General features: G+C 39.8%; 44 protein-coding genes and 2 pseudogenes. 27 read left to right on the forward strand and 19 right to left on the reverse strand.

Features of this window, described 5'->3' with window-relative positions:
• Positions 1-212 precede the first annotated feature (212 nt).
• On the reverse strand, positions 213-1,520 hold the full coding sequence (tyrS, locus tag ACMUMJ_RS13830) for a tyrosine--tRNA ligase (RefSeq protein ID WP_414679439.1): 1,308 nt from the start codon (positions 1,518-1,520) through the stop codon (positions 213-215).
• Positions 1,521-1,627: 107 nt separating this feature from the next.
• Between tyrS and ACMUMJ_RS13835 the strand changes: the two genes are divergently transcribed.
• A complete protein-coding gene (locus ACMUMJ_RS13835) occupies positions 1,628-3,055 on the forward strand; it encodes a peptidoglycan DD-metalloendopeptidase family protein (protein WP_414679440.1) in 1,428 nt (475 codons plus the stop codon).
• Between the two features lie 72 nt (positions 3,056-3,127).
• On the opposite strand, the gene trxA is transcribed toward ACMUMJ_RS13835, so the two are convergent.
• The 6 genes from trxA to lptM all read right to left on the reverse strand — a co-directional run bounded on the left by trxA (position 3,128) and on the right by lptM (position 7,164).
• Positions 3,128-3,454: a thioredoxin TrxA gene (trxA, locus tag ACMUMJ_RS13840; RefSeq protein WP_414679441.1), complete on the reverse strand. Its 327-nt coding sequence runs from the start codon at positions 3,452-3,454 to the stop codon at positions 3,128-3,130.
• Positions 3,455-3,552: 98 nt separating this feature from the next.
• Positions 3,553-4,263 carry an HAD family hydrolase gene (locus ACMUMJ_RS13845; RefSeq protein WP_414679442.1) on the reverse strand — a complete coding sequence of 237 codons (711 nt, stop codon included), beginning with the start codon at positions 4,261-4,263 and terminating at the stop codon, positions 3,553-3,555.
• Positions 4,260-4,928 carry a DUF484 family protein gene (locus ACMUMJ_RS13850; RefSeq protein ID WP_414679443.1) on the reverse strand — a complete coding sequence of 223 codons (669 nt, stop codon included), beginning with the start codon at positions 4,926-4,928 and terminating at the stop codon, positions 4,260-4,262. Before ACMUMJ_RS13850 ends, ACMUMJ_RS13845 begins: the two co-directional genes overlap by 4 nt.
• Positions 4,929-4,937: 9 nt before the next feature.
• Positions 4,938-5,768, reverse strand: a complete 831-nt coding sequence (gene dapF, locus ACMUMJ_RS13855) for a diaminopimelate epimerase (protein ID WP_414679444.1) — start codon at positions 5,766-5,768, stop codon at positions 4,938-4,940.
• An 11-nt stretch (positions 5,769-5,779) separates the two neighbouring features.
• The gene (gene lysA / locus ACMUMJ_RS13860; RefSeq protein WP_414679445.1) at positions 5,780-7,033 is read right to left on the reverse strand and encodes a diaminopimelate decarboxylase; all 1,254 of its coding nucleotides are present in this window, start codon (positions 7,031-7,033) and stop codon (positions 5,780-5,782) included.
• Positions 7,033-7,164 (reverse strand): LPS translocon maturation chaperone LptM, encoded by a 132-nt coding sequence (gene lptM, locus ACMUMJ_RS13865; RefSeq protein WP_414679446.1) that lies wholly within the window; start codon positions 7,162-7,164, stop codon positions 7,033-7,035. Before lptM ends, lysA begins: the two co-directional genes overlap by 1 nt.
• Positions 7,165-7,388: 224 nt before the next feature.
• Between lptM and ACMUMJ_RS13870 the strand changes: the two genes are divergently transcribed.
• Complete coding sequence (locus ACMUMJ_RS13870; RefSeq protein WP_414679447.1) at positions 7,389-8,321, forward strand: hypothetical protein; 933 nt, start codon at positions 7,389-7,391, stop codon at positions 8,319-8,321.
• Positions 8,322-8,453: 132 nt separating this feature from the next.
• Here ACMUMJ_RS13870 and argH read toward each other — a convergent pair whose 3' ends face one another.
• Positions 8,454-9,863, reverse strand: a complete 1,410-nt coding sequence (argH, locus tag ACMUMJ_RS13875; protein ID WP_414679448.1) for an argininosuccinate lyase — start codon at positions 9,861-9,863, stop codon at positions 8,454-8,456.
• Positions 9,864-10,047: 184 nt separating this feature from the next.
• Between argH and hemC the strand changes: the two genes are divergently transcribed.
• The 11 genes from hemC (at position 10,048) to ACMUMJ_RS13930 (ending at position 22,084) form a co-directional block, all read left to right on the forward strand.
• Positions 10,048-10,971 (forward strand): hydroxymethylbilane synthase, encoded by a 924-nt coding sequence (gene hemC / locus ACMUMJ_RS13880; RefSeq protein ID WP_414679449.1) that lies wholly within the window; start codon positions 10,048-10,050, stop codon positions 10,969-10,971.
• Positions 10,972-10,976: 5 nt separating this feature from the next.
• Complete coding sequence (locus tag ACMUMJ_RS13885) at positions 10,977-11,735, forward strand: uroporphyrinogen-III synthase (RefSeq protein ID WP_414679450.1); 759 nt, start codon at positions 10,977-10,979, stop codon at positions 11,733-11,735.
• Positions 11,736-13,247 carry a uroporphyrinogen-III C-methyltransferase gene (locus ACMUMJ_RS13890; protein WP_414679451.1) on the forward strand — a complete coding sequence of 504 codons (1,512 nt, stop codon included), beginning with the start codon at positions 11,736-11,738 and terminating at the stop codon, positions 13,245-13,247. It begins immediately after the preceding gene.
• Positions 13,248-13,264: 17 nt separating this feature from the next.
• Entirely contained in the window at positions 13,265-14,473 is a 1,209-nt protein-coding gene (locus tag ACMUMJ_RS13895; RefSeq protein WP_414679482.1) for a heme biosynthesis HemY N-terminal domain-containing protein, read from the forward strand.
• Positions 14,474-14,742: 269 nt separating this feature from the next.
• Complete coding sequence (locus ACMUMJ_RS13900) at positions 14,743-15,540, forward strand: SHOCT domain-containing protein (RefSeq protein ID WP_414679452.1); 798 nt, start codon at positions 14,743-14,745, stop codon at positions 15,538-15,540.
• Positions 15,541-15,744: 204 nt separating this feature from the next.
• Positions 15,745-17,415, forward strand: coding sequence for a phosphotransferase (locus ACMUMJ_RS13905; protein WP_414679453.1), 1,671 nt, complete (start codon positions 15,745-15,747; stop codon positions 17,413-17,415).
• Positions 17,408-18,301, forward strand: coding sequence for a GAK system ATP-grasp enzyme (locus tag ACMUMJ_RS13910; RefSeq protein ID WP_414679454.1), 894 nt, complete (start codon positions 17,408-17,410; stop codon positions 18,299-18,301). The genes ACMUMJ_RS13905 and ACMUMJ_RS13910 overlap by 8 nt, the downstream gene beginning before the upstream one ends.
• Positions 18,298-19,410 (forward strand): HprK-related kinase B, encoded by a 1,113-nt coding sequence (locus ACMUMJ_RS13915; protein WP_414679455.1) that lies wholly within the window; start codon positions 18,298-18,300, stop codon positions 19,408-19,410. Before ACMUMJ_RS13910 ends, ACMUMJ_RS13915 begins: the two co-directional genes overlap by 4 nt.
• Positions 19,411-19,469: 59 nt before the next feature.
• Entirely contained in the window at positions 19,470-20,189 is a 720-nt protein-coding gene (locus tag ACMUMJ_RS13920) for a histidine phosphatase family protein (RefSeq protein ID WP_414679456.1), read from the forward strand.
• A gap of 70 nt (positions 20,190-20,259) precedes the next feature.
• The gene (locus ACMUMJ_RS13925; protein ID WP_414679457.1) at positions 20,260-21,831 is read left to right on the forward strand and encodes a metallophosphoesterase family protein; all 1,572 of its coding nucleotides are present in this window, start codon (positions 20,260-20,262) and stop codon (positions 21,829-21,831) included.
• Positions 21,821-22,084, forward strand: a complete 264-nt coding sequence (locus ACMUMJ_RS13930) for an amphi-Trp domain-containing protein (protein ID WP_414679458.1) — start codon at positions 21,821-21,823, stop codon at positions 22,082-22,084. The genes ACMUMJ_RS13925 and ACMUMJ_RS13930 overlap by 11 nt, the downstream gene beginning before the upstream one ends.
• 102 nt (positions 22,085-22,186) lie before the next feature.
• Here the strand turns inward: ACMUMJ_RS13930 and ACMUMJ_RS13935 are convergent, their stop codons facing one another.
• The 3 genes from ACMUMJ_RS13935 to ACMUMJ_RS13945 form a co-directional block, all read right to left on the reverse strand.
• On the reverse strand, positions 22,187-24,094 hold the full coding sequence (locus ACMUMJ_RS13935; RefSeq protein ID WP_414679459.1) for a methyl-accepting chemotaxis protein: 1,908 nt from the start codon (positions 24,092-24,094) through the stop codon (positions 22,187-22,189).
• Positions 24,095-24,400: 306 nt separating this feature from the next.
• Positions 24,401-24,568 carry a type I restriction-modification system subunit M N-terminal domain-containing protein gene (locus ACMUMJ_RS13940; protein ID WP_414679460.1) on the reverse strand — a complete coding sequence of 56 codons (168 nt, stop codon included), beginning with the start codon at positions 24,566-24,568 and terminating at the stop codon, positions 24,401-24,403.
• A 516-nt stretch (positions 24,569-25,084) separates the two neighbouring features.
• Positions 25,085-27,748 carry a response regulator gene (locus ACMUMJ_RS13945; RefSeq protein ID WP_414679462.1) on the reverse strand — a complete coding sequence of 888 codons (2,664 nt, stop codon included), beginning with the start codon at positions 27,746-27,748 and terminating at the stop codon, positions 25,085-25,087.
• A 731-nt stretch (positions 27,749-28,479) separates the two neighbouring features.
• Here ACMUMJ_RS13945 and ACMUMJ_RS13950 point away from each other — a divergent pair.
• The gene (locus ACMUMJ_RS13950) at positions 28,480-29,367 is read left to right on the forward strand and encodes a helix-turn-helix domain-containing protein (RefSeq protein WP_414679463.1); all 888 of its coding nucleotides are present in this window, start codon (positions 28,480-28,482) and stop codon (positions 29,365-29,367) included.
• Positions 29,368-29,515: 148 nt separating this feature from the next.
• Positions 29,516-30,052: a flavodoxin gene (locus ACMUMJ_RS13955; protein ID WP_414679464.1), complete on the forward strand. Its 537-nt coding sequence runs from the start codon at positions 29,516-29,518 to the stop codon at positions 30,050-30,052.
• A gap of 227 nt (positions 30,053-30,279) precedes the next feature.
• Here ACMUMJ_RS13955 and ACMUMJ_RS13960 read toward each other — a convergent pair whose 3' ends face one another.
• Positions 30,280-31,383: a GGDEF domain-containing protein gene (locus ACMUMJ_RS13960; RefSeq protein ID WP_414679465.1), complete on the reverse strand. Its 1,104-nt coding sequence runs from the start codon at positions 31,381-31,383 to the stop codon at positions 30,280-30,282.
• Positions 31,384-32,211: 828 nt separating this feature from the next.
• Here ACMUMJ_RS13960 and ACMUMJ_RS13965 point away from each other — a divergent pair.
• The 7 genes from ACMUMJ_RS13965 to ACMUMJ_RS13995 all read left to right on the forward strand — a co-directional run bounded on the left by ACMUMJ_RS13965 (position 32,212) and on the right by ACMUMJ_RS13995 (position 41,897).
• Positions 32,212-32,643: a thermonuclease family protein gene (locus ACMUMJ_RS13965; protein WP_414679466.1), complete on the forward strand. Its 432-nt coding sequence runs from the start codon at positions 32,212-32,214 to the stop codon at positions 32,641-32,643.
• Positions 32,644-32,686: 43 nt separating this feature from the next.
• Entirely contained in the window at positions 32,687-32,836 is a 150-nt protein-coding gene (locus ACMUMJ_RS13970) for a hypothetical protein (protein WP_414679467.1), read from the forward strand.
• Between the two features lie 485 nt (positions 32,837-33,321).
• Entirely contained in the window at positions 33,322-34,359 is a 1,038-nt protein-coding gene (locus tag ACMUMJ_RS13975; RefSeq protein WP_414679468.1) for an FHA domain-containing protein, read from the forward strand.
• A 4-nt stretch (positions 34,360-34,363) separates the two neighbouring features.
• Positions 34,364-38,584: a protein kinase domain-containing protein gene (locus ACMUMJ_RS13980; RefSeq protein ID WP_414679469.1), complete on the forward strand. Its 4,221-nt coding sequence runs from the start codon at positions 34,364-34,366 to the stop codon at positions 38,582-38,584.
• An 18-nt stretch (positions 38,585-38,602) separates the two neighbouring features.
• Complete coding sequence (locus ACMUMJ_RS13985; RefSeq protein WP_414679470.1) at positions 38,603-39,394, forward strand: hypothetical protein; 792 nt, start codon at positions 38,603-38,605, stop codon at positions 39,392-39,394.
• Positions 39,395-39,552: 158 nt separating this feature from the next.
• The gene (locus tag ACMUMJ_RS13990) at positions 39,553-40,803 is read left to right on the forward strand and encodes a YcaO-like family protein (RefSeq protein WP_414679471.1); all 1,251 of its coding nucleotides are present in this window, start codon (positions 39,553-39,555) and stop codon (positions 40,801-40,803) included.
• On the forward strand, positions 40,800-41,897 hold the full coding sequence (locus ACMUMJ_RS13995; protein WP_414679472.1) for a TfuA-like protein: 1,098 nt from the start codon (positions 40,800-40,802) through the stop codon (positions 41,895-41,897). Before ACMUMJ_RS13990 ends, ACMUMJ_RS13995 begins: the two co-directional genes overlap by 4 nt.
• A 132-nt stretch (positions 41,898-42,029) precedes the next feature.
• On the opposite strand, the gene ACMUMJ_RS14000 is transcribed toward ACMUMJ_RS13995, so the two are convergent.
• Both ACMUMJ_RS14000 and ACMUMJ_RS14005 read right to left on the reverse strand, forming a co-directional pair.
• Positions 42,030-43,145 (reverse strand): NAD(P)/FAD-dependent oxidoreductase, encoded by a 1,116-nt coding sequence (locus tag ACMUMJ_RS14000; RefSeq protein WP_414679473.1) that lies wholly within the window; start codon positions 43,143-43,145, stop codon positions 42,030-42,032.
• Positions 43,108-45,084 carry a LodA/GoxA family CTQ-dependent oxidase gene (locus ACMUMJ_RS14005; protein ID WP_414679474.1) on the reverse strand — a complete coding sequence of 659 codons (1,977 nt, stop codon included), beginning with the start codon at positions 45,082-45,084 and terminating at the stop codon, positions 43,108-43,110. The genes ACMUMJ_RS14000 and ACMUMJ_RS14005 overlap by 38 nt, the downstream gene beginning before the upstream one ends.
• A 420-nt stretch (positions 45,085-45,504) precedes the next feature.
• Here ACMUMJ_RS14005 and ACMUMJ_RS14010 point away from each other — a divergent pair, with 420 nt between their 5' ends.
• Positions 45,505-46,806, forward strand: coding sequence for a hypothetical protein (locus ACMUMJ_RS14010; protein WP_414679475.1), 1,302 nt, complete (start codon positions 45,505-45,507; stop codon positions 46,804-46,806).
• Between the two features lie 376 nt (positions 46,807-47,182).
• Here ACMUMJ_RS14010 and ACMUMJ_RS14015 read toward each other — a convergent pair whose 3' ends face one another.
• The 3 genes and pseudogenes from ACMUMJ_RS14015 to ACMUMJ_RS14025 form a co-directional block, all read right to left on the reverse strand.
• On the reverse strand, positions 47,183-48,946 hold the full coding sequence (locus ACMUMJ_RS14015) for an ATP-binding protein (protein ID WP_414679476.1): 1,764 nt from the start codon (positions 48,944-48,946) through the stop codon (positions 47,183-47,185).
• 225 nt (positions 48,947-49,171) lie between these two features.
• Positions 49,172-49,675 carry a GNAT family N-acetyltransferase gene (locus ACMUMJ_RS14020; RefSeq protein ID WP_414679477.1) on the reverse strand — a complete coding sequence of 168 codons (504 nt, stop codon included), beginning with the start codon at positions 49,673-49,675 and terminating at the stop codon, positions 49,172-49,174.
• A 227-nt stretch (positions 49,676-49,902) separates the two neighbouring features.
• Positions 49,903-50,364: pseudogene (locus ACMUMJ_RS14025) on the reverse strand (ClbS/DfsB family four-helix bundle protein).
• A gap of 423 nt (positions 50,365-50,787) precedes the next feature.
• Here ACMUMJ_RS14025 and ACMUMJ_RS14030 point away from each other — a divergent pair.
• Positions 50,788-51,447: a DsbA family oxidoreductase gene (locus tag ACMUMJ_RS14030; protein ID WP_414679478.1), complete on the forward strand. Its 660-nt coding sequence runs from the start codon at positions 50,788-50,790 to the stop codon at positions 51,445-51,447.
• Positions 51,448-51,605: 158 nt separating this feature from the next.
• On the opposite strand, the gene ACMUMJ_RS14035 is transcribed toward ACMUMJ_RS14030, so the two are convergent.
• A complete protein-coding gene (locus tag ACMUMJ_RS14035; protein ID WP_414679479.1) occupies positions 51,606-51,890 on the reverse strand; it encodes a GGDEF domain-containing protein in 285 nt (94 codons plus the stop codon).
• Between the two features lie 20 nt (positions 51,891-51,910).
• Here ACMUMJ_RS14035 and ACMUMJ_RS14040 point away from each other — a divergent pair, with 20 nt between their 5' ends.
• Positions 51,911-52,015 carry a type II toxin-antitoxin system CcdA family antitoxin gene (locus tag ACMUMJ_RS14040; protein WP_414679483.1) on the forward strand — a complete coding sequence of 35 codons (105 nt, stop codon included), beginning with the start codon at positions 51,911-51,913 and terminating at the stop codon, positions 52,013-52,015.
• Between the two features lie 124 nt (positions 52,016-52,139).
• Complete coding sequence (locus ACMUMJ_RS14045; protein ID WP_414679480.1) at positions 52,140-52,307, forward strand: CcdB family protein; 168 nt, start codon at positions 52,140-52,142, stop codon at positions 52,305-52,307.
• Between the two features lie 555 nt (positions 52,308-52,862).
• Here the strand turns inward: ACMUMJ_RS14045 and ACMUMJ_RS14050 are convergent.
• Complete coding sequence (locus ACMUMJ_RS14050; RefSeq protein WP_414679481.1) at positions 52,863-53,555, reverse strand: aspartate/glutamate racemase family protein; 693 nt, start codon at positions 53,553-53,555, stop codon at positions 52,863-52,865.
• 185 nt (positions 53,556-53,740) lie between these two features.
• Here ACMUMJ_RS14050 and ACMUMJ_RS14055 point away from each other — a divergent pair.
• A pseudogene (locus tag ACMUMJ_RS14055) lies at positions 53,741-53,871 on the forward strand (IS110 family transposase); the annotation flags it as partial.

A 53,871-nucleotide genomic window follows, 5' to 3' on the forward strand; every position in this document is an offset into this window, starting at 1 on the left:
GACTGTGACTCGTTGTTCTGAGTGCTTGTCCGTGTCAGCGAGGGCGTATATTAAGGATCTACAGATTTAGTGCAACCCTTTTCATGCGTTTTTTATAAAAAGATGAAAAAAAGATAAAAAAACATCCAATCCGTATACTTATGACACAAAACCGTCATATTACAAACACAAAAAAGGCGCTGAAGCGCCTTTTTAAAACCTAAACATCATTATTAAGACAAAACAAACAAGTGATGCTTTTTCTTACCAAGCTTAACTAAGAAATACTTGCCATAATAACCATTCTCTTTAGAAAAAATTTCCGAAGCTTTCATATTATCGCCCATACCTTTTGCATTACCATTTACAAACAACGAATTACGAGTCAAAGCATCTTTCACTTGCTTACCGTTTGACGCCAACCCATGCTCACTCAATAAACTAGTCAAAGGTACATCAGCTAATGCGCTTACATCCAGCTCACTTGATGGAAGCCCATCCAATTGAATTTGCGCCAAATCTTTTTCACTCAAATCTGCCGCCTCACCATTAAATAAAGCGGCAGTAATCCTTTCAGCCGCAGCCAAACCATCACTTCCATGAACCAACATCGTCACTTCTTTTGCTAAAATACCCTGAGCTTTAGGGCGAGCGCCACTTTGCTGATCTTCTAGTTCAATTTGCTTAATTTCTTCAACTGTTAAAAAAGTGAAATAATTTAAAAATTTATATACATCAGCATCAGCCGTATTCAACCAAAACTGGTAGAACGCATACTGACTGGTTTTTGACTCATCTAACCATATTGTGCCTGACTCTGTCTTTCCGAATTTGGTGCCATCTGACTTAGTAACAAGAGGCATAGTTAAACCAAATACTTGATTGCCATTTTGCCTACGAGTTAAATCCGTACCGCCTGTAATGTTCCCCCACTGATCACTCCCACCTATTTGTAAAGTACAGTCATGGATACGATTCAATTCTGCAAAGTCGTAAGATTGTAAAATCATATAAGTAAACTCAGTAAATGAGATCCCCTCTCCTTCCCTGTTTATTCTTTGCTTAACAGACTCTTTTTGAATCATCGAATTAATAGAAAAATGTTTACCTACATCTCTTAAGAAATCGAGAATACTTAGATTTGCCGTCCAATCGTAATTATTAACCACTTCAGCACTGTTTGCCTGCTCATGGAACTCAATAAATTGGCTAACTTGCTTTCGCAGCTTAGCAACCCATTCTTCAACAACCTCAGGGCCATTGAGTTTTCTCTCTACTGCTTTAAAGCTAGGATCGCCAATCAAACCAGTAGCACCACCAACCAAAGCCAATGGCTTATGCCCTGCTTGCTGAAAGCGCTTCAACATTAACAGAGGTACCAAACTACCTATATGCAAACTATCAGCCGTTGGATCAAACCCACAATACAATGTACGACTGCCTGTATTCAGATGTTTCACCAAATCATCTTCTGCAGTCAATTGAGAAATTAAGCCTCGGGCTTGTAAATCTGCTAATAAGGTATTTGTACCAGTACTCATATTTAGATCCAGAAAGTAAATTATGTAATTAATGTATTAAAAGCTTTTAATTATAAAGGCAATGTTGGTAGCATTATAAGGCTTTATTTTAGATTTTAGGTATTGTCTTGATTAATAAACTTCCACTTAAACCACTATTACTAATCGTTGCTTTTTTATCAGCACTTGTTTTGCTCGTTGCTCTGCTTTCAGATGATTCCAAACAACAACCAAAAACCATTTCATTAGAAGCTAACTTGCAGATTATTGACATAAGTGAACTTGATGGATCAATTCCATCCTTGCAAAAAAGGCAAGTGTCTTCCACTGAAAACACAAGCAGAAATGCATCAACAACACCCCATGTTCAAATCAATAACGTTGATACGACGCTAGCCGACTTACCCGTACCCAAAAACCTACAAAAAGTAGAGATCACTTATAGCAACGAAAATGAAACCGTTAAACAGGGAGACTCATTATCAACTATTTTGGCAAAACACAGCGTCTCACCTACAGACATTTACCGAGTATCTCAAGCTGACAAGACAAACAAAGAACTTCTTAAAATGCGCCCAGGACAAACGCTAGAATTTGAAATCAGAGACGATACTAACGCACTACAAAAACTCACACTAATCAAAAACCGCCTAGAGAAAATCGAATTCACACGTGAAGGCAAACAATTCACAGCGAATAAAATTGTAAGAACACCAGACATAGTACAAACCTACAAAGAAAGCACTATTACCAGCTCACTCTTTGTAGACGGTTTAAAATCTGGAATTGATCAACGACTATTGATCGAAATGGCAAACGTTTTTGGCTGGGATATTGACTTTGCACTCGATATTAGACATGGGGACTCTTTTAGCATTCTATATGAGGAGAAATTCTTAGACGGTGAAAAGATAGGCCTAGGAAACATTATAGCAGCTCAATTCATTAATAACGGCAGACAATACCAAGCCATTCGATATGCAACACCGACGAGTACAAGCTATTATACTCCTGACGGTCTAGCTATGCGCAAAGCATTTTTACGAACGCCAGTCGAATTTACCAGAATATCTTCTAAATTCAATCCCAACCGCATACACCCTCTCTTCAAAACAAGTCGACCACATCGTGGGGTCGATTATGCAGCACCAAGCGGAACGCCGGTCAAGTCTGCGGGTGATGGCAAAGTTAAATTTGCAGGAAAACAAAACGGTTATGGTAACGTGGTTATTATTGACCACGGAAAAGGCTATACAACGCTTTATGCCCACCTGAGAAGTTTTGCAAAAAGCACAAGAAAGGGCGCTAGAGTAAAACAAGGAAAAACGATAGCCTATGTTGGGCAAACTGGCTGGGCAACAGGGCCTCACTTACATTACGAATTTCGAATAAACGGTGTCCATAAAAACCCTGTCACCGTCAAACTTCCGAATGACGATCCAATGCCAAAGAAAGAGCTAAAACAATACCTTCCTTATGCGCAAAAAATAACGTCGTTGTTACAAAGCTACCACTCAGCGGACTACCAACAAAAACTGGCCAGTGTAAGAAATTAACACTTAAATCACCTATGTCAGGCAATAAAAAAGCTGCGTTAGCTGCTTTCTTATTGCCTGACATAACAATAATTACATTGCGCTTTCAACAAACTCCGCTAATTGGGACTTAGAGACTGCACCAACTTTCGTTGCGACAACCTCACCGTTCTTAATAATCAATAAAGTTGGAATACCACGAACATTATACTTTGGGGCAGTTTCTTGATTGTCATCAACGTTAAGCTTTACTACTTTTAGCTTACCTTCATAATCATCTGCAATATCTTCCAATACTGGCGCAATCATTTTACAAGGACCACACCAAGGAGCCCAAAAGTCAACCAACACTGGAACATCTGAATTCAGTACTTCTTCAGAAAATTGAGCATCTGTAATTTGAACGGTATTATCACTCATTTGAATTTCCTTAAATAATCTAATTAATAATGCGCGCAGTTTAACATTAATTTTTCAGGGTAAAAATGAAAAAAAGCGAATAACTTAATAGAAATTGACTATTTAGCTAAATAAGCAATAACACTTGGCAACTCCACCAACGAATGAATTTCTGCATCAGGGCGTCCAGCCCACTCATCCTTCCAACGACGAGCTCCATGACGATTAAACCAAACACTTCGACAACCCGCTTGATTTGCACCAAACACATCATCGTAAGGATGATCACCAATATGAATAACCGAGTCAGTAGGAAGATTAACTGTATTTGCTGCCTTTTTAAAAAGACTGCTATCCGGCTTAGCAATGCCTTCTTTATCTGCTCTAATAGCAAACTCAAACACATTACCTAAACCAACATACGGATGAAAAACATCCGCATTACCATTGGTAATTACGGCCAATCGATAATATTTTTTAAGTTGTTTAAGCATATCTAATGTATGTGGGTAGTGATCTACTTTTTGGCGCCATTCATTAAAATTAGCAAACGCAGACAGAGCAACTTTAGAAGACTCCTCTTGATGCAAACCAAATAAGATTAAAGCCTTACGATACGTCTCCACCCGCACTCTTGATATATCAACTTTAAGAGAAGAATCTTTAGCAATGAGTCCCCGTTTGATTTCTTGTAAATTTTGAGCGTTAAATTTCTTAGAAAAACCAGGAAAACGATCATCAAACCAATTTTCCATGGCATAATCCGCACGCACAATAACAGGCTCAACATCCCATAAGGTATTATCTAAATCAAACGTAATTAAGTTCATTTAATTAACCTAAGTAAAATCGCACTTAATAATTCAGATAAGTACATTAAAAACAAATCGCCTTTGTCTTTACTGAACCTCTCTAACATATTACTCCCTAAAGCCAGCACCCCTAAATACTTTAACTCGCCATTAAAACGAGATACTAAGGGAAGTACTGCCGCCGACATAACCTTATCACTTACATCATCAAATAAGTAATTTGCTTCAGCAACAGATAACACTCCAGAATAGCACCCTGTCTTCAATAAAATCTCTTTTAGCACTGGCTCAGCAGCATCCAAACTGGACACCTTGACATTAGAGTCCGGTAATTCGTTAGAAAAAAGAATAAGCGAATGAAAAGGCACATCAAATTCATTACGTAAAATGTCATCCACTATCGACACAAACCCATCGATCGTATCGCACTCCAATCCAGCTAAAATCAAACGACGGCTTTTTAACATGATGGATTCATTTTCTCGCGCCGCAGAGACTAAACATTGAAATTGAGATTGATGCTCTGAAGCCGTTTTTCTCAACAGCATGACCTGCCTTTCCAATAAAGAAATTGCCCCCCCTCTAGTTGGATGGGGTACGCTCATAGATTCGAGCAAGTCTAAATGATCTTTAAAAAACGTCGGATTGTCAGACAAATATTGAGCGACTTCAGATGATTTCATATATAACCCTTAAATGTAGATTTGCCCCTCAAAGACTTTGGTTGCTGGCCCCGTCATTAAAATAGGAGTCCCTTCACCTTGCCATTCAATTTGCAAATCACCACCATTAAGATGAGCAACAACAACTGGATCTAGCCAACCCTGCTTAATCCCAGCAACAACGGCAGCGCAAGCACCTGTACCGCACGCTTGCGTCTCCCCAACACCACGCTCATACACACGTAATCGTATTTCGCTTCTATCCAGTACCTTCATGAAACCAACATTGACATTATTAGGAAAACGACCATGTGACTCCAAAGCGCACCCCACATCATTAACATAGTCATCGTTCAACTCGTCAACTTTATGGACAGCATGAGGGTTCCCTACAGAAACAGGCGTTATCTCTACATCTTCCTCACCAACTGTTAACGTATAAAATGGCGCAATTTTATCCACAGTAAATGGCAAGTCAGTCGGGATGAAGCTAGGTTCTCCCATATCAACAGTAACTTGACCATCACTCAACACTCTTAATTGAATTTTACCACCGCGAGTTTCTACATTAATAATCGTTTTATTTGTTAGCTCTTTATCCAATACAAAACGAGCAAAGCAGCGAGCGCCATTACCACAATGCTCAACTTCGGTACCGTCCGAATTATAAATACGGTACCTAAAGTCCATATCTGGGTTCAACGGTGGCTCAACAACCAAAAGCTGATCAAAACCAACACCCCAATTACGATCACTTAACTTTTCAATTTGCTCTTTATTAAAAAAGACTTTGCGTGACACAGCATCAACAACGACAAAATCATTGCCCAAACCGTGCATTTTCGTGAATTTTAACAACACAACTCATCTCCTCATTCTGGTAAAAGCTGCTCACCAACAAGTTGATGTTCAATCGTTTCACGAGAACGAATTAGATACGCTTTATCACCATCGACCATAACTTCAGCAGCACGACCACGGCTATTATAATTTGAAGACATAGTAAACCCATAAGCTCCCGCAGAGCGAACCGCCAATAAATCACCCGCCGATAAATCTAGGCTGCGATCTTTACCTAAAAAGTCACTTGTTTCACATACAGGCCCAACAAGATCATATACACGCTCGCCATCACCCTCTTTAGACAAATCAACTGGAATAATGTCCATCCAAGCACTGTATAAAGAAGGGCGAATTAAATCATTCATTGCACCATCGATAATTGCAAAGTTTTTATGATCTGTGCACTTTAAAAATTCAACACGCGTTAACATCACCCCTGCATTAGCAGCAATGGAGCGACCAGGCTCAAAAGCCAAACTAAAATCACGCCCTTTCACTTTTTCTAAAATCAACTCTGCATATTCAGCAGGCTCTGGTGGAACTTCATCGCGATACTTAACACCTAAGCCACCACCAAGGTCCACATGCTTAATCGTGATACCCACTTCACTTAACTCATCAATCAAAGCCATCAAACGATCAAAAGCATCTAAGAAAGGGGTTAATTCAGTCAATTGAGAGCCGATATGGCAATCCACGCCCATCACATCAAGATTGGGTAGTGAATTGGCCAACTGATAAATACGCACCGCTTCTTTAATATCAATACCAAATTTATTTTCTTTTAATCCTGTAGAAATATAAGGATGAGTCTTTGCATCCACATCCGGGTTAACACGCAACGAAACTGGGGCTTTCTTACCAAGGTTACCAGCCACTTCATTTAAACGGTGAAGCTCTGCTTCCGACTCCACGTTAAAGCAATGGATTCCAACCTCTAGAGCACGCTGCATTTCATGGGCTTGTTTACCTAAACCAGAAAACATGATTTTTTCAGGATTGCCCCCTGCACGAAGCACACGCTCTAGCTCACCAACAGAGACAATATCAAATCCAGCCCCTTTTTTTACCAATACATTTAAAAAGGCAATATTTGAACACGCTTTTACAGCATAACAAATTAACGATGGGTGGCTTACAAACGCATTAGCATACGCATCATAATGCCGTTCAATCGTTGCTCTAGAATAAACATACGTTGGCGTACCATGAGTGGCAGCAACATCAGCTAAAGGTACATTTTCAGCATGCAGTTGATTGGCTGAATAATTAAAAAAATCCATCAAATAACCTCTTTATTTATTGGCACTGCTGTCTCAATAGTTTGCTCTTGCTCTGGAAGGTACAAAGCACCTTTATTACCACACGCAATAAGCGTGCTTGCGAAAAAGGAGACTAAGATCAATTTATACATTGCCAAATCTCATATATATTAAAGTAATATAAACAGTATACTTGCGCGAGCCTTAATCCCCAACCCCAACAAGATAAAACTCCCAACAATTTTCCCATCAAAACAGTTTGTTGAAACAGTTTGATATAGTATTCTTAAGCACTGTCTAAGAGAGTCGCAGCAAGAAAGGAATTGGTATTAATATTCAAGAGGATCCGCATCCAAAAAACATTAAAAAAAAACGTTTGTCCACATCAATTTTGAAGTGGGTTTTAATTGTTATTATTGCGGCTATTTTCCATTCTATCGGGTTGTATAACATCAAAAACAACGATTGGCTTAGCCATATTTTTGTTCCCAACATACCCAAAAAAAATCAAAGCATCCATGTAGAATTGCATTATAAGAGGTTGGCAGACGTTGACGCCTCTACGAGATTACCTGATCAGCAAACAGCACCTGCAAAGACTTTGCCCGTCGCTGCATCATTAACTAAAAACGCTCAACTAACGCAAGGGCAACCGAAGTCAAGAAACCTACAAACACCTTCGACCACCACTTCCGTCAAACATGCACCTATCAAAAACACAGACTTAAAAGAAACGAGTAACAGCACGAATAGTCAAACCATAGAAAAAAATAAAACACACAATGGGAGCCTATTAACAAATAACAAACAGGAGAAAAACCATTCTGATAAAAACCCTCTTCTCAACCAAGAAAAACCGCTTCAAGCGACCATTGACGATGAATTATCTGATGCAACACCCATTACAAAAAACACACTTTCAGACACATTTGATATTATTAACCAAGACTTACTCACCACTCCCTTAAGTGCATCAGAAGACAATGATTTTGAAGACGTATTTTCTCCGGCTTTCAAAGCGGCGTTAGCCGAAGCAGTTCAAGAACAACAGAAATACCTTAATGGCTATATAAAAGACGACGGCTATCAAATCACCAAAGACTCTGATGGCACACGCTATGTAAATATAAAAGGAATTTGCTGGAAGATCCCCCCAGAAGGCGAATCAGGGGAATGGTTTATTGTCCCCGCAGGTTGTAACAATCAAGAGGACACATTTCATTTTGAGTTTGGATTCACACCTGAAATGTTAAATCCTAACTCACCTTTTTCCCGATTGTTAGGATTGGAACTCGACCCAAACCAATAACGTTTATCTGACAAACTCTCTCAAACAGCCGCTATCAAACAACTCTAATCAAACAATCCAAGTGAGAATCGCACACAAAAAAGGGAAGCATAAAGTATCATGCTTCCCTTTTTTATTTCAGAACACGTTAAATCATAACGCTATACGTGCAGCCAATTCCTCATTTGCTCGTTCAACCGCAAGCAACACTTGCTTAGGTGCGGTTCCACCAACATGATCACGTGCTGCAACAGAGCCTTCTAGAGTCAAAACATCAAACACATCGGCTTTAATCATACTGCCAAACGACTGCAATTCTTCCAATGTCATTTCAGATAAGTCACGATTCTCTTGAACGCCAAAACCCACTGCTTTACCCACAATTTCATGCGCATCACGGAAAGCAACACCTTCTCTCACCAAATAATCCGCTAAGTCCGTTGCCGTTGAAAAACCACGACGCGCCGCTTCATACATATGCTCTTTACGAGACTCGATTGCAGGTATCATGTCTGCAAAAGCACGCAATGACCCTTTTAACGTATCAACAGCATCAAATAAAGGCTCTTTATCTTCTTGATTGTCTTTGTTATAGGCTAACGGTTGCGATTTCATCAATGTCAGTAAACCCATCAAATGACCATACACACGCCCTGTTTTACCACGAACCAATTCTGGCACATCTGGATTTTTCTTCTGCGGCATAATAGATGAACCCGTACAAAAACGATCGGGTAAGAAAATAAAGTTAAATTGAGCAGAAACCCACATTATCATTTCTTCAGCCCAACGAGAGAAATGCATCATAATAATAGAAGCTGCGGACGTGAACTCAATCGCAAAATCACGATCACTAACAGAATCCAATGAGTTATAAGTTGGACGCTCAAATCCAAGCAGTTCCGCCGTCATATCACGGTCAATAGGGTACGTTGTACCAGCCAGAGCCGCCGCACCTAATGGCAGAATATTGATGCGTTTACGACAATCTAACAAACGCTCATAATCACGCTGAGCCATTTCATACCAAGCCATTAAATGATGGCCAAATGTAACAGGCTGTGCCGTTTGTAAATGTGTAAAGCCAGGCATAATAGTGTGCGCTTCTTTTTCTGCTAGGCTTAAAATACCTTGCTGCATACGCGTAATTTCTTCTAATAAGAAATCTACTTCATCACGCATATACAAACGGATGTCCGTCGCTACTTGGTCATTACGTGAACGACCTGTGTGCAACTTTTTACCTGTAATGCCAATTTTTTGCGTTAAGCGTGCTTCGATATTCATATGCACATCTTCAAGCTCGATTGACCATTGAAATTCACCACGGGCAATTTCCGCTTCAATTTCTTGCAACCCTTGAATAATCTGATCACGCTCAGGTTCCGTTAATACACCCACATGCGTCAACATAGTGGCATGCGCAATAGAACCTCTAATATCTTGGCTCGCCATACGTTGATCAAATTCAACAGAAGCCGTAAAACGTGCAACAAATGCATCCACAGGCTCTGAAAAACGGCCACCCCACTGCTGATTTGTCGCTTTAGTTGTATCGGTCATTCAATTCTTTCCCATTCAGGTCAACAAAGGCTCAAAGAGTACATTAACCAACGCGCTTTATAAAGGGTTTGAGGATGACGCATGGAACCTTTGTGGGTATCATAGAAACAATTACGCCATTGCATCTTTATCAAATTGAAATCGCATTTCAAATGAAGATTGCCCCCTTTATTTAGGAGCCTTTGTGAAAGAAAAGATTATTATTGCGACTCGTGAAAGCCAACTTGCTCTTTGGCAGGCCAATAATGTGAAAGCGCAGTTAGAAACACTCTATCCTGACTTGGACGTTAAGTTGCTAGGAATGACAACTAAAGGAGATCAAATTCTAGACTCACCCTTATCGAAAATTGGTGGCAAAGGGTTGTTTGTTAAAGAATTAGAGCACGCTCTATTCGAAAACCGTGCCGACATTGCCGTCCACTCCATGAAAGACGTACCAATGGATTTCCCTGAAGGATTAGGCTTAGCTGTCATTTGTCAAAGAGAAAACCCAACGGATGCTTTTGTCTCAAACACATACGCCAATTTAGACGAACTGCCAGCAGGCTCAATTGTTGGTACATCCAGCCTTAGACGCTCTTGCCAACTAAAAAGAATGCGCCCTGATTTACAAATCAAAGATCTCAGAGGCAATGTAAATACACGTTTAAAAAAATTAGACAATAACGAGTACGATGCCATCATTCTAGCGTCCGCAGGCTTGATTCGACTAGAAATGCAAGATCGCATTCGACATTGCATATCAGAGGGTATTAGCCTACCAGCAGGCGGTCAAGGTGCAATGGGAATTGAATGCCGTATTGATGATACACGAGTTAAAGCACTTCTTAAGCCATTAAACCATCTTGAAACACATTATTGCGTCACCGCAGAAAGAGCGGTAAATAAGCGATTAAACGGTGGTTGCCAAGCCCCCATAGCGTGTTTCGCTACATTAAATGGAGACACACTTCATTTGCGCGGTTTAGTTGGTTCATTAGATGGGCAATCAATCATTACCGCTGAATCTTACGGAGCAAAAGAAGGTGCAGATGACATGGGCACCAAACTGGCTGAAGAGCTATTAAGCAAGGGAGCAGATAAACTGCTTGCCGAGATAATAGGTTAGATTGCATGCAAGTATCAGGTAAAACCATTGTCGTTACACGACCAGAACCAGAGAATACAAACAGTTGCGCATTTTTTGAATCTCTAGGGGCACATCCTATATCATTGCCTATGATGGCTATTCGTCCAATAACTGACCCGCAAAAACGCGCCAGCATACAGTCAAAAATCTTTGACATCGACCTATATGATTTTGTCATTTTTGTCAGTAAGAATGCTGTGCGTGAAGCCTCTGAATGGTTAGATAGATGCTGGCCAATGTTACCTGAAGCCATTCAGTGGATTGGAATTGGCCAAGGGACAACAAAACGCCTTCTAGAAGAAGGCATCCCTGCAACAACTAACGCAGGGCAAACGTCAGAAGACTTATTACAGTGGCCTTTACTTTCTGAGTTACAAGAAAAGAAAGTGCTTATTATCAAAGGGGAAGGCGGCAGGACGACACTCAGCGACTCACTCAGCCAAAGAGGCGCAAAGGTAAACGACTTAAGTTTATATGAACGAATACCTCTAAATTACTCAGAAAAACAATTATCTCAAGCGGATACCGCTGACTTAATTCTTATTACTAGCGGAGAAGGCTTAGAAAATTTACAAGCTTCTTTAGCAAAACACGCAAAAGTGTGGTGTGATAAGACAATAATAACACCAAGTGAGCGAGTGGCAGAGTTAGCCATTCACTATGGTTGGACATCTGTATTTCAGGCAGCTGGAGCAGATGACAACAGTATTTTGCAAGCCATCGATTGTTTACAGGATATTTAAATGACAGAAAATACAACAAATACCGCCATTTCTGAGACGGATCAATCGAAAGAAAGTGCTGATCAAATAGCGGACACAACTCAGACAAAGAATAAAAACACGCTGTCTCTTGTTGCCATTGCAGTAGGTGTCGTGGCAATCGGCCTTAGTGGATGGACCCTTTACCAACAACAACTCACTATTCAAAGCATTCAACCTCTTTCGCAAAAACTCTCACAGGTGAGTGACTCTCAAAACAACTTGAGTCAAAAAGTAACCAAGCAAAGTAGCGTATCTCAATCTTTGCCTGCGCTGCAAAAGAAGCAGAGTGAACATGACGCTCGCATCAAACAATTAAAAGAGGATTTTGATGGCTCGCAAATACAAGTCACTCAACAAAACAATAAACTTTTATCATTAGGCCAACAGCTTAACCGTATTGGCAATACGACCAAAGAAGACTGGAAACTTGCCGAAACTGAATACCTTATTCGATTAGCCAACCAACGCCTGTTAATGGAAAACGACATTGTTGGCGCGGAGAACTTACTAACTTCTGCGGACCAAATACTAAGCGAAATGGCAGACCCTATTCTTTTCGACACTCGCAAAGCCATTGCCAAAGACATTCAGTCTCTTAAAGCCACCTCTTCTTTTGATACTGAAGGGCTTTATTTACAGTTGGATGCTCTTGCAACGCAAATTGAAAAACTGCCCCAAAGAGAACCATCCAAGCAATGGAAGCAGAACAATGAAACGGAAGATAACGTTTTAGACAATAGTGAAAGAACCATCCAGTCTACCCTGTCAGAACTGTTTGCCTCTGTTAAGTCGTTAGTGGTTATTAACTACGATCACAAGCCCATCAAAGCACTGCTACCTGCTGCGGACTACCAAGAATTGGTCAGTTCAATACAAGTACAAATTAGCGTGGCACAATTAGCGTTATTGAAAAAGCAAAATACGATTTACCAAACGTCATTACAACACGTTGTTGAAGCGGTTAGCACTCACTTTGAAATAAAAGCGAAACCTGTTGTGGCATTTATGACCAGTATTACGGCTTTGCAACAAATAAACCCTGAACCAGAACTGCCCTTGCCTAGAGGCTCTCTTACTGCGATTAAAAAGCTAATGACAGAATGGCAATCTCTTTCACTGAGCAACAGCCAAAAAGACAATCCGATAGCAGAAACAGAAATTCAGGAAAAGACTGATTATGTACAACCTGCAAAAGCAAACACAAAAATCACACCAGAACCAGCCTCTCAAAAAGCTGAAAAAGCACCTCAAGAAAAACATGCAATAAAAACTGAAGACAGCATACAAGCAGTCGATTCAATTAAACCTAACGTTGACGCTGTAGATGCAAGCCCTCAACCTGAAACAAGCACATCATCTAAACCTGAAACAAGCACATCATCTAAACCTGAAACAAGCACATCATCTAAACCTGAAACAAACACTGAATCAGAACAAAAACCAGAGAGCGACACACAATCAAATACTAATTTGAACGAGGTGAGCGCATGAGAAAGTTTTTCCTAATAATGATTTTGTTTTTAATCTTGGGGGGAACCTTAGGATTATTAATGCGTCAAGATTCAGGCTATATCCTGATTGCCTTTGCGGGTGTAACCATTGAAACCAGTTTTTGGGTTTTCCTTCTTTTCATCATTGCTCTTTTAATTGTACTCGATTGGTCTAAGCGCATCATATTTGCGACACTAAGACCAGGCTCTTCCCTCGCGAAGTTAACTGGAAACATCAGTCAGAAACGTGCATCGCGTAACACCATTAGAGGGTTGCTTGAATTAGTAGGAGGTAACTGGTTAAAAGCAGAAAAATTACTAACTAAAAGCGCCGATAAAGTACCTTATCCTCTCATTAACTACATTGGTGCAGCCTATGCGGCAAGTGAGCAAGAAGAACATTCCAGATCAAAAACCTTGTTACAAACCGCTCATCAATTAACACCCGAAGCCGATTTCGCCATCAGTTTTGCTCAAAGTCAAATTCAAATGCGTCAGAAGCATTATGAAAGTGCATTAGCCACACTATTAAGGTTGAACAAAGTCAAACCTAAGCACAGACAAGTGTTGAAAATGTTAGTACAAGCGTACACCCACCTGAAAGACTGGGACGCGCTTTTAGCGTTAACGCCAAAACTGAAAAAAGAAGGCATTTTAGATAACGCCAACATGCTTGAGCTTGAAAAAAAGGCATTCTTAGCATTACTAGAAAACATGCAACATCGTAGTAAGCTAGGCGTCAGCTCTGCTGAGCTCATTAGAGAGATGGAATCTCTATGGCATCAGCTTAGTGAACTTGATAAAGATGAAAACATGAGAGTACTGTATGCCCGCTCTTTAATACGCTTTGAAAACAATAAAAAAGCCGAAGAGTTTATTCGTCATAGTTTGAATCATGAATGGTCTGAAACCTTAATTTTTGAATACGGTCATTTGGATAATATAAATGCCAAAAGCGCGTTGCAAACGGCAGAAACATGGCTTAAAAAATACGCTCAAAGCACCAATCTACTGCTGGCATGTGGACGGTTAAGTCAACAACAGAAGCTTTGGGGGAAATCTAAAGAGTATTATCAGTCTGCCATTGATTTAGACCCCAGCAGCGAAGCGCTGGGAGAACTCGGTCGTTTATTAAATGCACTAGGGGATACAGAACACAGCCAACAGCTGATGTTAACCTGCCTAAACCATTCATCGAAAAACTTAAAAGCACTTCCTCTGCCTTAGTAACATCACATTTTTGTTAATAAGAAGAACCACTCTAAAAACGCCTTTGCAACCTGCAAAGGCGTTTTTTTTGATGACTAATAGTCAAATAAATTATTGCTTAAAAAAAGACCAATTTTCATCATTTTGTCCGACATGAATGTGTTAGACTGCTCGCTTCACGGAACCTGTCGGCCAGCAAATGCTGTTGCCTATTCTACGTTACCTTAATTCTCAAAGAGCCAGGTAATAAAGAAAACAGCTCTCCGTACCATTTTGAGAGCAAATCAATGCAAAAACTAACACCCGAAGGCCAGCAACTCATTAACAACCTATGTAGCCAATATAACTTGAGCTACGATGCACTCATGCACATGCTTATTTCCGTAAACAATGGCGGCGGCTCTATGGCGCAATTTAGCTGCCCTGAACTGGGTGGTTCTGGTCAATGGATGCGTGGTGGCATGACCATGGTTGGAGACATGTTCAATTATGGTCTTAAAATGACTGTCGACAACCTATGTAATGATTTAGCCAATGGATTAGCAAACATGCAAGTTTTTGCTCCTACACCTGTAGGAACAAGATCTAGCAATCAGTGGTGGCCGGGGGATTTAGGCCAGCCATTTAGCAGCGGTTCACAGAATAACATTCGTTACGCTGTTTTTCCAAATCGCCTAGCAGTAGAACTTAACGGTAACGTAACGGTTTACAACACACTGGACAACAACATCAGTGGTGTTAGTCAACAACAAGGCAGCGATAACTCACTGACGTTTAGTAGCCAATATGGCACACTTTCCATCAATAGCCTACCTATCATTTCAGGCGTTGGAACACCACCAGCGGTACAACAAAATTTCGCTGAGCCAGTGCAGAATATCTATCCACCAAACTTCCAACAAACGCCTCAGCAAGAGCCACAACAGGCTTCTCAAGCATCATTTAATAACCAAAATAATAGCGTAACGTATTCGATTGATGAAAGTATTCAATTAATTGAGAAGCTCTCTAAGTTACGTGATGCAGGTGCAATTTCTGACAATGAATACAACGCTAAAAAGACCGAACTTCTGAACCGTATTTAAGACTCAATATCATTATAATAAACAGGTAATAGAGTCGTATCTGTTACCTGTTTCTCAAGATCAGCAACCTTCACAAAAGTGTCACTCTTCTGTAACAATAGATTCAAATTAATTCGCTATACTTACCTCTCTCTAAACATGCTGATTTACTAATACATCAATTAAGGCATGTCATCACACTTGAAATAGGTTATTTACCTGCCAATGGCAAAATTAAATAAAGTTACGAGTGAAACTATTCATTTTTTTCTGATTGAAATCAGTCAACAACTCTTACAAGTCGAGCATTTTTTCTTACACCCAAGCAAAATACTCGCCGCTCAGTTATTTGGTCGATCAGGGTATTCCGCAAATTTATGCTATCGTGTGCAAAATGCGGTAGGCAATGAGCTTCGTGAAGAAAAAGAAGAAAGAACACGTTTTAGACTTAAAGCCGTGGAGTTATTTGCTCAAGAGACACACTCATTAATTCAACTTGCTAGACAATCCGTCAAGGAGTTGAGCCAGCCAACGCAACTCAATCAAAATGATTATCGCTTGCTTCAAAAAATCATTCCGATGCAAGAGCACTCATCCATTATAAAACAAATACGTACAGAGATTGAATCAGTTGAGTTCATTTTAAATGAATCTAATTCACAAAAAGCCATCAAATTAGGTAAAAAATGCGTATCACTACAACGCCGTTTTCAAGCCTCTTTTGATCGCTCACTTCAGAATCAAACCTCTATTATATTGAACTATGCCGTTACACAAGCCTTGTTTTCGACATCTTTTATTCGACAAATGCTCGATGTGATGAAAAACATTTCAGATACCGTTCTTTCAATTAGCATAGGTCAAAAAATGAACCAGCACCGCTATCACTCATTATCGAGTGTCGCGGATGAATTTGAATTTGATTCAACAGAAATTCACATTGAAACCGTGGCTGAGACCCGTTCAGGCAGTGCCATATCTGGAATAAGAAGACAAAACGACAGCAGAGAAAAGAACAGCCCTTATCTCGCTATTTTCAAAGAAGGTGAAAAAAAGAAGCTACAAGAAGAAAGAGAAGGTGTGGAAAGCTGGCATGATATTTATCCGGGACTTGCTCCTAAAATACTGGCGTATCACAGTCGTAAAAAATCCGCTTCTCTTTTAATCGAGCACCTACCGGGATTTACCTTTGAATCTCTCATCGTTAATGGCAATCAAACGATTTTAAATGAGGCTATTGATCACCTTATTACGACGTTAGAAAATATTTGGGATGAAACTAAAACCGACAACACGGCATCCGCTCAATTTATTCACCAATTACGTAAACGATTACCCAGTATTTATGCCGTTCATCCTAAATTTGACACTCAACACTCTAACATTTGCGGTATATCACAGCGCTCTTTTGACGAGCGATTAAAACTGGCGCAAGCCAAGGAAAAAAATTGGCAGTCACCCTATTCTGTTTATACTCATGGTGATTTCAATCTCGACAACATTATTTATAACCCTGAAGAAAAGCGCATTAATTTCATTGACTTACACCGCTCTAAATACAGTGATTACGCCCAAGACATCTCGGTTTTCATGGTGTCTATTTATCGATTGACTATCCTTGATAAACAGCGCCGAAGCAACATGATGAAAGTGGCTATTTACTTTTTTCAATCCATACGTCAATCAACACACATCCAAGAAGATAACACGTTTGAATTGAGAATTGCTCTAGGATTAATTCGCTCTTTTACGTCCTCAACGCGCTTTATTCTGGATCCTGATTTATCAAAACGCATGTACCTGAGGGCCAATTATTTATTAGACCGAGTGCTAGAAATAGAATTAGGCCAAGAACACACATTCACCATCCCTTTGGAGGATTTATTCATTGAATAACCTACGTATTGGCGTTATCGGTATACCTGGAAAATGGTCAACAGAAGTTCTAGCAGATAAGATAGAATCAAAAACAGGTTATCGCTTGGTCATCGATATGGCAGACATTGCCTTAGATTTAGAGAACAAAAGACTACTCGCTAATGGTATAAACCTATGCGAACTTGATGGATTAATCGTAAAAAAAGCCAGTCAGGATTACAACCCCAGTATGTTAGACCGTGTCGAGCTGTTACGTGTCGCCGAAGCCTCTGGTGTTCGTGTTTTTAGCTCAGCGGAGAGCATTCTTCGCTTAGTAGATCGCTTAAGCTGCACCGTGACACTCCGTAATGCAGACATTCCTATGCCTTCTACCTTTGTCACTGAAAATATTGATCAAGCCGTCAAAGCCATTAAACAATATGGCAGTGCCGTCCTAAAGCCGTTGTTTTCTACCAAAGCACGAGGCATGACAATATTGAAATCAAACCAATCTGATGCAGAACTTATCCATGCTCTTGAGGCGTTTAAAATCAATAACCCCATGATGTATTTACAACAAAAACTCGACCTGTCCGGTAGGGATTTGGGAATGGTATTTATTGGTGGCCGCTATTTATGCACTTATGCCCGCGTTTCTCAAAGCGACACGTGGAATACCACCATTCATGATGGCGGCCGCTACGAAAATTATCACCCTTCAGAAGAACTTATTGAACTGGGCAGTAAAGCACAAGCCCCGTTTAATTTAGACTTTACAACCGTAGACATTGCCCTCACTGACACAGGCCCTATCGTCTTTGAAGTATCCGCTTTTGGTGGTTTTAAAGGTGCGCTTGAAGGTTCAAACATTGACGCTGCTGAAGCATATTGCCATTACGTATTAACCCAATTGGATAAAAAATGAACGCTCAATTATCGGCTATATCAAAAGAACTGAATATCAATACGGATGTTTGCACACACCGCTTCGAGCTGGCACTCAGTGATTGCCATGTGACTGTGTACAGTAATACGACGGCGCTTGTGGCTGAACTAAAAGACTATTTTCGCAGCTACCCACAAGATACAGAATCAAGCTCTGAAGCAGCAAACAAAGGTCTTGAAATTTATCTAATTGAACGCTCAGAACCCGCACCAGTCTACCCATGGGCAGACTGGGCAAGAGAAGCTGGAAAATCAGGACGTAAAGACAGCTATGTCGATATGCATCAAGGTCGACTATTACATAAAGTCCGTACTGGCATGACGTTTTTTCAAAGTAACTCCAGCAAAATAGCGCTTGGTCCATGCTTAAAAAACATCAACCAGATTGTTAATTTCATTAATAATCAGTATATGAATTACTTGCAGCAGCAAGCGTATGTCATTTGTCATGCCGCTGCCGTCAGCATTAATGGAAAAGGCACTGCCGTTGCCGCTTTTTCAGGTGGTGGTAAGTCCACGTTAATGTTGAAGTTAATGGATCATGCTGACGCTAAGTTTATCTCCAATGACCGTCTATTTTTAAAATCGGATGCTGGCAAGGTAACCGCTCGTGGTGTACCTAAGCTGCCTCGCATTAACCCCGGCACCATTTTAAATAACCCTAAGCTTTTAAGCATCATTGACCCTAAAGAGCAGCAACATCTCAATCAGCTACCTAAAGCCGAGCTTTGGGATTTAGAGCAAAAGTACGATGTGATGATCGATGATGTTTACGGGGATCAAAAGGTTCACCTTGAGACTAAATTGGATGTGGTACTGTTACTCAATTGGGATAGAAGCAGTACGGCTAAACCACAATTAAAAAAAATTAATCCGACGGATCACACTGAACTAATCCGCGCGATTATGAAAAGCCCTGGACCTTTTTTCCAAGATGAAGAGGGTGGCTTTTTAATGGGGCCTGAAATTCCAGCATTGGATCGTTATTTAAGCGTATTAAATAATGTTGATGTGTACGAAGTTCATGGCGGCGTAGATTTTGAGCACATAGCAGAAATCTACTTATCTTTGACTCAGCCACAAGATTAAACCCGCTACTCACACGATTAAAGAAAACGTAGCTTGCAACATGACTCATTGAGGACACAATGACAACGGAAAGCCAATCGCACTACCCCATCATCGCAATGATTAGGCACGGCGCTTATCAACAACGAAAAGAAGTTCCAAGCGCTTTACAACCTTTTGCCTTGACGGAGGAAGGGAAGCAAGAAGTTGTGTTAGCAGCGAACTCCTTTGCGAAACAACTGATAGAAAACGATTGGCAATTAAACCCGATTATTCATTCATCTAATCAATTAAGGGCATGGCAAACAGCCGATATTTATCGTCAAGAATTGGCGGGGTTTTTCCTAGAAGACCCAAGGCATGTCACTCATAATGATCTCTCTGAGCGCAGTGTTGGGTGTATGGCAAACTTAACCATCACTGAAATAGAATCGGTGTTAGACGCAGACCCACGCTTTGACTCACCAAAAGAAGGATGGAAGTCAGACAGTTATTATTGTTTGCCTTTACAAGGTGCTGAATCATTAATGATGGCAGGCGAAAGAGTTAGCAATTATCTAACTCAACACACTACGGACAATAACATGACGAAGAAACAGAGCATTAGTTTGTTTTTTGGTCATGGCGCGTCGTTTAGGCATGCTGCATTTCATCTAAACATCATCACGCTCAGCGACATTAAAAAATTCAGTATGCATCATGCACAACCCGTTATGATTCAAAAACAACATGATGGCACATGGCGTCATGTCGCAGGGGAATGGAAAATTCGCAAAAATGCCCTCTCATTTAATGATTGATCATACAGCAACAACTAAAACACATTGATACGGTTTCTTAAGCAGAATATTCATTTTATAGGTACTTTTTATGACTCTTTCTTCACCTTTATTAACACTTGTACCCACCTCTGGCGCTTTGGATAAAGTGAAAGAAAGTGCTGTAAAAAAAGCACTTAAGAAAAATACAGCGGAAAAAAAACAATCCAGAAAACAGCTTCGCAAAATGAGCATATCCAAGATTTCCACGCCAGAAGCCGTATCGACCCTATTTTCTTCAGCAAAAGAACTCCGATGTAAAGTAAAAAAGAAGCAATTAAAGCAGTCCCCTTGGCCAATTGAAACAGGGTCTGCTGATGCTATCGTCAATAAGCAACATGATCTTGTTGATGCCATTACAATTAAGAAAAAACAACCAAAATGGCACTGGCCTTCTAAAACCTTGTTCTTTATTTCTGACCCTCATGCAGATGCAGATGCTTTTGAAGCATCGCTTATTACAACTGGAGGCATCATCAGAGATAAATCAGGCCAACTTAAACTGACTAAACAAGGCAAGAAAAGCACGTTTATCGTCGGTGGCGATTGTCTTGATAAAGGCCCAAGCAACTTAGCGCTGTTACGTAAGCTTAAAGAGGTGATTGATCTCGGTGCAGACTTAAAGCTTCTCGCTGGCAACCATGACTTACGCTTACTTATTGGTTTATTGTCCATTGTCGGTATTAGAGACACTGGCAATGAGCATATGTTTGTCCGCATGGGAAATAAAGTTGTTCCATTATTAAAGGAAGTGTTTGACCTCTATTTAGCCGATACGGATTGGCAAAAAGATGTGCCAAGTGAATCTGAGTGCAAAGAAAAACTGTTTCCATCCGAAAGTTGGTTCTCTGAGTTTCCAAAGCTAGCGCAAGGCCTTGTACCGGAAGAAGGTATTGACCGCGAACTAAAAAAAATGAGAACCAAAACACACTCTTTTGAAAAGAACTGTTTAAAATCAGGCTTAAGTTTGCCTCAAGTTTATGCCACAGCTCAAAAATGCCAAGAACTGTTTTTATCAAAAAAAGGCGAGTTCTATTGGTTTTTTAACAATATGCAGCTTGCCTATCAAAAAGGATCCTTCCTATTTGTTCATGCGGGTGTTGATGACACAATCAGTGAACTCATTGCCAAAAAAGGCGTGTCTCACTTAAATAAATGCTTTAGAAAACAATTACACTCTAACCTATTTGATTTTTATTACAGCTCTATCGCCAATACCTTTAGAACAAAATATCGTAAATCAGATAAACCACTAACCCAAGCAGGCGTAAATACCCTTCGTGCTAGCGGCATTCATGCCGTTGTTCGTGGCCATGTTAATTACCATCACGGGCAGCAATTAAATGTTAAGCAAGGTCTATTGCACATTGAATGTGACATCACCTTAGATCGCAACTCCCGAATCAAAGAAGGGCTAGAAGGCATTGGCTATGGCGTTACCATGATTCAACCTAAAGGTCGAATTATTGGGTTAAGTACTGATTTTGATTCAGCGAAAGTCTTCCAACCAAAACGTTATTTAAAAACCGTTAACGACGAGCGAATAGCAAAAGATAAAGCCGATAAAAAGGCACAAAAACAACATAATAAAACCATAAAAACGAGAATGAATCATGCGATTTAAAAATGAATTTCAGCACATATCATTGCAAGATCCTCAATCTATTCAGAATCTTCTTATTTCCATTGCCGAAGGAATAGGGAAAGGTGAAGTCACTTTTTCCGATGAAGAAGGAGAGCTTATTTTACAACCGAACGGTCTACTCGATTGTAAAATCACCGCCAGTGAAGGTGCTGCACGACATAAAATAGAACTAAAAGTCAGCTGGAATAAGAAAAGTAAAACACTATCGAATACGACTTTGACCATTAAATAAAGGTCGCGCGGATGAGTATAAACACTCCTCCACGCTTTTTGAGAAATGTATGTGCAGGAGGTAATGGACTATTATTTAGTCCATTACCTTTCATAGCCGGCCTTAGCTAAGTTTAAATTTTCTGACAATATGAACCAAATTAGAGTTTATATCTTCAATCTTACTGACTTCTTCAACCGTTTTCTGACCAGATTCATCCAATTCCGTTACGATCATGTTAATTGCATTCATATTCCGACTAACCTCATGGGTTACCGCACTTTGCTCTTGAGCGGCTGTGGCTATTTGAGCGGTAAGTTGATTCGTATCATTTATATGATCCGACATAACACCTAAACTTTCTATTGTCACTCCAGCCTCCCTCGCTGTTTCTTCGCACTTATTTTTGGTTTTATCCATCGCTTCAACAACAGAATCACTGCCTTGAACAAGCTGTTTAAGTGCCTTGTCTATTTCTTCTGTGCATCCTTTAGAACGTGTAGCAAGCGAACGAACCTCATCTGCAACGACGGAGAAACCTCGTCCCGCTTCCCCTGCTCTTGCCGCTTCAATTGCTGCATTTAATGCCAGTAGGTTGGTTTGTTCTGCAATTTCTTCAATAACAGTTAAGATCGATGTAATGTTTTTGGATTGATCATTCATTTCTTTAACATGATTTGACGCTGAATGAACTTCTTCAACTAAGCTAGACACTGTACCTTGAGTTTCTTTTGCTTTCGTTTGAGATTGTTCACCTACTCTTACGGCTTTTTGAGTAATGTCTGCGCTGTTAGAGGCATCACTTGCGACGGATTCAGCCGTTGCACTCATCTCCGTAACAGCAGTAACAATTTGCTCTGTTTCACTACGATGGTTTTGTAGTGTGTTAGCATTTTCTGTTAATTGCTGATTTAAAGAACCTATATTAGATTCAAGCTGATTCGTTGAATCTTTAATTTTTAGCATCATATTTTGAAGGTTCTCAATAAATACATTCACCGAGGACGCTATCTGCCCTAAATCATCTTTAGAGTTAACAGCAAGACGATGAGTAAGATCTCCATTACCTTGAGACAATCCCACAATGGTTTCTTTCAGAGAAAGAATCGGTTTATACAATATTTGAATGACTAAAAAGATAATGAAACAACCTAAAAAAATGCTCACACTGCCAGTAAATATTGACGCCCACACAACACTCTCAAGAGGAGAGAAGACAACAGACTCATCAACAAACATTAGATAGTACCAAGTCGTATCTCCAAAATTGATTTTCTTTGAAATCAGCAGGTTACTTTTGCCGTTTAGTTCTAATTGTTGAGAGTAGATGTCTTGCTCGAATACCTTATTTTTAACATCATTATACCAAGCCTGATCGCTGAGTTTAGAGTTGGGTGAAAAATCTTCTGTTGAAGACGCTAATACTGTAGAGTCATCAATAAATACCAGTGCTTTAGCGCCTTCAAGTGATGTTTCTGAAATAATCTCACTCATCAACGCCATACTGGGATAACCCGCAATCGCGCCAAACTTGGTTTTTTCAACAATACTGACCCAAAGCGTTTTTCCATCTGAACCAATATAAGGTTTGGTTACTGTTGTTCCAGAACGTTCCTGAGATTGTTTGTACCATCCAACCGTATTTATATCGTCTTTATATTTATGGTCAGGATACCAAGCCGTAGAATACGTCCAATAAGCATCGCCATTTTTATACGCGATTACCGTTCCGTAAACGTTCATGGCATCAGCAAAGGATTTTGTCATTTCTATGACATCTTTAGGCTTCTGAGAAAAAAGCCCATCGTTATACCTTTCTGCAAGTCGATGAATACCGTCCGCCTTTTCTTGCAAAAAGCTCTCTATCAACTTCGCTTGATCCGAAGCGTAATCCTGAGTTCTATGAGTTATCTGCTCTTCAAGCAGAGACTTCTGATTTAAGTAAGAGATGAAACTATTAATCAGAACGGTTCCAGATAAAACAATAAGTGCCGCCGCTAATAGAGAACCTTTAAATCCAAATATTTTCATATCTCGCTCTTCCGCAATAGTTGTGTTGATAATTGAGTCATGGATTTCTGTCTGAGTTCAGAAATTCCGTATTACAGTACTACATTAATTAAGTTAACTTAAGATGACATTAACATAAGTACTACAGTTGAAGGCTTTTCTCGTATTAAGAAAAAAGCTAAAACAAAAGACATACTAGTCACAGCACAAAGCCGTGTGAAAAAACACTTAAAAAATTGACTCTATTAGATTTTTATAAGAATGTTAATGCCTAAACTTTACTATTTGGCACTGTTCATTACCCAAGTAGCGTCAATTTGAATCGTGTTAGGTAAGTTCGCTAAATCGAATATTTGAGGTATGAATCCCATCCAAACGGCGAATGAATAATAGATACGTAAATTGCTCAATCACTGAGATAGGGGTGGTAACACCACCGGTCCAGAATACTTCCCAGATTTCATCTACTTGATTCTTAATCTTGCCTGTTAGCATTTGCCCATTCATTCCTCAAATTTGATTTACTTGGTTACTCAATACCAAAGTGATGTAACAATACGCGGCTCTCGTTGACCTTGGTTTTATCGCTCTCTTCTGTGTGGCCTCTTTTATTCCTTTACGTTGGATTGTTTCTTCTTTAACTAGATTATTTCTTCTTTAAAACAGAAAAAAACCGTTGATGTTAATCCATTGTTTAAGATTAACATCAACGGTTTAGTATGCCATTTTATGGCTTAGTATGACACGCTATTACTCGATCACATTCGCAGCACACAGTCAAAAGAAACGCCTCTCCCCGACTCCTCTGTCACGAATCTCACCAAACTACGAGGTTGATCAACGTCTTTACCTCGCTGTACGGCGGCGTAGCCTTCTGCGTGAATATAGGAAATTTCTTTTAATTTTAATACGCCTTCAGCGTAATGTGGGTAGCACTGACTATTATTTGATTTAACGACGTATTCGAAAAGCCGTTCAAAATAAACGAGAGCGCGTTGATAAGCCGTACTTTCACGACTTACTCAATAATTCCTCAATAGAGTTGCATAACGTGTCGCAACGCTCTTTTAGAAGTACAATATTGCCATTTATTTGGCCTACGGTACTGTTTTCATCAAGGCTTTCTAGCAGTTGCGCCGCTTTAGACACATCCTGAGCACCAACCGAGCTTGCGCTGCCTTTCAACCGATGGCCTAGAAAACGTATTTGAGAAAGCGTGTCCTCTGTAAGTGTTTGATCAATGTCCCATTCGTCGGCTTCAGAGTCGTTTAAATGCGCTACTTCAACATCAAAAATGGCACTTAACTTTTGCAATACATCGTTTAAATCCGACTTGAAACCTGTTAACAATTGAGAAAAAATATCTCGACTAAAAGACGTTTGCCTAAGCGCTATTTCAATCTCAATACCCGGCAACGCGGCTGGCCAATCCCCTAACAATGCATCTTCAGAGTCATTTGAAGTTTCATTGCTTAATTCAACACCGTCAAAGGAAATATTAAGCCAATCAGCCAGCATTGAATACAATTTTTCAGGGGAAATGGGTTTTGATAAATAATCGTTCATACCTGCATCAAGACACTTATCTCTGTCTCCTCGCATGGCATTCGCCGTCATAGCAATAATAGGCAGCTCTTGCCAATCTGGGTTTTTTCGTATCTGGCGCGTTGCACTGTAGCCGTCTAATATAGGCATTTGAACGTCCATAAGAACCGCATCCACATCTTGTAGCTTAAGGCAATTAATCGCTTGTTCACCATGTTCTGCATTTATTACCGTAATCGATTGAGAGGCCAATAACTGATTAATAATTTGCGCGTTAATTGGGTGATCTTCAACCACAAGTACTGTTTTCCCGGCAAACCGCCCAAGGGAATCAAACGGTGAATTCGAATTTTTTTGTAGCCATTTATTACCAATTAAACGATTAGATAAATGCTCTATAATGCTCATGGGAGTGATAAAGCCCCCTAAAAAATGCACTTTGTTGTCCTTCAAGCTCAAATTAACTGGCATGTCGGCCAGCACTAAACAGGGTGTCTCTTTAAGAAGTGGTGTTTGTTCGATCCAATCCTCTATCCAAGCTACACCGTCTTTTTCATTTGGTGTAATGATTAATTTATCAATCGAAAGAGGTGACATTCTTAATTCAGGAGAGTCTTTAGTCAAAAAAGAATATTGGAAACCATGGTCCGCTAAACAGGTGATCAACCCCGGTCGCATACCAAGAAGGCCAATGTTCATGGTCTTCTTTTCTTGTTGAGGAGAAAAAGCATCTTTTGAGAGGAGCGATTCTTTTGCAGGTATTAAAGGCACAAATAAAATAAATTCACTGCCCTGGCCCACTTCACTGCTCACACAGATATCGCCTCCTAGCAGGTGAGCAAAACGCCTCGCAATAGCCAACCCTAATCCAGTTCCTCCAAACTTTCTCATGGTGCTGGAATCTTCTTGGATAAAGGCATCAAACAAGGATTCTACGTTATCACGATGGATGCCAATCCCCGTGTCCTTAACCACAAATTCCAACACATCCTGACCAGATCGGATGCCCGCTCTGACAGTAAGAGAGACGACCCCTTCCTGAGTAAACTTCACCGCATTACTCACCAAATTCATTAAAATCTGATTAATTCTTAATGAATCACCATGCAGTGAGTTCGGTAATGAGAAATCTCTTTGAACAACAAAACGAATGGATTTATTTTCAGCCTTAATAGCATTAAGCACATAAATTTGTTCTAAAACACCATCCAGATTGTAATCAATTTCATCTAGTTCTAATTTACCAGATTCCACTTTAGAGAAGTCTAAAATATCATTGATAATCATTAATAAATTATCGGCTGATCTCTGCATTTTTTTCAAATAATCGAATTGTACATCACTCAACTGAGTGTTTTGCAAGAGGTGACCCAAGCCAATAATACCATTCATTGGCGTGCGGATTTCATGGCTCATAGTAGCAAGAAAATCTGATTTAGCACGCGTAGCAGACTCCGCTTTCGCTAAGGCAACTTCTAACTCCGATGCGATTTTCAAGGTAGCATTATATTCGTCATCAGAGCGTTTATTTTGCAGAATTAACTCAACCACTAAAGCCGCTACAGAAAAGACTAAAAAGCCTAATAGATAAGAAAAATAATCATACAACTTAACGAGGTTTTCCCTCGCGACATGATTCACTGTTGCATCAAAATTCGATACACTCAGTTCAATCTCCTGATTGATTTTTTGCATTTTTTTCAAACGATTATTAATCTGTTGAATGGGAAATGGAGCCACTTCCCCACCATAAAAAGCGTCCTCTAATAATCTTACGGCATCACTCAGATTGATAATTTTCAGACTAACGTCCTCAATACGTTGATACAGATCCCACAACAAACCTTGGTTCATCACATTTATTCGACTGAATAATATCTCATAGCGAAACAAGATGATTTTCCTGCTATCCTCAGAGTCATCGTTGTTAACTAAAGCGAGTTGCAAGCGAAGGATCTCTTTTTCAACTTGATGCACCGCTCTTAATGCATTTTCCTCAGTTGAAGACGACAAAATGTTGTGTTGATTATTAATTAAAGAATACAGAAGGATGGATGCACCAAGGAATATGATACTGATCAAACCCAGCAACCAAAGATGCCACGCTTTGTTTTGAGCTAATTTTGCCATATTAAGATCATCACCTTGATAAAATCCTCAACCCAATCTAAACATTCTATAAAAAAGAGCCTACCTCGATGCACGCTTTTTGTAGAATGTTTAAACTGTGTCTTGGCGTAATAAATGAGCGCCTTACCTAGTTATAAGATTGCGGCTTACTTGTGAGGAATGATGGGGCGAATACTCCATCATGTTCATTAACCCTATCTCTAAACCATAGTCTAACTTGGCTCCAAAAAATTGAAACCATTTATTCGGATTGCCTAATGACGTATGAATGTCTCCTCTTCTTTTAGCATGATAGTGTATATCCACACTATACCCCATTACAGAGAATAACGCCTCAGCCAGATCTTTAATACTACAAGGCTTCCCAATGCAAATATTAAACACAGGGTTATCAATGGCCAGAGAACATTCGCTAATGACAAAATGTTATTCGTAATATCATTGTGCTTAATAACGGAGACATTGTGAATGCCGATATGTTACCACCACCGTTAAATGACCTAATTCAAAACATCAAAGAACGCATACCTACTTTCATACCAACACCAAATATCTAAACGCTCTCTCGCGAGACTCAAGTAGCGAGTGTCATGCTGTTTTACATTCCTTTGTATTTTTACCTCTATGTTTTTACCTTTAATTAAAAATAATCAATGAGAATGAGTTGCATTTGTATTAGAAATATAATTTAATGAGAATCATTATCAAATATTGATTTGGAGCGACTTACTATGCATTTAAATATGCACGACGTTTATGATGAGCAAGGTGCTGTGATCGACATTCTCTCTGAATGGATTCAAGGCCACAAAAAACAGATACCTTTGCTTTCAGGCTTAAAGCTGTCCAACTTTCATTTACACACACAAAAAGACATTGTCTTTACTGAAAAAGTGCCACGTGGCTTGTATTTTTCCTTTGTTGGCTCCAATGCAATTGAAACAGTAGAAGACATTCAATCAGTACAAATACATTACCAGCCCCAAGACCAAATTGGGCAGTTTTCTATGAAGAAAAACGAACAGCGTGGCTTGCTTCAAGTATTAATAAGTACCGATTACTTATCCTTAGTTCTTGGACAAACAGAAGAACAAGTGATTCAGCACTTTACAAACATGGAAAGAAAATTAGGGAATGGATTACCTTATATTCAATTGCCTTTCACAAAATCTATGGAGAATTTGTGTAAATCTGTACTCGATCATAAAGGTTTATCCATTAGTCTCGCAGGGCACCTTTATTCGTGTCTTTTCACTTTAATTGAACAGATTCAAATGCTGAACCATTTATCAGAATGTGAAGATTGCCAGAGTAAATTATTTAAAGCTCAAAACATTTTAGAAGTACCAAATAACAACGTCTTTGGTCTAGAAGAGTTAGCTCTTGCTGTGGGTTTAAATGTTGATGCTCTGTCAATTGGGTTTAAATACTTAGTGGGACAGTCTATCGAGGATTACCATAAACAAAGACGCATTGCTTTTGCGGCTGAAAAGCTTCGAAAAGACCCTCAATCGAAATCTAATATAATTAAGCAGAGTGGTTTTTCAGAAGAGCAATTTGAAACCATATTTACTCAACATTTTGGCGTCAACAGTAACCAATACAAACAAATTCATTGAGACTTTTGCACTGAGTCATACGCGACGCTAAGACAAGGTAAAAACAGACGAAAAAGCAGAGTTTTTTAAAGTCTATTTTTAAAAATAGTATTAACAAGCGTCGTAGTCATGTAACGGTATCTCATTAAGTTATAGGAACAAAAAGATCATGAGTCAAACAACCATTGCCCTGATTTATGGAACAGATACCAACAACACCGAAGAAGTTGGTCATAAGATTGCCGAGCAATATGCGGAATTAGGCGTTAACGTTGAACTGTTTAATGTGAAAGACATTGAGGTCTCATTATTAGAAGAATACCCCATGCTTATTATGGGCATACCTACTTGGGATTTTGGGGGCATTCAAGCAGACTGGGAAGATCTTGGTGACTCCCTTAGCGAATTGTCTCTACAAGGAAAGACAATTGCTCTATATGGATTAGGAGATCAATTTGGTTATGGTGACTATTTCGTCGATGCGATGGGATGGTTATATGAAAAGTTGTTGCCAACCCAAGCCACATTTATTGGACAGTGGTCGACAGAAGGCTATGACTTTGAGGCATCTAGAGCCTGCATAAACACAAAAGAATACTTTATAGGATTGGCGATCGATGAAGATCAACAGTTTGAACTTACTGATCAACGGATTGAACAGTGGGTTATACAGCTTTACGCAGAAAGAGAACTTGAAGCAGCATAATTATTCGCTGACTGGCATCTGAGAAACGCCGTGTGGTTAAATTTGGACTTGCACCCATTCGCTGCCTCGAATGGCCAAATACAGCGTTTCTCAGTAGGATATTTATGCTCTTCCTCTTATGTGTAAAGGGTGTGGCTACTCTCTATCTCTCATCTCTCCTAGCTGAGGGTAGCCACAAACTTATATGCCATAGACCTTATTCAAAGCACATTCAAACCAAATAACTATCAAACAGTAAATTGACTGTTCGCAATCACTTTATTTCTGCCTGTTCTCTTTGCTTGATACAAACATTTATCCGATAATGTAATGGCATCTTTAACATCAATGTCTGAAGAAATTTCACACAGCCCTGCACTCATGGTGATATTTATTTTTTCATTCATGTGGATATAAGGGTTTTTTTCGACTATCGCACATAAATTCTCAACAGTTTTTACTGCATTTTTTTCACTCTTCCCCGGAATCATTAATAGAAATTCTTCACCACCCCACCGAGATAATATGTCTTTTCTACTCAATGATTTTTGAGCTAAGGTACTAACGTGTTTTAGAACATTATCACCAACGCCATGACCGTAAGTATCATTGACACTTTTAAAATGGTCTATATCACATAAAACAATGGTCATTCTGGTGCTGCGTAACATTGACGTATCGTATTCATACTTCAATTTGTTCCACATTCCCCGACGATTTGGCAACCCTGTTAATTCATCTTCTTTCGACTCTAATTTATATTTTTCAGTGAGTCGTTGGAGCTGACGATAGGATTTATAGCGTGCGGCTTCATAACAAGTAGACAGAGTCAACGCCGTTAAAAAAGAATACATTAATCGGCTCTTAAATTCATACGAGTAACTTGTCGCCAACAACACATCTTCTGGATAAAAAAGCATAATCCCTATAACAATCGAGAACACAGCGTTATAGATAATGCCTAGCTTCAATCCACAAAAAGCCATAGCAATAGGTGGGATAATAAAAATCCACAATGGCCCACTGTTATTTAGCCCTCCCGTGTACACTAAAAGCACACCTAGAGACAACAAGCCTGAAATAGAAATGTGTAGAATGAGAGCATAGAAATGAGCGTATTTTTTTGAGTGTATAACCAGATAAGAAAAACAAAGAAATAGACTCACAATAAAAAGAGCCATCGCGATATAAATCTCTAAAGAAATTAAAGCGTTAACACAAAAAACAAAACTTAGTAACGAACCAGTCGCACTGAATAAGCCTGCTAAAAACCGTTGGTGGTCTGCTCCTGTAAGATCCGTTTCCTTCCCTGAGTACAAGCGTTTCACTACTGGCTTGATGAATACTTTCAATCGTTGTCACTCCTAAGCCTAATTGGGCACTGTAACTACCTACTTACTTTAAGCATCACCATGTAAAAATGACATAAGAATGCATGCTAATAAATAACTTCCGATCCTTCATTATGATCGTCACATGATACAAATAAGATTAAGGCGGTACTTTAACAAATTACAGAATAAAAGCCAAAAAACCCACTTATCAAGCTTACTTACCTTCCAACAGGAAGTCATGATGTAATTTTCCAATAGATTGATATAAATAACAAAATTATTATTTAAGACAACACCTATTCCCTTATAAATTATTAGAATAACGTAATAAAATGAGTTAATAACTCTTCCAACAAAAATATAAAAAACAACGACACTTATGTACGTGTGCATTTCTATAATGAAGGCTTTACAGCCTAAAAATAATACCCTGATAACTTTGATCGACAGCAATCAAAATGTCATCTCATCCAAATAGACCTTATAAAGAAGCAAAAACATTATCTGAAAGCCTAGGAATATTAGCTACTATGCTGAAAAACAATTGATGATGAAACGCTCCAGTTCTTCGTTGAATCCGAAGCCTACTTACACTAGGCAAAATCCTTTTTGAAACCGCAACAAATTGATCATGCAGACAAACTGCGTTTATTAAAAAGAGCCCATTTAATAGACATAGAACATCAAAGAGATACCTCGACATAAGTATACAGACTCACTCAACCTATTGAAATATATAATATATTAAATTTAAAAAAACGACATTCTCATTTATACAAACGTCAAAACACGCTATGATGACGAATTCTTCAATGGCAGGATGCCTTCTATTAATTAGGTATCGTCATGTTGCGCCATTCAGCTCTTTTTCTTACCCTCATGCTATCTTTAATCGCACCAGTATCAAGTTACGCCCAAGACATCATCGTTAGCCGTGTCGTTTCCGTTTATGACGCAGACACGTTCAGAGTAGATATAGAAGGCTGGCCAGACATCGTAGGAAAAAATATGCCGATTCGGGTCAAAGGCGTGGATGCACCTGAAATACGCGGCAAATGTGTTTCAGAAAAAAAAGACGCCAAAGTTGCGAGAGACTTTACTCGTTCATTATTAGAAAGTGGAGCCAGAGTAGAGCTTCGAAACTTAAAACGAGGGAAGTACTTTCGTTTCTTAGCCGATGTGTATATTGATAATGTCCTACTGTCTGAAAGGCTGATTTCAAATGGTTTAGCCCGCCCTTACGACGGTGGCCGCCGGGATGGATGGTGCGAGCTTTAATCCATAGTCGAGACCGTCATCAAAATTTGGTGTACTCTTTTCCATGAAATTGCAGTTTTACTTTTCTCAAAGTGTCAATACGGACGACATCAATAGACCCCGCATCCGTCGTGGAAACGCACCACCAGAGGTTGCATGGAACCCTTTGGCCGATTCTTTTTGTGAAGGCTCACCACAAAACATAGGATGCTAATTCACTCCCAAATGACTCGCCAATTGGGTCACTCCAACCCGCTAATGTATCGCAACCTACCTCGTTAGCAAATGAGGTACTGGAAGTAAAAACACACATAAACAACGATGATTTATACCGCATATAACCGCCCTTTACTTGTGTTTTCAACGTTAAAAAGCCCCACATAAAACCGAAATATAAACATAAAAAAGTGTCACTTCTATTACACTAGATTACACGAACACTTCTACTTTCGATTGATTTTAAAGATTTTTTTTTTGAAAAAAACATATAGACAATCGTAATTCGATGCTGGAATATACTTGTGGATCACTTAGCAATTTACACCTATTATTTCTAAGTAATAGCATTAACAATTGCCATGTTCCGTCACGACAATGTTAGTGCATGTTAAGAATAAGAGCACTTTGCAGTCAGGAGCCTCCAGTCGAAAGAGGTTAGACTGGCGGCGCTCAAATGGATTTTTTAAAGGATCTGTCATTATGAACAATGCGAATAGCTTTGAAGTGTTATCTAACTTAAACGATAAATTACCATTTTTGGAATCGTGTTACGCATCCAAACCCGCACTCAAAAGCGGAGCGATGCAATCCTCATCTGGTAATAATATCCACCTACGTAATTACCATACCTTTGGCCGCGCAGACAATTGCCATACGCATCTTACCCGCAGTGACGTTTCACGAATCCACGCCATTGCCTTTTGGAAAGATGACAGCTGGTTTATTGAAGACAAAAGCACCAATGGCATTTGGGTTAACGGTCACAAACTACTAAAAGAGCAAATTTACCCGCTCAGACAACACGATGTCATTGTATTTTCTTCGAAAACAAGTGAAAGCTTTTCCATGATCAATACCAACGAGCCCTGTGATGTTATGGTAAGCATTCACAATAGCTACGCGCCTATCTACTTGAAAAAACCCCTAACGGTTATTTCAGATGCGTGTACCATGCAATACAAAAATGACAAATGGCACCTTATCGACAATCAACACAACCACACGATTCAAGACAGTGAGATTGTTAATATTTCTGGTCGTCCATATTGTCTACAATACAATCACATCGAATACAAAACCGTTCAAAATCGCCCGATTGCTCAATCTATTGAAGATTTAGAATTTCTACTAGATGTATCAGACGATGAAGAAGACGTTAAACTGTCAATTAATGACTCGATTCAAACCTCTGTCATTAAAGGTCACCGAATTCAAAGCCAATTATATTTAATGTTGTGCTTAGCCCGTAAAACCTTAGCAGACAGAGCGCAAGGTTATGCTGAAAACAACCAAGGCTGGATCAATCTAAACGATTTGTCTAAAGAGTTGGGTATTGAACCCGACAACACTCGCATCAGATTACATAGATTGCGCACTCGCTTGAGAGACAGTATCAGTTTCAGTGGCTTCGACGCATGTCAGTTGGTTCAACTTAAAGACGGAGAGGTCAGACTCAACGCATCAAAAATCATTATAATAAAAGGAAATAAACAAGAAATTAACTCAGGTTGTCACTAGTAGTATGTCCGATTTAACAACACAGAACCCAGAAGGCATTTCTCAGGACTTTGTTTCTGATGAATACGAATTAAACCAACAAATTGGCCAAGGTGGGTTCGGTGTTGTTTATAAAGCTGTCTATAAAAAGACAGGTCAGAATGTTGCTATTAAATTTTTACACTTAGCAAAACAATCTGACGGCAAAAACAGACAACGTCAAATCGCGCGTTTTGAAAGAGAAAGCGATTTTGTTAGCAAACTGTCCCACCCAAATATTGTTCGATTATTAGACAAAGGCAGCATTAACGATACCAATGTCTACAGTGTTTTCGAATTCGTTGATGGCACCTCTCTCAATGATTATATAAAGCAAAAAGGCGCGTTAGACGTTGAAGAGACCTACAACATCATGTTGCAGGTACTGGATGCTCTGGTCCATGCCCATCAACAAGGCATTATTCACCGAGACATCAAGCCGTCTAATATCATGCTCTCTCAAACTGGCGCAAAGTCTTGCGTCAAATTGCTCGATTTTAGTATCAGCACCTTAACACTGGGCCAGCGTAAAGACGATTACCAAATGCTGACTATGACTCAAGAGTCAATCGGCACACCAACTTATTGCGCTCCAGAGCAGCTACGCGGAGAGCTGGCAACCTTCAGCTCAGACATTTATTTATGGGGGCTGGTATTTCTTGAATGCTTAACTGGCGAACCCGCCATTTTTGGCTCCAGTACCGCCGAGACCTACCATAAACATTTAAGTGATACGGCCGTTCCCATTCCGTCAGCCTTACTGTCCCATCCATTGGGACACTTACTACAACAAGTATTACGAAAAAATGCCAGTGAACGAATTAGCCGTGCAGAAGAGCTTTACCAAAAGCTCGATCAATTGGTCATCAGCAATTTAGTCGGTTTGATTTTACCAATCAGCGCAAAGAAACCGTCTGACAATGAGTACGCTAATTCAGAAAATTCGCAAGCGACCTTAATACTGCGTAAAGACGATCCAAACCATCTGCCGACAGAAACCAGTCAATTATCAGAAAGAAAGCAAATTACCACCCTTGCCTTACGTATGCGCATTAAAGGCATGGAAAACGCGCAGTCTGACCTAAGCATTATCGAAACTTTTTTCTACTCCACTCGCAGCCAATGCCTTGATATCGCGAGACGTTATGGTGGTTACCATGTGGGCAATTTAAGTGACTTATCTTTATTTTATTTTGGCCACCCTGTCGCCAGCGATCATGATGCACGCTTAGCAGCACGTACAGCGTTAGAAATAATCAGTTTGGCCAACAAGCAGCAGCCCTATATGAAGCTGCGTCATGGCTGTGAGTTGGAATTGAATATAGGCATCCACAGTGGCATCTTGTTAAAACGAGGCAATCATGTCCCTGATGGTTTTGCCAATCATTACGCAACCGATTTATCTTATTTGGCGGGTGACAAAAGTATCCTTTGCTCATTGGATACTAAAGCCATTCTAGAGCCCTACTATCAATTTGAAGACGCAGCAGAAAAAACACAGAATTCACAACAGCCAAGCTCCGTATTAAAAGCCGAACGAATTATCGAAGCATTTGGTTTTGTACGTGGCGTCAGAAACACCAGTTCATTGATCGGTAGAAAGAAGGAATTGTCCGCATTACGTGCCGCCGTTGCTAGCTTTTCTCGTCAATCCTACCATTCATCAATAGAGCAAGCGCCCACCGAACTTGATTCAAACAGCGCTGAAAAAGACAAACACGCCGTACATTTACATGGCGAGGCAGGGATAGGTAAATCGCGCCTAATTCATGAATTTAGACGCTTAGAATCGGCTCGAGCGCATCAGATCTTCCAATGCTTACCAGAACACAAAAACAACGCTTTGTACCCCATTTTGAGCATCGTCAAAACGGTGCTCAGCACCCTATTTGATAAAGAAAAGCCGCAAGGCAAGCAACTTGAAACGCTGATCAGCACGGGGACATTTGTTGGTGAAAAAACCGATATGATTACCATCCTTGCCGCTTGGTTAGGCATTGATGATCTAGAAAAACACCAACTGTCGACACTTGAACCCTCTCTGCAAAAGTCGCTTTTATTTGAAGGTTTGTCGTATATTTTAGCGATTGTGCGTTACAAACAGCAAAGTGAAAGCGCCCAGCATCATCCCAAAAATGCCATTTATATCTTTGAGGACATCCATTGGTCTGATCCAACCACGTTAGATTTCATTGCACATTTAATGCAAGACTACGAGGATCAACAACCCAAAGAAACAAACGACAATACACAGACGGTTGCCGATTTATTGAAACCGGCGATCATCACCACCTCTCGCCAGCCTGTTCCCGAGAAACTACTGGGCAGTCGTTTACAACCTGTACACCTTGAACAACTGACTCAAGACGATACCCACGAATTCATTACAGAATTATTTGAAGGCGCGGACGTATCTGAGGAGGTTATGGCCACCTTAGCAACCCGATCAGACGGCATACCACTCTTTATCGAAGAGCTGGTTTTCATGCTAAAACGTCAACGTTTGGTGCACCTCAACCAAGGCACCATTGGATTTGTTGATCCTCAGCAAATTGATGAAATACCAAGCAGCTTACGTGAATCCATTCAGCATAGAGTCGATGGATTAATTTACGCCAAAGACACACTCCAATTGGCCGCTTCAATGGGCCGACAGTTTGACTATGAGCGATTGGTTGCCGCTTCACACTTTAGCGAGTTGCAAGTACAAAATGACTTGTCTGAGCTGATTGACAATCAATTAATCATTCAACAAAGGCACGTTGCGGGCGATCGCTATATTTTTAAACACACATTAGTACGCGACGCCAGCTACGAGAGCATTGACCCTCAGTCAAGGCCCGCATTGCATGAACTTATTGCGGAAGCCATTGTTGCAACATCAGACACCAGTGATCGGTTTGTTACCAGCGAATTGGCGCAACACTATGAAAAAGCCCATCAGCACGCACAAGCCAGCCACTGGTATTACCAAGCCGCTACGGAGGCCAACCTCACATTTGCCGTGGAAGACGCCATACACCTTTATGAAAGTGCCCTAGCCGCTCATAGAACCAACACTTCTTCTGTTTACGATAGATCACTGCTTAAAAACATTTTAGAAGGCCTTGCAAAAGCATTAAGTCGTGACGGCAAACACGAAAATGCCCGCACCTACTTTCCTGAGCTAATCGGCATGCTTCAAGACGACGAGGATTTTGAAAGACAAGCAGTAAATCAAATAGCCTTAGGAAAAACGTATGAAGTTGTCCATCAACACGATGATGCTCTGTTTCACTACGAAGCGGCTCATTCCTCTTTATTGAAATCGCCTCACTCTGAAACGCCTAATGGATCCTCTTGGTGGAAGATTTGGTTAGAGATAAAGAGAGCAGTTTTACGTGTATATTATTGGTTAGGCAATACATCTAAAATGAAGCCCATTTTGGAAGAAATTGAATCTGTTATACAAATAATTGATGATAAACAAGCGTTATTCCAACACTATTATGATCAATTTCAGTTTCAATTAAGAAGCAATCGTTACTCTCTAATACAGCAAGATCTTCATATTCCTAAAAAAAGTTTAAGTATCGCAAAAAAAACTAATAATCAGGCATTAATAGCTACAGCAACATTCATGATGGGATTTAGTCTTATTTTGAGTAAAGATTCAATAAAAGCTAACTACACATTGGTAAATGCACTTGAGTTAGCGAAAGCACAACAAGATAAAGTGTTACAAACACGGTGCTGCACTTATTTATCATCATCATATAGGCTTACAGGTATGGTTTTGAAAGCTCGAAATAGCGCAACTGAATCACTTAATTTGGCCAATGATACAAAAATGGATGACTATAAAGCTGTTGCACTTGCGAATTTGTCTTGGAGCTATTTTTCAGAAAAAAAGTATGAGTCGTCAGCAACTTATTTAGAGGAAAGTCTATCTGTGTGGGCTGAAGTAAGCGCTCGATTTGAATATCCATTTTTATGGAAATCACACTTGCATGCAATTTCTTTGTGTAATTTAGATAAAGAATTTTCACGAAAATTTTCATATAAAACCCCAACATTTGCAAAGATATTATTAGATAAAAGACAAGTTCCATTACCAGAGCCAATAGAAAAACTATTACTCCAACTAACAAAAAATGAAAACAGCCATCGAAAAACCTCTATTATTCAAGATTTAACAAAAGCAGCAAAAAAATATAAATATATCTAATGAAAAAAGGAAATTATAATGACTGATAAAAATCTTTTAGATCAAGCAATTGAATCAATGAATGATGCATATATTATACTCTCTGATAATACAATCGTTTATTTATCACATAAATTCTATTCAGACCCTTCTCGTATTATCGAGTCAGTTTCTGTAGATGGTGAATTTGTTAAACGCTTCTTTTTAGATAATAACGGTGTCTACCCTCTTAATTTGCTGGGTCCAGCAGTATCAAAGGTTTTAGAGTGGAATCTTGAAGGTAGTAATGGAGATGTAAAATCGTTTGATTCTGATGCAGATTTAGGAATACCTCAAACAGGCTATTTTATTGATTTACGTCAATTAAATATGAGTCGTTTAAATATGATTAAGATATCGGGAGCCCACAATTCCGAAGCCGACATCCCCATAACCAATCTTAGCCCAGTCCTCAATGGCGCAAATTCAGTACCTAAAGACAAACTGTATCAATTAAGTCAAATCCCTGCTGAAGATAATCTTTACATCGCTTATTTCCAAGAGCCAGATAGAACACATTCTAATACTGAGTGTTATAGCTATAATGTTAGCTATATCTCCGCTTCAGAGCTAAATGATCATATATATAACCCTACGTCTAATGACACTCAGCATTTTGATACTACAGCTTACCTTAAAAATTATTACGGAGAAGCGGGAGTACAAGCAGGTTCCATAAACCCTAACGATTTGGGCTCTGAACCATCGCTCATTGAAACAAATGAGCTTAAAAGCACGCAACTAGTTGGTCTAACTTGCTATATAGCAAACTTAAAAGCATTTAAAAAATAAATATATAGGCCTCTTTTTTAGAGGCCTATTATTTTCTACTTCATAGAATCATTCTGTTTAACTAAAAAAACCTACATTTTATTCTCAATAATATAAACTTTAATTTTTCAAACCTATTTAAGAGCATTCACAGCCTAACGTTTTTCGAGACCCATTCTATGAAAGCCTATCGTACTGGTACACATCGTACCGTTTCTCCACAAGAAACTCTCGACCGAATTTTGCCGCACTTGCCTGCTATGGGTATTACGCGTTTGGCCAATGTTACAGGGCTAGATGATATTGGCATCCCGGTTATTACCGCATGTCGCCCTAATGCCAAGGCGGTTGCGGTATCTCAAGGTAAAGGTATCTCTGTGGCAGCCGCCAAGGCCTCGGCAGCCATGGAAGCCATAGAAACCTACCATGCCGAACACATTGATTTGCCCATGCGTCTTACCAGCTATGCGGAGCTATCAAACAACCATCCAGTGACGGATCTAAAGCTGCTACCAACGATGAATGTAACCCAGTTTGATCCACACTCACGTAGAGTATGGATAGAAGCCACGGAGTTACAATCAACAAAAACAGTGTATGTACCCTATGATTTGGTCCATTGTGACTTTACGTTACCTCTGCCACAGGGAAGCGGTTGTTTTCAGCTCAGTACCAACGGCTTGGCGTCTGGTAATACCCGGGACGAAGCCGCAAGTCATGCGTTGTGCGAGTTAATCGAACGAGATGCAATGACACTCTGGTCATTAACGCCAAAACATCAACAAGATGCGTTGAAAGTGGATTTAACGTCCATTACTGACCCAACCATTTCGGCATTGGTGCAAAAGATAGAAGACGCGGATGTGATGGTAAGCGTTTGGAATGTCACATCCGATCTTAACATTCCTACGTTCGTATCTACCATTATGAACAGAAAAGAAAGCCAACATAGGCCTCTGTACCCTATGTCAGGCTCGGGTACTCATCTTGATAAACACGTCGCCATTATGCGAGCCATTACCGAAGCCGTGCAGACCCGCTTAACGCTGATTTCTGGATCGCGTGACGACGCCAGCATTAAAGAGTATCAATCACGTCAACAGATTGAATATCAAAAACGCTTGCGCACAGGGTTAATGGACACCCCTTCGTATGTCGATTTTAATAGCATCGTTAGCTGGGAGCAGGATTCGATCGAAGAAGACTTGACCGTTTTGATTTCTCAATTAGACAGTAAAGGGCTTCCCCGCCCTTTAATGATTGATTTGACCAAAGCCGAGTTTGATATTCCCGTTGTGCGAGTCATTGCCCCCGGTCTTGAAGGCATTCATGATATACCCGGTTATGTCTTTGGACAACGAGCAAACGCCTTTGCTAAAAAAATACACTCTGAACAGCAACACAATCAACAGAAGGAAGCGGCCCTATGAGCATCATCGTATTTTCAGGCCCATCGATCCGTAAAGAACAAGTTTTGGAGATCCTTCCACATGCGGATGTTCGCCCACCCGCCCAACAAGGTGATCTTTACCTTGCCACACGGGACAAGCCTCAGATAATTCTTCTAATCGACGGTTTTTTTGAAAGTGTTCCTGCCGTATGGCATAAGGAAATTTTGTACGCGATGTCCATTGGTATTCACGTCTATGGCAGCTCCAGCATGGGCGCATTGCGAGCGGCGGAGTTGCATACCTTTGGCATGGTGGGTGTCGGGCGCATTTTTGATCATTTCGCTAATGGTATTTGGGAAGACGATGATGAAGTGGCCCTGACTCATGGCCCTGAAGAGTTGGGGTATATGTCGGTCTCTAGAGCCATGGCCGATTTACGCTATGACCTCACCCGAGCCGTTGAGCACAACCTATTGACTCTGCCTCAAGCCGATGAGATCACCCACAAACTGAAAGCCTTGTGGTACCCCAATCGTTCGCAACAAGCCCTATTGTCTTTTGCAGAAGCAGAACTGACCTCTGAGCAATTAGAATCATTGTCCCAGTTTTTAGAAACAGACAGTCGATCCCTTAAAACAGACGATGCCAAACAGTTACTCCATGACGTCGCTGCGATTAACTTAAAAACCCTACCATTAAAAACCGTTAATTTTGCACTGTATGAAAACGATGCGTGGCAAACATTGATTAACGATGTGGCCAGCACCCGTCCAACACATGTCAAAGTAGATTTACCCGCATCACTGGAAGCAGACTCCATTACAGACGAAAACCAGTTTTCTGCAAAGCTCAGAGCCAGAGCATTGGAACACGCGGAATCCATTGGTGTGGAGTTTAAACCTTGGATACGCCCTGCGTTTCAAAGAGCGGTTCAGCAATGGGGTTGTGTTGATGAACATGGTGATGTTCAATTTGAGAAAGTGAGTGAAAAGCTGATTGCCTTATCGCTCACTACTCAACAGTTTGACCAATGGATTGAACGAGAGGCGCAGTTATTGGCGTATGCAAATCAAGTTGAAATACAAACAGAACACACAGTTGATGAAGCATTAATTCGACAACAGGTGTCTTAACATCGTAGCAATCTAACAATAGCCGTTCTCCTATCTATTCATACCTTGAATTCAAGTGTATTGAAAAATGATAGAAAACGGCTACTTATTTTTAGTGCTATTTTTAGCGCTGTTTTTAATCGCGCAACCACTCTATAAATGTGCTTTCCAAAAGTCCGTTTGATAATGATCATAGGCTTGTTGGTAGTATTGTTGTCGTTTTTGCTGATAAATGTACGCCACTCTTTCTAAGCTCTGACCGTACTTTTCCAGTGCACTTTCCCTATTATCGCCTTGTAACGCTTTGTGTAACATCGCCGCCGTAGCGATGGCATTATAAAGCCCTTGAGACGATAATGGATCAAAGCTTACCGCCGCATCACCACAGGCCGCCCAATTTTCACCATACGGTGTTGTTAATCGATTACTGCGTGCATTATTTGCATTCAATTTGCTGTTTATGAATCGCTCTAGAGGTAAGTGCTTTGATAACACATTCGTCTGAGTTAACTCATCTAGCCAATGGCTAGGGCGCTTTGTGATAGTACCTGCATTACTCGCACTGGTATGATAAATAACCAACAATTTTTTATTTGGCAATCGCGCCGCATACCACCAACCATTTTCTTGACTTTCCAGCAAAGTATTCGTTGTCATACTTTGATAGCTGTTATCGTCAATCTCAACTGACGCCCAAAGCGCCACCAGAGGCTCCCCCTTCTCTTTTTCTAGAGATAAATGCCGTGATAAGACACTGCTTCGCCCACTGGCATCGATAATAAAATCTGCGTGTAATGTGTGCTTTTCGTCGGTTTCCAATTCCCATCCATGGGGGTTTTTATACAGATTACTCAATCGATCGAAGAAAAACTGTGCACCGCTCTCTTTTGCTAGATGATGCAAATCCGATTCAAACTGCAATCTATCCAAACGCCAATCACAACCCTGTAAATGATGAATAAAATCTTGTTGCTCATACTGCCCAGCCCAATAAGATTCACTGCCTGCAATAAAGTCATGCTTTCTTTGGCTCAACAAAGGTAGATCTAGTTTTTTTAGTAAACGGTTTGTTGTAGCAGGCATGGATTCTCCCACTTTTTCATTCACCTCAGCAGGTTTATCCAAAATAGCAACTTTTTTCCCTGTTCGCGCCATTAATAGAGCAGAGACCAGTCCAGCAGGCCCCCCTCCAATCACGATCACATCAAATGCGTTCATAGTAGAAATAAGCTTAGTTAGTTGGTTTACGCTGACGCAAACGAATCGCATCGTTAAGTTGCTCTTCACTTGCCCAACCCGAATTGCGAATCCTTTCATCACGACTATTTGCTACCGCAGGAGCCACCGATTTCAGCATACGAGTTGCTGCCGCTTCGGTATAACCGTTGTTTTCAACATAAATCACCGTGGGGAAATCCGCATCATTTTCAATGCCAGGGCGCGCTTCAACAATCCCTTGCTCTGCAAATTCTGCAATCATTCTATCCATGACTTGTGCAATGCTGGGTTTACCGTTATCCGATTCCAAAGGTCGGTCAATAAAGCGATTCCAACTTAGTCGTCTATTGAATGCCGCGATGCGGCTGTTTCTAGGAAGAGAGTCATCCATCACAATGGCATAGTCCGCTTCGGACAATATGGTATTAGGCACACGAGCAGGCCAAAAACTCGGTTGGTACAGATCAAAATCAGGATCGTACCCGGCTCGACAATAAGCGGTATCGCCCTGCCAAGGCAACCCCATCCAACGAGTTAATCCACCCGCAACTTGTGCATGTAATGGTCCATCAATGGCTAAAACATTTTTCTGTGACAAGCTTGTTCCCCATTGATCGTCTTTTTCAGGAACCGAACTCTGACGAATCCGAAACGGTGCCGAATACATAGTAGGATGACGCATTGGCCATGTCATTTCACAACCGGGATGAAAAGCATCCGCCAAACAGAAATGCATTGCAGCCTTGTCGAGCATATGCGGCTGTTCAGATAAAGGAATAGCCTCTAAAGAACTTGGCTCTTCATAATTTTTATCCCAATCATCGATAAAATCACCATGAGCCCAACGCTGTAAATGCAACTGCTGCAAAGAAGGTAAAGCCAACATGGTATTAGGCGATTTTTGAAACAAATCCCCCCCGAAATCATCACCATATAACCATGGCCATAATCTTGGGTCATTTATCTCAGGTTGATTCGGTCGGAAACTGTTTAAAATGACCCGACGCAATTCATCGTATGGATCCAGTGCAGGACTAAGGGGGACAGAAGACAGTTTTTTGACGAAAACAGGGTCGTCGAAATTCATCTGTCCACCGCTACCGAAGAGCGTTGCAAAGACTTTGTTTACCCATTGCAAATTAGATAGACGCTGTAACTGAGGCAGCACATCCTGCGTAAAAGACGTCGTCTCTGGAACAGGAAACCACCCATTACTCACATAAAGATCCGTCATTAAGTCGTACATAGTTCGCCAACTTACTGCATCTGGAGCATAATTTGGTGGTGCACTAATCACCCATGAGCCCTCGACAGGAATATCAGAACCATCAATACAAACTTTGGCGTTTACGGGGCCATCAGCAATATCATCATACCAATCTGATGCATTATTAAACGAATCACCATCAGCAGAATCATAAGGAGGCAAACCTGAAGGAGATTTAGATACGCCATGGCCTCCTAAAAACAACAGATGACCATCGCAGTCCGTTTGCAACTCCCCCAAATAGACGTTTTCTCCTTTAAAAGAACCCGTATTAAACTGATATTCAGCACCACTCACCGAAGCGCCGCTAATGCTTACAGCATTTGGAGCAATAACCAACTCCGCTCGATCTCTTAATGATACTTTTGGGTTGCGTCTTGTTACCACCAAGTCTTTTGATTCGGGAATGTCCATCGCAGTAATAAAATGAAACCAGTTGGCTTTGGTATTCGCAACTTGGGCCGTCCAACAGATGTCTGCATTTGCATTCGTCAATTCACTAACCACTTCACCTGCTGCGTTATAGCCATAAAGACGAAAACGCGCGGCTTGACGCTTTAATGTGCCTTGAGGAGTCCGATAAAAACTACTTGGTTCTGCGGGTGCTGCCGTTACTTCAGGACCAATATAAAATTCTGTCTCGGCATTACCCACCCGAGACACACCAATACCAGGATGAATCGCAGCTCGAATAATCACTTTATCTTCTGTTGTTTTACCCACAATAACTCCTTTGACTACTTTTTATGAAGCGCAGGTACTAACAATCGTTATTAATAACTGAGACTAATAAAATAATGTAGGAGAACATAAAGTATAGAGAGTTCATCCACCTAAGGATTAAAGCTAGTGTTTTACATAAAACATGTCGATTACAGTTCAGTACAGCTAGAAGCACAGTCAAATTTTTACGGTAATATCACTACAAGCACAATCACAGTAAAAAACACTTTGGTGTAATCCCGTGTAATCGTATTTCATAAACTTTCCTTTAAGATCAATTACCTATCTATAATTATCGTTTCAGTTTTATATTTTAGATACTGTGTGTTTTCAAATACATAAAAACATTAGATAGTGTCTGTTACCTTCCGGAAGAAGGCGCACCTCCAGAATTCAGTTATGTGAATTAGGTGGATGTCGATGTGTCAGGGTGCAATATTGTTGTTACAAAACAGCCATATTGTAACGACACAGAATCAACCCATTTTGCTACTGTTTTGGACGTTTACTATGGTAACTCATCAAACATTTACAGATTATGTATCTGACCTTCAGTCAGTCAATGAACGACTCTCTCAAGCCATGAAGGATGGTGATTTGCCAAATAGTATCAACTTTACTGAGTTGGATGGTTCATGGCATGTTTGTGGCGAGGCTATGCTGTCTGGCTGGGAGTTAATTGCTAGTAATAACCCTTCTCGTTTTGAACTGAAACTTCCTTTTAAATCTGGTGACATCACAATTTTAGGGGATTTACACCATGTTATTTCTTTAGAGTCTTGCTCACTCTTTATTCAAATCGATTTACACAATCTAGAAAAAGAAATCAGTGATAAGGCGCGGTCTAATCACCCTATAATCAATGAAATAGATGCGATCAATTTGATAAGGATTGAAGACCCGAGCAGAATATTAAAGCCGTATTTACCTCACTTAAGCACCTCTCTCAGCACTTTCATTCAAAAGAGTCATCGCGCCATTGCATTGAGCATTCAAACTATTGATAACTTAAATTTGCATACCAATGTAAAATGGTTAGTCTCTTCGTTTCAATCAGAAAAAAAGGCTAACCAGACCAACAATACAGCCGAAAAATTAGCCTCTCATCCATCCAATGCTCATTATTTTGAATCGAACACGTCCTTGTCAGACCTTATGCCTTTATCAAATTTCATGGCCATTGGAAAAAGCTCAGGCATATTAATTCGCACTAAGTGGCTAATGAAATCGCTTATTTTACCCGCATTGCCTAATATCATTTCTCAAAGCGCTCAAGAAGACGATTTATCTATCTCAAACAATTATTGTATTGAAACAATCAGGCCAATCACCAGCTACCCAATAAAAATTGGTTCAAAAATTTACTCTACAAGCTACCATCATTTTAGAATGTCTCCCACTGATAACGGCATTATCTTGGAGGCATCAGGGACGTTAGCATCCGGCTCAAATGCCGAATTGAGTTTTTCCATCTATGCACAATACACATTGGAAAATATCAACAACGAAAACACGGTAACCTTGGTCCCCGCCGATAAACCAATTATAAAAGGACAAAAAAATACGACTTGGTATAACTGTCTCGATTTCAGAAGCGGTGCCAAAGCAGAGAGTATTTTTAACGCTATGCTTGACACTGTTTCAAATTCAATTGATCGTTCATTCAAATCACTGAACAAGCATTTAGCAAAACACGTAAGTAATTCTCTAACATCAATATAGTCTAAAAAGAAACAGCGTCATCGAAAACACCTTGTCGAATTCTAATATTTTCTATTTATCTATACATTGTCTAGGGAAGGTGCGAATAAGTCCTCTTGTCTCAGCATGTGGATAAAAGCCAGCTATTCGAGGCGAGTATCGAATGTGAATAGCTGGTCTATTTTCGAGATACTCAACAAAGAATACTGGCTTTTAGACCATGCCCTGCGGGTCTTAGTAGACTTATTCGCACCTTCCCTAGCACGTAACACATTAGTTTATTGGCGGTGCCTTTTCTAAAAGGGTTGGGTCAACCGTTAAGCTATGAATGTCTAAACACGACCTTTCCCTCTTTACTTCAGTCTCAATAATTGCCACGAGGCATTGATTAGCATGATCAAGCTTTTTGATCATGCAGAATCCTGTCTGACACTGCAGGTTTGAGGTACCGCTCTAATATCTTAAATAATTTATCTTTATCAATCGGTTTTGCTAAGTGACCATTCATACCAGATGCTAACGCTTTTTCAACTTCATCTGCTAAAACCGCCGCAGTAAGTGCCACAATAGGGAGGCTCTGTTGATTCTTACGTATGGCTTGAGTTGCGTCAAAACCGTCCATGTTTGGCATATTTAAATCCATTAGCACCAAATCAAATGACTCTTTTTCAACGGCCTCGACCGCTTCTATCCCGTCATTTGCATAAGAAACATCCGAAACAAATGGCCGAAGCATCTCTTGAGCAACCAAACGATTGATTTTATTGTCTTCCACCACCAGCACTTTACCAAGAAATTGCTTATTTAAGTACTTTGAATTGTCGATGATGTTAATCGGTAGTTCATCTGTCAACGCCAATGAGAGTGTGACATAAAATTGACTGCCGACGTTTTCTTGACTCTCAACCCAAACTTTCCCACCCATCTGCTCAACAAGACTTTTGACAATTTGCAGCCCAAGTCCAGTACCACCAAAGTTCCGATTCGTCGCTTGATTCGCTTGGGTAAAAGGAGAAAATATGCGCTCTTTTTCTTCATCAGTTATTCCAATCCCCGAATCACGAACGCAAAACATTAACTCTTGGACATAATCCGTCGACTTAACGACATTTAATGATAAGGACACTTCGCCGTCCTGAGTAAATTTTATCGAATTGCTCAGCAAATTATTCAATACTTGAGTAATACGAGTGGCATCCCCCAAATGAGCTGGCGCTAAAGATGGATCAATCACCGATTTTAAATAAATGTCTTTATTGTCAGCCTGTAATTGAAAAAAAGATTCCATATCACATACTAATTGCCCAACATTTACAGATGCCATTTCAAACACCAGCTTCCCCGCATTGAGTTTGGAATAATCGAGAATGCCATTCAAAATATTTTGTAAAAGGTGGCTAGAACGCTGGACTTTCTCAAGATGTGAGCGTTGCTTATCAGAAAGGTCGTCCGCCAGTACCGCATCCAATAAGCCCAACATACCATTCATAGGCGTACGTATTTCGTGGGACATGGTGGCCAGAAATAAAGATTGGGCCGCATTGGCTTTGCGTTGGCCATCAAGAGCGCGCTTTAGTGCAGCAGCATTCTCGACACTCTCCACCAGCGCTTTTTCTAAATGGTGTAAAATAATTAGAAGAACAAGGGTCACAGTAATGGTAGATATGCATAACCTTGTCCAGACAGTAGGGTCATAGGGAACATTAGAAAATGGCACTAAGAAGACAGTCGCTGCAATCATAAAAGCAGCCCCAATACGCCATATCCCGTTCACTAATAACGTAGAAAAAATAGCCCCTAGAGATAATAAAGCAGCAGGAGCAAGACCATTAATAATAATAAGAACAGACACCAAAGGAACCGTAAACACCACCCAAACTTTACCCAATAAGAGGCTATGTTTTCGTTTAGTCAAGGCACACACCGAAATTAAAAAACACACGATTGGAAAAGCAATAGCAATGTATAAATTATTAGGAGAACGACAAATAATCTCGCCCATTAATAGGATGGAAAACACGAATAGAGCTTTAAACCCCGTAATTCGGAACTTCTCTTCCACGAGAGCGGAAGTATTAGAGACTGGCTGAATATCGTCTTCGGTTACCATAGACCTTGGATTAACATTTTTAACGTTTCTAAAGTGATTGAGAATGAACATACCGTTAAATTACACCTTAATACTCAAATTAGCACTGATATTTTTTGACAGGGTACGTTCTTGCTATCACAACGAAAAACACCTCACTAAAAATATTTAACACGACTACCTTGTTTGTTTTCACCTAAAACAATGGCTTTTTTTGATAGAGCCCTGATTACGATATTGACTCCAATCGTTTTTGTACCGAGTCTGGAGGCCATGAGTGAGACTTGTATGCCCGTTTTACGAAAAAGCCTTATGGTATTCAATATTTCCGCTTGGCATTTCACCACTTAAAAGTAATGACTGAAAATACTCTGGAGGCACCCCTTTGAGAACTAACTCACCCAGTGCTTTGAAGCCAAACCGATTATAATATTCAGGCTCTCCCAGCAGCACGCAACCTTTAGCATCTAACTCACAAATAGCCTCTAAACCTGAAAGAATTAATTGTGAGCCAATACCTTGATTTTGATATTTTGGTTTAACAGAAACAGGGGCTAAGCCATACCAATCAATAAATTCATTATTAATTTTAACTTTGGAAAAAGCGATATGGCCAACCACCTCGTCTTTAATCTCTGCAACTAAAGACACAGAAAGTGCATTATCATCACGTAATGCAGTTAGTATTTTATGTTCAGTTTGATTGCTGTGAGGATGATTTTTGAACGCCTCAATAGTAATTATTTCAATAGCATTAATATCATCATTGCATTCTGGTAGAATATTTATATTCTGATTCATACACTTACCTAATCAAAAAACTCATAAAATACACCCAATTAAAAATAATCAACGCATCAGCTAATGCTATGAGAATACGGCCTATCAAGCAAACAGACTTCTAGCTCTTGGTATAACGACTTGTTCTTAACATAGCTATTTCTCATCCTTGGATTTTTTCCAATTTAGAGCGAAATTGATGGCACATCAATAACCACATTGGGCTTATAATTAGCCTATGAATGACACTACTGAATGTTATTAACCTTTTTAAAGCGCCTCACTTTAGTTCGCATATTTTTCATTAGCGCAGAAGTATTGAACTGAACCATTCGCCCAAATGTGCACTTTTTGTACCACAATTTCTCATATAATTCATCGTTGTTTAGGTCATCTAATATGGCCTGAATTTTCTGTACTGTCGCTTCAAATTCATCAAGCAGCTCAATAAATCCCCAGCCCTTATAATATTCATGAAAACTATTTGCGAGCAAACTAGGCTCGTTCTATTTAAAACCTATTTCAGGAAGATTAAGCAGCACACCTTATAGCTCCTATTGATTCCATTTTAGAACCCGTCTTCCCCAACCGATTAGATACGCAAGTGTGTCACAAACATTGATTTCAGTATCTTTGATACTGATTTCCCACGAAAGTTCAATAGAAATTGTTCGATAGTCTTCTAATGGTTTCAGGAATATGGTGTCGATGGCGCTTTGCTATTCCTCTTTTGACTTAGCAATCGATGACCTACTTACCCCATTCACATGGCCCCTCGTTAGAGGGCAAAAAAAGATACCCAATTAAACATAATCAACGCATCGGTTGATGCAATAAAAATACGGCTTCTCAGGCAAACTGGCTCTTGGTATAACTACTGGTTCTTGGTATAGCTTATTCCCCACCCTTGAATTTTTTCCAACTTATAATGCTATTAATAGAACATCAATAATCACACCTATCTGATTTTTTTTAATCTCTAGCCTGTTGAAATACATAAACTAGCTATATAGGTGGCTTATATTTAAACTGTGCAAATTCAAAGAAACCTTTCTTATTTTCATTAGAACACCTTTTAATCCCTCTCTTTAGCTATAACATGGAATGACGTATAAACATCAAGGTAATTATTCATGAAAGAGTCATTAGACATAAAGTTTGTATCCGATGTTATGTGCCCTTGGTGCGTAGTCGGACTCGGTAATCTTAATAAAGCCCTAGAAGAATTAGAAGACAAGGTTGCGGTAACATTAACATTTGAACCCTTTGAATTGAATCCATCGATGCCGCCAGAAGGACAAAATACTAAAGAACATTTAATCGAAAAATACGGTATATCAGAAGAGCAATCACGTCAAAATCGCACCATGATTACGGAACGCGGTAAAGAAGTTGATTTTGATTTTAACTTTACAGACGAAAGCCGTATGCGCAATTCCTTTGACGCCCATCGTTTACTGCATTGGGCACACACAGAAAACAAACAAGCTGAATTAAAAGCCGCGTTATTTAAAACACACTTTACCGACAACCAAGATATCAGTGACGTGACTATTTTAACCAACCTTGCCGCTGGCATTGGCTTAGACGAAGCAACGGCTAAGACAATCTTAGAAAGTGACCAGTTTTCCGATGAGGTTCGTCAGCAAGAAAAACTCTGGCAACAAAGCGGTATCACCTCGGTTCCAACTGCCATAATCAACAACAAATACGCAATTTCTGGAGGCCAACCCGTTTCAACGTTCAAACAAGCTATAGAAGAGATTATGAAAAAAGAACAAACAAGCGAATAAAAGTATGTTAATTTGGCCTTAACAAACTCAACAATGCGATTTTCCACATAGTAAAATTAAACGAAAAAAAGAGACAATGTTAAACTCTCATTAAAATCTAACTTCGTCTCTTTTATCAAAAATATTGATGAGACCTTTAATTATGCTTGAACTTAGCCTTAATCAGCGACAATACAATTTCGACCTGAAGACTTCGCTTTATACAGCGCTGTATCTGCTCGATTAAACCACTCCTCAAAAGACTCACCTATTTTAATCGTAACGATACCGATACTAATGGTTAATTTATCAACAGGAGAAAAGTCTGCTTGAGATATCTTTTCACGTACATTTTCTAAATGATGAAGAAGCTCATTAGTATTGGATTTAGAAACTAAAATAACAAATTCTTCCCCACTGGTTTGCTGGACGCTTACATTTATCAGCGACTTTAGAGGAAGCATTAAAAGATAAATTAAAAGATATTGAAGCTGAAAAATGGATGAAAAAAAATAAAAACGCTATTCAAGCCTACAATGATTTTGTAGATAATAATGGGGGTTTTGGTGATGAATTGAGAGAATTCTAATATCACAATTTGATGTCTACACAAACCCAAGCAAAAAAAGCCGCGAAGCATACCCATATATTAGTGATCTACAACACGAACAGTGATCCCTTTAGGGAAACTCAATCATTTTAGAAATGAGCAAATGCATGATTCAACCCCATTGATTGAATATGAAGATGAGCAATACATCCTACTCACACCTCAGATTGCTTCCATACCATCCAAGTTACTCAAAAGTCCTATCGGCTCAATTGAGTCATTACGAGATGACATTATAGCTGCAATCAACTTTGCAATTACTGGCATATAACGAGACTGTAGAATTTCTCATTCAAGAGAATTAGCCTCAATACCTTGCTAAGAGGCAATAAAATAGCGGGTTAAAATAAGCACTGCACGAACAATGGCGAACTGCTTTGTCGCCTAATTGACTTGTATGGATAATGGTTGAGAGTCAATTGTAGTACCGAAACACTTTCGTATTTAAAGCCACAGGAGAAAGAGACTATTTCGTCCGTTTCGCACAAAACTTCGGAGTAAACACTAGAACTGATCAGTATCGAAAATAACGACACGAACACTCTTTTTTTCATATAAATCCACCTGATTCGACAGATAGCCTAACGAGGCTGTCGAATTTTTCATTCAAAAAAACAGTCTCAAAAATAACGTTAACATAAACCTAAAATCACTCAGCTATGTGAAGAGTAGAGTTGTTATCGTACAAAAATTGGCTTTTAGATACTCTCCGCACAGAAATTAAATCACTGAATGTCTATTTTCGAGTAATTTTACAGCCTCAACACCTTGCTCAGCGGAAAAATGCGAGCGCGAACGAGTAGAGTTTTTCCAATGCAGAAAATTGTTAAGTGATACTTTGATTTACGGTTGCGATACAGTGTAGTTCAGTTGTAGCAAATGATGGAATCTTTATCTCTTCTGGTTTTAACAGTAATGGTATTTCGGTACAACCGAGAACAACACCTTCTGCTCCTGCAATATGGAGGCGTTCAATGACGTCATTGTATCCTTTCTTCGTACAATCACTAAACTTATTCATTACCAGTTCATCGTAAATTCGATCGTGAATATAATTTTTGTCTATTTGATTAGGAATGATAGTTTCTATTCCATATTTGGCCAAAATTTCCGGATAAAATACACCTTCCATTGTTTTCATTACTCCGAGTAACCCGACAGTCTTTATACCTTGTTTAGAAATAGCTAGCGCGGTTACTTCAGCGATATGTAGAAATGGGATACCAATTTTAGGTGCGATATCGGGCACAAATCGATGAACGTCGTTGCAAGAAATTACAATAAATTTTGCGCCTGCATTTTCGAGATTCCTACAAGCGTCCAGAATTATTTCGCATGCGGCATTCTCATCTTCTTGTTGAATAACAGCATCAACATAATCTTGACGATTGACACTTTCTAGTACAATTCTAGCAGAAGTTACTCCTCCCAGTTTGTCTTGCATGAGCATGTTTAAACGCTGGTAATACTCTGCTGTAGATACCCAACTAAGTCCGCCTAATAATCCTATTTTATTCATATTACCTCGAAATATTAAAGTTAATGATCATTTTTACCTTTACGCCTTACTAGACTGTAGAATTACCCACTCTCAGCCTATTTATTTAATGTAAAACCACAGTATTTCACATTCACCTAAGATTCAATAGACCATTCGATTTTCAATCATAGATTGATGATATCGAGCCGTAAATGAAGCTGGGCTTAAGGGTCGAACAGATGCGCCTCATGAGTGATTTACTGTCTAGAAGAAGACAGCTAATGGACATGCAAACGATGGAAAAAAATCGCTCTCAGATAATGCCTAAAACAATCTCTTCGTTCATAAAACCTAT

The organism is Marinomonas phycocola (assembly GCF_047525455.1).
In the GTDB taxonomy this organism is placed as follows: domain Bacteria; phylum Pseudomonadota; class Gammaproteobacteria; order Pseudomonadales; family Marinomonadaceae; genus Marinomonas.

Coding starts and splice junctions, on each gene's coding strand:
- lptM (WP_414679446.1), bottom strand. CDS start 7,164: ATGTATAAATTGATCTTAGTCTCCTTTTTCGCAAGCACGCTTATTGCG.
- ACMUMJ_RS14030 (WP_414679478.1), top strand. CDS start 50,788: ATGAAAGAGTCATTAGACATAAAGTTTGTATCCGATGTTATGTGCCCT.
- tyrS (WP_414679439.1), bottom strand. CDS start 1,520: ATGAGTACTGGTACAAATACCTTATTAGCAGATTTACAAGCCCGAGGC.
- trxA (WP_414679441.1), bottom strand. CDS start 3,454: ATGAGTGATAATACCGTTCAAATTACAGATGCTCAATTTTCTGAAGAA.
- ACMUMJ_RS13980 (WP_414679469.1), top strand. CDS start 34,364: ATGTCCGATTTAACAACACAGAACCCAGAAGGCATTTCTCAGGACTTT.
- ACMUMJ_RS13920 (WP_414679456.1), top strand. CDS start 19,470: ATGACAACGGAAAGCCAATCGCACTACCCCATCATCGCAATGATTAGG.
- ACMUMJ_RS13895 (WP_414679482.1), top strand. CDS start 13,265: ATGATTTTGTTTTTAATCTTGGGGGGAACCTTAGGATTATTAATGCGT.
- ACMUMJ_RS14010 (WP_414679475.1), top strand. CDS start 45,505: ATGTGTCAGGGTGCAATATTGTTGTTACAAAACAGCCATATTGTAACG.
- ACMUMJ_RS13900 (WP_414679452.1), top strand. CDS start 14,743: ATGCAAAAACTAACACCCGAAGGCCAGCAACTCATTAACAACCTATGT.
- ACMUMJ_RS13965 (WP_414679466.1), top strand. CDS start 32,212: ATGTTGCGCCATTCAGCTCTTTTTCTTACCCTCATGCTATCTTTAATC.
- ACMUMJ_RS13885 (WP_414679450.1), top strand. CDS start 10,977: ATGCAAGTATCAGGTAAAACCATTGTCGTTACACGACCAGAACCAGAG.
- ACMUMJ_RS13925 (WP_414679457.1), top strand. CDS start 20,260: ATGACTCTTTCTTCACCTTTATTAACACTTGTACCCACCTCTGGCGCT.
- ACMUMJ_RS13975 (WP_414679468.1), top strand. CDS start 33,322: ATGAACAATGCGAATAGCTTTGAAGTGTTATCTAACTTAAACGATAAA.
- ACMUMJ_RS14035 (WP_414679479.1), bottom strand. CDS start 51,890: ATGCTTCCTCTAAAGTCGCTGATAAATGTAAGCGTCCAGCAAACCAGT.
- ACMUMJ_RS13970 (WP_414679467.1), top strand. CDS start 32,687: ATGAAATTGCAGTTTTACTTTTCTCAAAGTGTCAATACGGACGACATC.
- ACMUMJ_RS14000 (WP_414679473.1), bottom strand. CDS start 43,145: ATGCGATTCGTTTGCGTCAGCGTAAACCAACTAACTAAGCTTATTTCT.
- ACMUMJ_RS13985 (WP_414679470.1), top strand. CDS start 38,603: ATGACTGATAAAAATCTTTTAGATCAAGCAATTGAATCAATGAATGAT.
- ACMUMJ_RS13915 (WP_414679455.1), top strand. CDS start 18,298: ATGAACGCTCAATTATCGGCTATATCAAAAGAACTGAATATCAATACG.
- ACMUMJ_RS13930 (WP_414679458.1), top strand. CDS start 21,821: ATGCGATTTAAAAATGAATTTCAGCACATATCATTGCAAGATCCTCAA.
- argH (WP_414679448.1), bottom strand. CDS start 9,863: ATGACCGATACAACTAAAGCGACAAATCAGCAGTGGGGTGGCCGTTTT.
- ACMUMJ_RS13845 (WP_414679442.1), bottom strand. CDS start 4,263: ATGAACTTAATTACGTTTGATTTAGATAATACCTTATGGGATGTTGAG.
- ACMUMJ_RS13945 (WP_414679462.1), bottom strand. CDS start 27,748: ATGGCAAAATTAGCTCAAAACAAAGCGTGGCATCTTTGGTTGCTGGGT.
- ACMUMJ_RS13850 (WP_414679443.1), bottom strand. CDS start 4,928: ATGAAATCATCTGAAGTCGCTCAATATTTGTCTGACAATCCGACGTTT.
- ACMUMJ_RS13950 (WP_414679463.1), top strand. CDS start 28,480: ATGCATTTAAATATGCACGACGTTTATGATGAGCAAGGTGCTGTGATC.
- ACMUMJ_RS13890 (WP_414679451.1), top strand. CDS start 11,736: ATGACAGAAAATACAACAAATACCGCCATTTCTGAGACGGATCAATCG.
- lysA (WP_414679445.1), bottom strand. CDS start 7,033: ATGGATTTTTTTAATTATTCAGCCAATCAACTGCATGCTGAAAATGTA.
- ACMUMJ_RS13955 (WP_414679464.1), top strand. CDS start 29,516: ATGAGTCAAACAACCATTGCCCTGATTTATGGAACAGATACCAACAAC.
- ACMUMJ_RS14045 (WP_414679480.1), top strand. CDS start 52,140: ATGCATGATTCAACCCCATTGATTGAATATGAAGATGAGCAATACATC.
- ACMUMJ_RS13935 (WP_414679459.1), bottom strand. CDS start 24,094: ATGAAAATATTTGGATTTAAAGGTTCTCTATTAGCGGCGGCACTTATT.
- ACMUMJ_RS13940 (WP_414679460.1), bottom strand. CDS start 24,568: ATGCTAACAGGCAAGATTAAGAATCAAGTAGATGAAATCTGGGAAGTA.
- ACMUMJ_RS14050 (WP_414679481.1), bottom strand. CDS start 53,555: ATGAATAAAATAGGATTATTAGGCGGACTTAGTTGGGTATCTACAGCA.
- ACMUMJ_RS14020 (WP_414679477.1), bottom strand. CDS start 49,675: ATGAATCAGAATATAAATATTCTACCAGAATGCAATGATGATATTAAT.
- ACMUMJ_RS14015 (WP_414679476.1), bottom strand. CDS start 48,946: ATGTTCATTCTCAATCACTTTAGAAACGTTAAAAATGTTAATCCAAGG.
- ACMUMJ_RS13995 (WP_414679472.1), top strand. CDS start 40,800: ATGAGCATCATCGTATTTTCAGGCCCATCGATCCGTAAAGAACAAGTT.
- ACMUMJ_RS13990 (WP_414679471.1), top strand. CDS start 39,553: ATGAAAGCCTATCGTACTGGTACACATCGTACCGTTTCTCCACAAGAA.
- ACMUMJ_RS13905 (WP_414679453.1), top strand. CDS start 15,745: ATGGCAAAATTAAATAAAGTTACGAGTGAAACTATTCATTTTTTTCTG.